At 44.0% G+C, this 57,671-nt stretch carries 45 protein-coding genes and 1 pseudogene (2 of these 46 cut by a window edge); 20 read left to right on the top strand and 26 right to left on the bottom strand.

Features of this window, described 5'->3' with window-relative positions; all coding sequences use genetic code 11:
- Both L3V31_RS00755 and nlpI read left to right on the top strand, forming a co-directional pair.
- Nucleotides 1-567, top strand: the final stretch of a protein-coding gene (locus tag L3V31_RS00755; RefSeq protein WP_237313844.1) for a DUF3360 domain-containing protein. The gene continues 891 nt to the left of window position 1, outside the view; 567 of the gene's 1,458 nt are visible here — the last part of the coding sequence; its start codon lies beyond the left edge, outside the window; its stop codon occupies nucleotides 565-567.
- 535 nt (nucleotides 568-1,102) lie between these two features.
- Nucleotides 1,103-2,044 (top strand): lipoprotein NlpI, encoded by a 942-nt coding sequence (gene nlpI / locus L3V31_RS00750; RefSeq protein WP_237313841.1) that lies wholly within the window; start codon nucleotides 1,103-1,105, stop codon nucleotides 2,042-2,044.
- An 85-nt stretch (nucleotides 2,045-2,129) separates the two neighbouring features.
- Here nlpI and L3V31_RS00745 read toward each other — a convergent pair whose 3' ends face one another.
- Both L3V31_RS00745 and L3V31_RS00740 read right to left on the bottom strand, forming a co-directional pair.
- Nucleotides 2,130-2,471 carry a DUF3316 domain-containing protein gene (locus tag L3V31_RS00745; RefSeq protein ID WP_237313839.1) on the bottom strand — a complete coding sequence of 114 codons (342 nt, stop codon included), beginning with the start codon at nucleotides 2,469-2,471 and terminating at the stop codon, nucleotides 2,130-2,132.
- Between the two features lie 352 nt (nucleotides 2,472-2,823).
- A pseudogene (locus L3V31_RS00740) lies at nucleotides 2,824-3,058 on the bottom strand (transposase); the annotation flags it as partial.
- A 391-nt stretch (nucleotides 3,059-3,449) separates the two neighbouring features.
- Here L3V31_RS00740 and L3V31_RS00735 point away from each other — a divergent pair.
- Entirely contained in the window at nucleotides 3,450-4,343 is an 894-nt protein-coding gene (locus L3V31_RS00735; RefSeq protein WP_237313837.1) for a LysR family transcriptional regulator, read from the top strand.
- A gap of 117 nt (nucleotides 4,344-4,460) precedes the next feature.
- Here the strand turns inward: L3V31_RS00735 and L3V31_RS00730 are convergent, their stop codons facing one another.
- Together L3V31_RS00730 and fdhA are read right to left on the bottom strand one after the other, a co-directional pair.
- Entirely contained in the window at nucleotides 4,461-4,952 is a 492-nt protein-coding gene (locus L3V31_RS00730) for a VOC family protein (protein WP_065303750.1), read from the bottom strand.
- 564 nt (nucleotides 4,953-5,516) lie between these two features.
- A complete protein-coding gene (fdhA, locus tag L3V31_RS00725) occupies nucleotides 5,517-6,719 on the bottom strand; it encodes a formaldehyde dehydrogenase, glutathione-independent (RefSeq protein WP_237313835.1) in 1,203 nt (400 codons plus the stop codon).
- A gap of 583 nt (nucleotides 6,720-7,302) precedes the next feature.
- Here fdhA and L3V31_RS00720 point away from each other — a divergent pair.
- Entirely contained in the window at nucleotides 7,303-8,043 is a 741-nt protein-coding gene (locus tag L3V31_RS00720) for a dienelactone hydrolase family protein (RefSeq protein ID WP_237313833.1), read from the top strand.
- A 145-nt stretch (nucleotides 8,044-8,188) separates the two neighbouring features.
- Entirely contained in the window at nucleotides 8,189-9,034 is an 846-nt protein-coding gene (locus L3V31_RS00715) for a CPBP family intramembrane glutamic endopeptidase (protein WP_237313831.1), read from the top strand.
- Nucleotides 9,035-9,137: 103 nt separating this feature from the next.
- Here the strand turns inward: L3V31_RS00715 and L3V31_RS00710 are convergent, their stop codons facing one another.
- Genes L3V31_RS00710 through dgcN form a run of 3 tightly spaced genes read right to left on the bottom strand, consistent with a single transcriptional unit; the run spans nucleotide 9,138 to nucleotide 11,984 of the window.
- Nucleotides 9,138-9,995 (bottom strand): D-amino-acid transaminase, encoded by an 858-nt coding sequence (locus tag L3V31_RS00710; RefSeq protein WP_237313829.1) that lies wholly within the window; start codon nucleotides 9,993-9,995, stop codon nucleotides 9,138-9,140.
- 10 nt (nucleotides 9,996-10,005) lie between these two features.
- A complete protein-coding gene (dgcA, locus tag L3V31_RS00705) occupies nucleotides 10,006-10,980 on the bottom strand; it encodes an N-acetyl-D-Glu racemase DgcA (RefSeq protein WP_237313826.1) in 975 nt (324 codons plus the stop codon).
- Nucleotides 10,980-11,984, bottom strand: coding sequence for an N-acetyltransferase DgcN (gene dgcN / locus L3V31_RS00700; RefSeq protein WP_237313823.1), 1,005 nt, complete (start codon nucleotides 11,982-11,984; stop codon nucleotides 10,980-10,982). Before dgcN ends, dgcA begins: the two co-directional genes overlap by 1 nt.
- Before the next feature lie 1,063 nt (nucleotides 11,985-13,047).
- Here dgcN and alr point away from each other — a divergent pair.
- Complete coding sequence (gene alr, locus L3V31_RS00695; protein WP_237313821.1) at nucleotides 13,048-14,127, top strand: alanine racemase; 1,080 nt, start codon at nucleotides 13,048-13,050, stop codon at nucleotides 14,125-14,127.
- Nucleotides 14,128-14,196: 69 nt separating this feature from the next.
- On the opposite strand, the gene L3V31_RS00690 is transcribed toward alr, so the two are convergent.
- Nucleotides 14,197-16,287, bottom strand: a complete 2,091-nt coding sequence (locus tag L3V31_RS00690) for a sodium:proton antiporter (protein WP_237313819.1) — start codon at nucleotides 16,285-16,287, stop codon at nucleotides 14,197-14,199.
- A 158-nt stretch (nucleotides 16,288-16,445) separates the two neighbouring features.
- Complete coding sequence (locus L3V31_RS00685; protein WP_237313816.1) at nucleotides 16,446-16,628, bottom strand: hypothetical protein; 183 nt, start codon at nucleotides 16,626-16,628, stop codon at nucleotides 16,446-16,448.
- A 299-nt stretch (nucleotides 16,629-16,927) separates the two neighbouring features.
- Here L3V31_RS00685 and L3V31_RS00680 point away from each other — a divergent pair, with 299 nt between their 5' ends.
- Nucleotides 16,928-17,929: a permease gene (locus L3V31_RS00680; RefSeq protein WP_237313814.1), complete on the top strand. Its 1,002-nt coding sequence runs from the start codon at nucleotides 16,928-16,930 to the stop codon at nucleotides 17,927-17,929.
- 9 nt (nucleotides 17,930-17,938) lie between these two features.
- The gene (locus tag L3V31_RS00675; RefSeq protein ID WP_237313812.1) at nucleotides 17,939-18,175 is read left to right on the top strand and encodes a thioredoxin family protein; all 237 of its coding nucleotides are present in this window, start codon (nucleotides 17,939-17,941) and stop codon (nucleotides 18,173-18,175) included.
- Between the two features lie 48 nt (nucleotides 18,176-18,223).
- Here the strand turns inward: L3V31_RS00675 and L3V31_RS00670 are convergent, their stop codons facing one another.
- The 3 genes from L3V31_RS00670 to L3V31_RS00660 are packed head-to-tail and all read right to left on the bottom strand — an operon-like array spanning nucleotide 18,224 to nucleotide 21,242.
- A complete protein-coding gene (locus L3V31_RS00670) occupies nucleotides 18,224-19,549 on the bottom strand; it encodes a TRAP transporter large permease subunit (RefSeq protein ID WP_237313810.1) in 1,326 nt (441 codons plus the stop codon).
- Nucleotides 19,539-20,165 (bottom strand): TRAP transporter small permease, encoded by a 627-nt coding sequence (locus tag L3V31_RS00665; RefSeq protein WP_237313808.1) that lies wholly within the window; start codon nucleotides 20,163-20,165, stop codon nucleotides 19,539-19,541. Before L3V31_RS00665 ends, L3V31_RS00670 begins: the two co-directional genes overlap by 11 nt.
- A 60-nt stretch (nucleotides 20,166-20,225) precedes the next feature.
- Nucleotides 20,226-21,242 carry a TRAP transporter substrate-binding protein gene (locus L3V31_RS00660; RefSeq protein ID WP_237313806.1) on the bottom strand — a complete coding sequence of 339 codons (1,017 nt, stop codon included), beginning with the start codon at nucleotides 21,240-21,242 and terminating at the stop codon, nucleotides 20,226-20,228.
- A gap of 208 nt (nucleotides 21,243-21,450) precedes the next feature.
- Between L3V31_RS00660 and L3V31_RS00655 the strand changes: the two genes are divergently transcribed.
- From L3V31_RS00655 to L3V31_RS00645, 3 genes are all read left to right on the top strand, one after another.
- Entirely contained in the window at nucleotides 21,451-22,878 is a 1,428-nt protein-coding gene (locus L3V31_RS00655) for an NAD-dependent succinate-semialdehyde dehydrogenase (protein ID WP_237313804.1), read from the top strand.
- Between the two features lie 39 nt (nucleotides 22,879-22,917).
- Nucleotides 22,918-24,192 carry a 4-aminobutyrate--2-oxoglutarate transaminase gene (gene gabT, locus L3V31_RS00650; RefSeq protein WP_237313801.1) on the top strand — a complete coding sequence of 425 codons (1,275 nt, stop codon included), beginning with the start codon at nucleotides 22,918-22,920 and terminating at the stop codon, nucleotides 24,190-24,192.
- A gap of 100 nt (nucleotides 24,193-24,292) precedes the next feature.
- A complete protein-coding gene (locus L3V31_RS00645; protein WP_237313799.1) occupies nucleotides 24,293-26,116 on the top strand; it encodes a PLP-dependent aminotransferase family protein in 1,824 nt (607 codons plus the stop codon).
- A gap of 117 nt (nucleotides 26,117-26,233) precedes the next feature.
- Here the strand turns inward: L3V31_RS00645 and L3V31_RS00640 are convergent, their stop codons facing one another.
- Nucleotides 26,234-27,364 (bottom strand): 5-methyltetrahydropteroyltriglutamate--homocysteine S-methyltransferase, encoded by a 1,131-nt coding sequence (locus L3V31_RS00640; RefSeq protein ID WP_237313797.1) that lies wholly within the window; start codon nucleotides 27,362-27,364, stop codon nucleotides 26,234-26,236.
- A 267-nt stretch (nucleotides 27,365-27,631) separates the two neighbouring features.
- Nucleotides 27,632-28,756, bottom strand: a complete 1,125-nt coding sequence (solA, locus tag L3V31_RS00635) for an N-methyl-L-tryptophan oxidase (protein WP_237313794.1) — start codon at nucleotides 28,754-28,756, stop codon at nucleotides 27,632-27,634.
- 166 nt (nucleotides 28,757-28,922) lie between these two features.
- On the opposite strand from solA, the gene L3V31_RS00630 reads away from it, so the two are divergent.
- Both L3V31_RS00630 and L3V31_RS00625 read left to right on the top strand, forming a co-directional pair.
- Nucleotides 28,923-30,080 (top strand): iron-containing alcohol dehydrogenase, encoded by a 1,158-nt coding sequence (locus tag L3V31_RS00630; RefSeq protein WP_237313792.1) that lies wholly within the window; start codon nucleotides 28,923-28,925, stop codon nucleotides 30,078-30,080.
- Between the two features lie 691 nt (nucleotides 30,081-30,771).
- On the top strand, nucleotides 30,772-32,124 hold the full coding sequence (locus tag L3V31_RS00625) for an alpha-amylase family protein (protein ID WP_237313790.1): 1,353 nt from the start codon (nucleotides 30,772-30,774) through the stop codon (nucleotides 32,122-32,124).
- 92 nt (nucleotides 32,125-32,216) lie between these two features.
- Here the strand turns inward: L3V31_RS00625 and L3V31_RS00620 are convergent, their stop codons facing one another.
- Nucleotides 32,217-33,221, bottom strand: a complete 1,005-nt coding sequence (locus tag L3V31_RS00620; protein ID WP_237313788.1) for an AraC family transcriptional regulator — start codon at nucleotides 33,219-33,221, stop codon at nucleotides 32,217-32,219.
- Between the two features lie 262 nt (nucleotides 33,222-33,483).
- Entirely contained in the window at nucleotides 33,484-35,937 is a 2,454-nt protein-coding gene (locus L3V31_RS00615) for a glycoside hydrolase family 3 C-terminal domain-containing protein (protein ID WP_237313786.1), read from the bottom strand.
- Nucleotides 35,938-36,326: 389 nt separating this feature from the next.
- On the opposite strand from L3V31_RS00615, the gene L3V31_RS00610 reads away from it, so the two are divergent.
- The gene (locus tag L3V31_RS00610) at nucleotides 36,327-36,620 is read left to right on the top strand and encodes a hypothetical protein (RefSeq protein WP_237313784.1); all 294 of its coding nucleotides are present in this window, start codon (nucleotides 36,327-36,329) and stop codon (nucleotides 36,618-36,620) included.
- An 83-nt stretch (nucleotides 36,621-36,703) separates the two neighbouring features.
- On the opposite strand, the gene L3V31_RS00605 is transcribed toward L3V31_RS00610, so the two are convergent.
- The 3 genes from L3V31_RS00605 to L3V31_RS00595 form a co-directional block, all read right to left on the bottom strand.
- Nucleotides 36,704-38,659 (bottom strand): monovalent cation:proton antiporter-2 (CPA2) family protein, encoded by a 1,956-nt coding sequence (locus L3V31_RS00605; protein WP_237313782.1) that lies wholly within the window; start codon nucleotides 38,657-38,659, stop codon nucleotides 36,704-36,706.
- On the bottom strand, nucleotides 38,656-39,273 hold the full coding sequence (locus L3V31_RS00600) for an NAD(P)H-dependent oxidoreductase (protein ID WP_237313780.1): 618 nt from the start codon (nucleotides 39,271-39,273) through the stop codon (nucleotides 38,656-38,658). The genes L3V31_RS00605 and L3V31_RS00600 overlap by 4 nt, the downstream gene beginning before the upstream one ends.
- A gap of 263 nt (nucleotides 39,274-39,536) precedes the next feature.
- A complete protein-coding gene (locus tag L3V31_RS00595; RefSeq protein ID WP_237313778.1) occupies nucleotides 39,537-39,962 on the bottom strand; it encodes a universal stress protein in 426 nt (141 codons plus the stop codon).
- 770 nt (nucleotides 39,963-40,732) lie between these two features.
- Between L3V31_RS00595 and L3V31_RS00590 the strand changes: the two genes are divergently transcribed.
- The 4 genes from L3V31_RS00590 to L3V31_RS00575 all read left to right on the top strand — a co-directional run bounded on the left by L3V31_RS00590 (nucleotide 40,733) and on the right by L3V31_RS00575 (nucleotide 47,163).
- Nucleotides 40,733-41,536 carry a hypothetical protein gene (locus tag L3V31_RS00590; RefSeq protein WP_237313776.1) on the top strand — a complete coding sequence of 268 codons (804 nt, stop codon included), beginning with the start codon at nucleotides 40,733-40,735 and terminating at the stop codon, nucleotides 41,534-41,536.
- 90 nt (nucleotides 41,537-41,626) lie between these two features.
- Nucleotides 41,627-42,769 (top strand): efflux RND transporter periplasmic adaptor subunit, encoded by a 1,143-nt coding sequence (locus L3V31_RS00585; RefSeq protein ID WP_237313774.1) that lies wholly within the window; start codon nucleotides 41,627-41,629, stop codon nucleotides 42,767-42,769.
- A gap of 10 nt (nucleotides 42,770-42,779) precedes the next feature.
- A complete protein-coding gene (vmeQ, locus tag L3V31_RS00580; protein ID WP_237313772.1) occupies nucleotides 42,780-45,920 on the top strand; it encodes an efflux RND transporter permease subunit VmeQ in 3,141 nt (1,046 codons plus the stop codon).
- A 118-nt stretch (nucleotides 45,921-46,038) separates the two neighbouring features.
- Nucleotides 46,039-47,163: an outer membrane protein transport protein gene (locus tag L3V31_RS00575; protein WP_237313770.1), complete on the top strand. Its 1,125-nt coding sequence runs from the start codon at nucleotides 46,039-46,041 to the stop codon at nucleotides 47,161-47,163.
- Nucleotides 47,164-47,309: 146 nt separating this feature from the next.
- On the opposite strand, the gene speG is transcribed toward L3V31_RS00575, so the two are convergent.
- Entirely contained in the window at nucleotides 47,310-47,840 is a 531-nt protein-coding gene (gene speG / locus L3V31_RS00570; protein ID WP_237313768.1) for a spermidine N1-acetyltransferase, read from the bottom strand.
- A 253-nt stretch (nucleotides 47,841-48,093) separates the two neighbouring features.
- On the opposite strand from speG, the gene L3V31_RS00565 reads away from it, so the two are divergent.
- Nucleotides 48,094-48,246: a hypothetical protein gene (locus L3V31_RS00565; protein WP_237313766.1), complete on the top strand. Its 153-nt coding sequence runs from the start codon at nucleotides 48,094-48,096 to the stop codon at nucleotides 48,244-48,246.
- A 78-nt stretch (nucleotides 48,247-48,324) separates the two neighbouring features.
- On the opposite strand, the gene L3V31_RS00560 is transcribed toward L3V31_RS00565, so the two are convergent.
- Nucleotides 48,325-49,383: a sensor domain-containing diguanylate cyclase gene (locus L3V31_RS00560; RefSeq protein ID WP_237313764.1), complete on the bottom strand. Its 1,059-nt coding sequence runs from the start codon at nucleotides 49,381-49,383 to the stop codon at nucleotides 48,325-48,327.
- 300 nt (nucleotides 49,384-49,683) lie between these two features.
- Complete coding sequence (blaCARB, locus tag L3V31_RS00555) at nucleotides 49,684-50,535, bottom strand: CARB/PSE/RTG family carbenicillin-hydrolyzing class A beta-lactamase (RefSeq protein WP_237313762.1); 852 nt, start codon at nucleotides 50,533-50,535, stop codon at nucleotides 49,684-49,686.
- 211 nt (nucleotides 50,536-50,746) lie between these two features.
- On the opposite strand from blaCARB, the gene L3V31_RS00550 reads away from it, so the two are divergent.
- Nucleotides 50,747-52,081, top strand: coding sequence for a ferric reductase-like transmembrane domain-containing protein (locus L3V31_RS00550; protein ID WP_237313760.1), 1,335 nt, complete (start codon nucleotides 50,747-50,749; stop codon nucleotides 52,079-52,081).
- A gap of 59 nt (nucleotides 52,082-52,140) precedes the next feature.
- Here L3V31_RS00550 and L3V31_RS00545 read toward each other — a convergent pair whose 3' ends face one another.
- From L3V31_RS00545 to L3V31_RS00530, 4 genes are all read right to left on the bottom strand, one after another.
- On the bottom strand, nucleotides 52,141-52,707 hold the full coding sequence (locus L3V31_RS00545) for a copper-binding protein (protein WP_237313758.1): 567 nt from the start codon (nucleotides 52,705-52,707) through the stop codon (nucleotides 52,141-52,143).
- A 64-nt stretch (nucleotides 52,708-52,771) separates the two neighbouring features.
- Nucleotides 52,772-55,912: an efflux RND transporter permease subunit gene (locus L3V31_RS00540; RefSeq protein WP_237313755.1), complete on the bottom strand. Its 3,141-nt coding sequence runs from the start codon at nucleotides 55,910-55,912 to the stop codon at nucleotides 52,772-52,774.
- A 2-nt stretch (nucleotides 55,913-55,914) separates the two neighbouring features.
- Nucleotides 55,915-57,630, bottom strand: a complete 1,716-nt coding sequence (locus L3V31_RS00535) for an efflux RND transporter periplasmic adaptor subunit (protein WP_237313753.1) — start codon at nucleotides 57,628-57,630, stop codon at nucleotides 55,915-55,917.
- 2 nt (nucleotides 57,631-57,632) lie between these two features.
- Nucleotides 57,633-57,671: the end of a TolC family protein gene (locus L3V31_RS00530; RefSeq protein ID WP_237313751.1), read on the bottom strand. The gene runs 1,353 nt beyond the window's last position; 39 of the gene's 1,392 nt are visible here — the last part of the coding sequence; its start codon lies beyond the right edge, outside the window; it ends in the stop codon at nucleotides 57,633-57,635.

Raw genomic sequence — 57,671 nt, 5'->3', positions numbered from 1 at the left:
GTTTTTCAAGAACTTAACTACCCAAAAGAAGCAAAAGGCGTACTAATGGATGTCGACGACACTATGGTCGGAGCGTCTGTTCGTCAGGGTGTTGGCTCACTATTAGGTGGCGGTAACCTAGCTTCTTCTTGGGGGACGTACATGATTCCGGCCGCAATTGCCAAACGTCCTATTCCTGGCGGCGCGCTGTTAACTGGCTTAATGTGTATTGCCGCAGCTGTCATTGGTTACCCGATGGATCTAGCGATGTGGGAGCCTGTTCTACGCGTTGCTCTAATTGTAGGGGTATTCTTACCACTTCTTGAAGCGGGTATGCAGATGATCCATAAGCATAAAGATTCACTCAGTGCAGGTATCTGTATTTTTGCCTGTGCATTCGTTAACCCAGTCTTTGGTTGGGCGATCACTATGCTGCTGGATAACCTCGGACTTATCGGCGACCATGAGCGTGCCAACGAGCTATCGAGCAAAGATAAATACCTGATTCCTGGCGTTGCCTTTATCATTTGCGCAGGTTCCCTTGCTGTAGTTGGTCAGCTTCCGGGTATTCCCGCTCTGATCGGTTAACAGAATCTAGTACTAAAGGCATAGATGGTCACCACCTATGCCTTCTCTCTTTACGGTTCTAATCTTGTCCAAAGTTCATCGGATATCAAATAAGACTATTTGTTCATTTCTTTAGTGCTGAGTTAAACCTCGATGAAACTCAGCTCCCCTTTATGCTCGACTAGCAGAACAAACGTCAGAAAGCTATTAAGGGAAAGTTACGTGTTTCACGGTATTTAATCACTCTGAATTTAGGGTTCTGTCGATCCCGAAGCAGCATCACATAAGATGGTTAGAATGTGATAGGAAAGAGACTCTAGTGTGGTTGAGAAAGCAAGCGCATGGCGGTTCTATTGGTAAAGTAACTGATTTGACTCATGGCCCAAGATACTTTTTCTAATCAATACAGTGTCTAGATTTATGGGTCTTATCACAGTAACAACAAATTCTCTTATTGAGTATTTAATTAATAACTAGAAAATTGGTTATTTTTTGTGCTATAAAGGTGCTCAGTTGACTCCCAAACTGATTCTGGGAGTAAAATTGGAGTAAAGATATGGTCAAATGGTATAAGTTTTATAGTTTAGGTGCGCTGATTGTTTTGACAGGATGTAACCCTGTTGATGAAGATATTTCCCAAGCAAGCTCAACCCGAAATGAACAACAATTAGTTTATCCAGCTATGGCTGTACCATTGCAACCGAATGCAATGGCAGAGGCTAACATTGCAAAACTAAATCATCTCCTGACAGATAAAGAACTTAACGACGAATCTCGTGCCGAAATCTATTTAAAACGAGGCCTCTATTACGATCAGATAGGGCTAAGAGATTTAGCTAGTACAGACTATGCCAAGTCACTGCAGATAAACCCACGACAACCTGATATCTATAATCTGCTTGGGATGTACTACACCCAACTTAGTCAGTTTGATGCTGCCTATGACGCATTTTATTCATCTCTTGAGTTGGATCCGAATAATAAGCAAGCCATATATAACCGTGCAATTGCACTTTATTATGGAGGAAGACCAGAACTTGCACTGGAAGATATGAAAGCTTTCCATGAGGACAGCCCCAATGATCCTTTCCGTGCCATCTGGTTATATATTATAGAATCTGACGTTGATAAGCCTTCAGCAACGGCAAAGTTACAAGAGAGTTATAAAAACCGAACCGATGAATGGGGTTGGGTGTTAGCAGGTATACTGCTGAACGAAATATCGGAAGAAAATGCAGTCAAACTGGTTACTAATAGCACAGCAGACAATAAAGTGATGGCACAGCGACTTACTGAAGCTTATTTTTATTTAGGTAAGTACTACATGGAACATGGAGACATGAACCGAGCTCTGTCAGTGTACAAGTTAGCTATATCTTTGAACGTATGCAGTTATAATGAGCATAGCTATGCATTTTTAGAGTTAGAACGTATTTCGAAAGAATTTAAAGCTGCAAAAGAAACGGGTAATACAGAAAAATTTGTTAGTTTAAACTAATGCCATCTGAAGATACCCAAATAGAAAAGGCGAATAACTCAATGAGTTATTCGCCTTTTATTAATTCAGATAACTGAAGGGAAGGTTAGCGACTACCTTCTCTAACTTTGTAGTTGAAATCAACGTCAACAACAGCACGATATTGAATAGTACCTCGAGATACAGGTATTTCCTCAACCCTCACTTTAGCACTTTCTACATGCATACTGCTTCCGATGACAGTCTGACCAGAAGGGTTTAGTTTCCAGCGTAACTGGTTATCGTTTGCGTTCGCCAGTGCGTCATACATATTAAAGCCAGCATCTATCGCTTCCTGCTTACTAGCAAATGTATCCGAATATAGTGTCTTGTTATTTTGAACTATCCGTTCACCAGCAGACGCGGTAAACGCAAAAAACATACATACGATTGTTATTAACGCTTTCATAATAGCACCTTACAATGAACAGGATATTAGGCACACACAAAGACTAAGTTCCGATTCATTTGTTCTTAAAATCATCCTGATAGTAATCTTTGTCACAATCTTGCAAGCTTTCTGCTACCTGAAGATGACAAAACTGCTATCTGAAAATGAAAAAATCAATTTCGCCTTGTATGGATGTCCTCCAAAAAACAGAGGATCCATACTTAAAAAGTAGCATCAATTTGACCTCGATCAAGTTTTGCGGCTTATTTATTAAGCATTCTGTCAATTGTTGGCTGGTGAAAGATAATCATTTTTGATTTTAAACTCTTAGTGATTATTTTGTATCCGGCCCATGCTCCCACGGGACGATTTGGTTTTTCGCTAATGCGACATCCGCTTTATCGGATTTATCTTTACCCTGAAGCTTCTTCGTATCCATAAACTTACGACGATCGTGCGCGAAGAAACCCACATTGGCATCTGTCTTAGGCACCATAGCCATCGCTTTGCAAATCGGCGGCGTATCCGCCTAAGAAGTCCATCGGACAGGCTCTCGCACGGTTGTTTTGATAGTCGAACAAGACGATGTTTTTCATGTCAGAAAGTGCGGTTTATGGCGCGCTTACGAAGGGTGTGTTTTTTCATTGTTATATATGGCATTACAGCACGTATTATTCTTGGAAATGGGAAGAGTAGGTTGGTGAACGGATACAAAAACTTGAAGATAGAGTTTGTGACTTATCCACTGATAAACGAGGTTGGTGGTTGTTTTCTATACAAATGGTTGTCCGAAGAAGTCTAAAAGTCAGTCTTTCTAAAGTTATGAGCCATCTTGCAATCTAATCTTCCAACCTTTCATTAACCTATTTGACTATAGCGGGTTTAACTTCGTCATGAACCTGTGGTTCTCTCTGAGCGATAGCGACACAAGGGCGGTTTTCTGTATAATTAATGGTTATTGAAAATGCATTTATTAATAATTATTGGTTACTAATCATGCTTAATCCTATTTGGCTAAACACTTTTAAAACATTGGTCGATGTCGGACACTTCACTAAAACGGCCGAGTTACTCCACATGACGCAACCAGGGGTAAGCCAGCACATAAATAAACTAGAAGCCGCGTGCGGTTATCCTCTGATAAAGAGATTTAACAAGAAGTTTGAGTTAACCATCTATGGGCGTAAAGTTTACGATTATGCTGTCAAACACTTTGAAGAAGAGTTTGAGTTATTACAGAATTTGGCACACGACGAACCTTTCCGAGGTCGATGTACTATTGGCTGTTCGGGAACTTTCGCTTGGTTGATTTATTCACAATTACTTTCTTTGCAAGCGAGTTATCCAGACTTATCCATTGAGTTAGAAGCAACACCAAACCAACGTATATTTGAGCAGATACTGCAGGGAAAATTGGATATAGGTCTAGTGACAAAAGAGCCTAACCCCAAATATTTCGCGAGCCGTATTGTTGGTGCGGAATGTCTTGCTCTTGTGCTGCCGCTTTCCGCAGACGAAAGCTTGCCGATAAATGAAATGTTAATGGAGTTGGGAGTCGTTCGTCATCCAGATTTGGCTCACTATTTCCAAACTTATGTTGATCAAGCGAATAATGATTTGCTTCGTTTGGTCGATTTAGAGGATGTTTCGACACAAAGCTACATTAACCAAGTGCATCAAATATTGGTTCCTATTGCTAAGGGGATCGGTTTTACGGTGGTTCCTCGATGGTGCGTCAACCTGTTCGCAGACAAAGAACAGCTAAAAATATTTGATATTACCGCAGATATACAAGAGCCTGTTTACTTGATTAGCAAACTTAATTCACCACTTGCTAGGCGTTATGAGCAGATCATTAAAGTTATCGAGAACTCTTTTGATATAGTTTGATGAGAGTTAAGAACAATTATTCAGAAGAGATTAGCTTTTTTGGCCTTATCTCTGACCTAGGAATGAATACAAAAAAAAGGTTGGCATCAGGGCCAACCTTTTGCTTTACGTTTTTACTTATTCATAGTCGGAAGCGTAAGTATCTTCGTAAGAGTGTGAGTAAAACTCAAACAGGTTGCCAAACGGGTCTTCTAGGTAAACCATTTGTGCTTGTTTTAGCTCGTCTTCTGGATGGTAACGCATGATGTCCATACGAACTTTACCGCCATACTCTTCAACACGTTTGATTGCCGTATCAAACTGTTCTTTTGGTAGCTGTAAGCAGAAGTGGAAGATACCTAGGCGAGAGAAGTCTACTTCATGACGTTCTTGACGATCTTTCATCTCAAACAGTTCAACGCCGATACCATCTGTTGTTACCAAGTGAGCGATGTTAAAGCCTTTAAAACCTTCACCGAACACCGCAATGCACATACGGCCAATCGCAGATTCTCGTTCTTCAATCACTTTAGTGTTGTTCATTACAATGCGAAGACCAAGCGCTTTAGTATAGAACTCAACCGCTTTGTCCATATCACCAACCATGATACCTACGTGATTCATTTTCATAATTTGCTCCCTATACCGTTAATTTTTCAGCTTTGTTTCGACAGAAGGGAGTATATGGAGATAGGCGGATTAATTAAAATTATCATTTGTTTTTAAAATGATAATTTAAAATTATAACTAGAAGAAAAACGTCAGATAGATCCGCGCTAGAACTAAATCAAAACCCGTTGAAATGTATCTGTTCAAAAACTTTATCTAGTCAAGGAAATCTGGCCGAAGACTGGATACGATATTATATCTAAGTAGGTCGACATAGTGACTTAAATGATTCGACACCTAGGTTATTGGTGAGCGCACCAAGCGGTCTAGCCAGTGGATGGAGAAGAGACAGCAATTGAAAGCGGCAAGTCTGACTGCAGGTGGAGACTAAGGCCTTTTGTTTTATCGGATGCCGGGTTAACCGTTCTACTCAATTTTACGCTTATACGGACCAGACGAAGAGATTAATAGCGGAAAATACCAAATGCCGGAAATAGTAAAAGTGAAATAAATTACCTTCGAAAAAAGCGCTCAACCTAACTGGTTGAGCGCTTTTTTATACCTGAAGAGCTATCTCTGGTGATGTTAAGAGCTAAACTCTCCGTGTGGGTCAATGACAAATTTCTTAGCCGCACCACCATCAAAATCTGCGTAACCTTGCGGTGCTTGGTCGAGTGAAATCATTTGCACGTTGACGGCATCAGCGATTTTCACTTTGTCGAACAAAATTGATTGCATCAGACCACGGTGATACTTCATTACCGGGCATTGACCAGTATGGAACGAGTGAGACTTCGCCCAGCCTAGACCAAAACGCATGCTCAGTGCACCTTCTCTTGCTGCTTCGTCCTGTGCACCCGGATCGTCCGTAACATAAAGACCAGGTATGCCAATTGAACCGCCGGCACGAGTTACTTGCATTGCTGAGTTGAGTACCGTCGCTGGTGCTTCTTGAGTATGGCCACCACAGCCACATCCATGCGCTTCGAAACCAACACAGTCCACAAAACAATCAACCTCACGTTCATTGAGAATGGCTTCAATTTTGTCTTCCATACTGCCATCTTCGCGTAGGTCAATGGTTTCGCAACCAAAACTACGTGCTTGCTCTAGACGATCGGGGATCATGTCCCCAACGATAACACAAGCTGCGCCAAGTAGTTGAGCCGATACTGCAGCTGCCAGACCCACAGGACCTGCACCTGCAATATAAACGGTGGAACCCGGGCCAACGCCAGCGGTTACACAGCCGTGGAAACCCGTTGGGAAGATATCAGAGAGCAGAGTTAAATCCTGAATTTTCTCTCTTGCCTGATCCGGATCTGGGAATTTAAGCAAGTTAAAGTCCGCATATGGCACCATCACGTATTCAGATTGGCCACCGACCCAGCCGCCCATATCAACATAACCGTATGCCGCACCAGGACGAGCAGGGTTTACGTTGAGACAGATACCAGTCATACCAGCTTTACAGTTTCGGCATCGACCACAAGCAATGTTAAACGGTACTGAAACGATATCGCCTACATCAACAAATTCGACATCGCGGCCTTTTTCTAAAATGATCCCCGTGATTTCGTGACCGAGTACTAAGCCTTCCTCAGCGGTCGTACGTCCACGTACCATATGTTGGTCGCTGCCACAGATATTGGTCGTCAGCACTTTAAGGATTACGCCGTGTTCACACTTACGATTGCCTAACGCGAGTTCCGGATATGGGATTGACTCGACAGCAACTTTACCCGGCCCTTTGTAGACAACGGCACGGTTTGATTTTTCGTAGGACATAAGGTCTCCTTGTTGAGGCTTATTATAGTTGTAGTGGTTCCTTTACCAGTGAAATCTGTCAACGATGACTTCAGCTTTAAAGCTCCAATTTTTCAAACCTTTAGGACGGGTTGGTCCGGGGTGAAAACAGCGTTTCAGCTCATGTTAGCCAAGATTTAATGGTGCTTTTGTTTGACTTTCGTATCGGAGAATAGCGCTCACGGAATGCACATATATGTCGCATTGCGCCGCATTTTGGTGCGTTTACGACGAGATTAGGATAAGAACATTGATGCTGAGATCAAGCTCACAACTGTGTAATAAAGTGGGCTAGGGCGATTAAACATATCAAAATATAAACACGTTGCTTGTCGGTTTAGAACAAATGAAGTCGGGTTGTTATCCTGACATTGCTCATTTGCACATCACGGAAGACTGCTAGGAGGATACGCCTCTGATGCTGTTTAACTTGATCATTTCGTTCGTTTCGCTGGTATAAATGGCTTGAACGAGTCGCAAAGTTTCATCTTCAAATGGCTGTTCCTTTTTGAGGATGTACTAAGCTACTTATTCCACTATTAACATAATACAGAAGGGAATTATTATGAAAATCAAGCCCATTGGGTTATCACTTCTTGCAGCAGTCGGCAGCTGCTCTGTTTCCGCTGGTGAGAACGTGGTTTACCAAGTTGGCGATGTTTCTTATGAAGGGTATTGGGCTAAAGTCGACGATAATGCACCGCTCGTGTTGTTGGTCCACGACTGGGACGGGCTGACCGAGTATGAAGAAAAGAGAGCGAAAATGCTCAACGAGATGGGATACAACGTCTTTGCTGCAGATCTCTTTGGTCAAGGTGTCCGACCATCCAAGGTGGAAGATAAAAGGCAGCACACAGGCGAACTGTATAAAGACAGAGATAAGTTAAGAAAGTTAATGAGCGCTAGCTTAACAGAGGCAGGGAAGCTGGGTGGTGATTTAGACAACACGGTTGTGATGGGGTATTGCTTTGGTGGTGCGGCAGTATTGGAGTCGGCAAGAGCAGGCATGAATGCTAAAGGCTTCGTCACTTTCCATGGAGGACTCAAAACACCGGAAGATCAAAGCTACGCAAACACAAAGGCTCCGGTACTTATTCTTCATGGCACAGCTGATAAGGCCATACCAATGAGTGAATTTGCTCAGTTGGCGGACGAACTCGAGCAGAACAAGGTTCCACACGAAATGGTGGCCTATGGCGGTGCGCCTCATGCCTTTACCGTTTGGGATTCAGACCGCTATCGTAAAGATGCGGATGACAAGTCTTGGCAAGCGTTCTCAAGTTTTTTAACCGCGAACACCAAGTAAACTCAGTTTAGGTCAATACACACTCATCATTCCTTAGGACCTAAGGGGCTACCAAGATTAACGGTAGCCCTCTTACTGTCTGTATTTCTTTCCTTTACAATTCAACCTTGATTCACTGAAGCGCAATCAGCAAAAGGATATTTTCATGCTTCTTGACGGCACTGTTTGGGTATGTCTTCCCCTCTTGGTGGCGATAGCGATGGCTTTTACTCGACATCAAATGGTTTCGTTACTGTTGGTAATCGTGACTCTAGTCGGTGCGCTTATCGTCAAGCGGCTCGAATTTATCGCGTTTATTACCTCATTGTTTGTGCTCGCTACCGCTGACCAATTACCGAGGCTTGCTAACAACCAACCAGGAAAGTGGATTTACTATTGTGGTTGGGCGCTAGTACTTAGTTGGTGTGCAATGTTATTTACTCACATCATACCGGGGTTTCATAACCTACAAGTGCTCGATGATGTTAAGTCAGGTCCACAAAGTATCCCGTTTTCGATGTATTTGAATTTGGATAAACCACTAGCCTTTTTTGCACTTCTTTTCGCTTACCCGAAGTTACTGGGGGAAGCAAAGCGAGTCGAACTTAAATCTCTTTTGTTTATTCTCGTTCCACTTCTTGGCTTATTGCCTGTCGCAAGTTCTTTTGGGGCTTTAAAATCTGAACTAAGTCTGCCTGATTGGTGGTGGTTATTTGCTGTTAATAACTTAATGATTACCTGTGTCGCTGAAGAAGCATTATTCCGCGGGTGGATACAGCAGTCACTAAGTCGTCGTTTTAGCTGGAAAATTGGTGTGGCAGTAGCGAGTACTCTGTTTGGGTTTGCGCATATTGCTGGTGGTGGATTACTTGTCGTATTTGCTGCGCTTGCGGGGTTAGGTTACGGATTGATTTTCCATGTTACTGGTCGACTATGGTGTGCGGTTTTAGCGCACTTTCTGTTTAACTTTGTGCATCTGGTTTTCTTTACGTATCCAGCAGTCGTACACTGATTGGTAATTGCTATCGAGTGACTGATTGGTTTGGAAAAGAGATTCAACCGTGGCCAATGTTATTTGGCCACAATGGTTGAAATGGTTGAATAGTGTGGAGAGGTTAAACCGCGAGTTCTTTCGATGTTTTAATATAAATTTCGCGCAGCCTTAATGCTATTTCACCAGGTTTAGCACTGCCAATCGGCTTATCATCGATTGCTACGACAGGCCACACAAATGTCGTTGCCGAGCTGATAAACGCCTCTTTCGCCTGATAAGCCTCTTCAATCGTGAAAAATCGTTCTTCAATGGTTAAATTCAGTTCTTTAGCAAGAGTCATTAATGACGCTCGAGTGATGCCGTGCAGAATATCATTACTCAGAGGACGAGTGACCAGCACATCATCTTGTGTGACGATGTACGCATTACTTGACCCACCTTCAGTGACATGGCCATCTTCAATCAGCCACGCGTCCTCCGCACCTGCATTGTGTGCGACTTGTTTCGCCAGGCATGCTGGTAACAAGCTGGTCGTTTTAATATCACGACGGCGCCAGCGGATATCATCAAACGAAATGACTTTAATCCCTGTCTGAGCTTTAGGGCTGTTGATGAGGTCTCGCGACTGAGTAAACAACACCAGTGTTGGTTCAATCTTGTCACTGTATGAAAAGTCACGGTCACCTTCATTGCCGCGAGTTAACTGGAGATAGATACCACCTTCCACTAGGCCGTTTTTTTCAATCAGCTGGCGTTGAATATCCATCAACTGTTCACCAGTGACTGGCATCTTAATGCCCAGCTCTTTAGAAGAGCGTTCTAAGCGGGCTAGGTGACCTTCGTGATCGATCAATTTACCATCTAATACTGCGGTTACTTCATAGACGGCGTCAGCAAAGAGGAATCCTCTGTCAAATATGGAGATTTTTGCTTCACTTTCCGCAATAAACTCTCCGTTGAGGTATACAAGTCTTTCCATTACTTTCCCCTTATCCCCACAATTCTCTGTCGAAAGGCAGCATCGAATTATTTTCGAATTCAAAGCCATTTTCGATATCTTCACTGAGCAGCAGTGGACCATCTAAATCTACAACTTCTGCTCCTTGGGCGACGACAAATGCTGGCGCCATACTTAATGAAGATGCCACCATGCATCCGACCATAATACGTAACCCTGCCGTTTCAGCCTGTTCTTTGAGTGCCAGAGCTTCAGTTAATCCGCCCGTTTTATCGAGCTTTATATTGACCATGTCATAGCGACCAATGATCTTTTGAAGACTCTTTCGGTCATGACAAGACTCGTCGGCACAAATTGCGATCGGACGTTCAAGATCATCCAATATATGATCTTCATCTGCATGAAACGGCTGCTCAATCATGGAAACATCCAGCTTTAATAATTCAGGTATGAGCTGATTATAGGTTTCTAACGTCCATGCTTCGTTGGCATCTAGAATAATCGCAGAGTTGGGCGCACCACGACGGACCGCTCGAACACGCTCAAGATCTTCTGCACCACCTAATTTCAGTTTAAGCATTGGTCTATGAGAATGCTCAACTGCCTTTTTCTCCATATTTTCTGGGGTATCCAAGGAGAGGGTGTACGCTGTGGTCAGTTCACCTGCGGTTAATCCAACTTTATCCCAGATAGATTGGTTTGCTGTTTTACACTCCAAATCCCACAGAGCACAGTCGACGGCATTGCGCGCTGCGCCCGATGGCAATAGCTGTTGTAACTCTTCTCGGCTTATCCCAGCTTCAATTTTAGGGATGATGCTTTCTATCTCTGCCAACACATTTTGAATAGATTCACCGTATCGGCCATAAGGTACACATTCGCCACGCCCTTTGAAACCTTGGTGCTTCATTTCAACAATGATGGTTTCTGCGTGGGTTTTACTGCCCCTAGAGATAGTAAAACTACCCAGAATCGGCCAACTTTTCGTATAAAGACTAACCTTCATTACAGCTCCGCTAATTTATCTACAATACGTGATACGCCTTGACGGAAAGGGTCGACAACTGGCAAGCCCACTTCAGACTCAACGCTATCCATGTATTCCATTGCTTCGTTTTCAGACAGCCCTGAAGTATTGATTGAGATACCGACAAATTGGACATTTGGGTTGGTGAGTTTCGCGGTGGCAATATTGGCTTCCATACACGTTTTGATATCAGGCAGTGGATAATCAGGAAGGCCACGCATATGGGTGCGAGTAGGCTCATGACATAAAACTAAAGCGTCTGCTTGCGAGCCATGAATTAGGCCCGTCGTAACGCCTGCAAATGAAGCATGGAATAACGAACCTTGGCCCTCTATGACATCCCAATGCTGTGGATCATTTTCTGGCGCGATGGTTTCAATAGCGCCGGCAATGAAATCGGCAACAACGCAGTCTGCACTCACACCATCACCCGTAATTAGAATGCCCGTTTGACCGGTGGCGCGAAAATCGGCATTGATGCCTCGCGCTTTCATTTCTTTTTCAATCGCCAGAGAGGTATACATTTTGCCTACGGAGCAGTCTGTACCTACCGTTAGTAAGCGTTTACCTGAACGTTTCTTGCCGTTTGCTACAGGGTAGGTTTGTGTTGGATAGCGAACATCGAAAAGGTGACAGCCATTTTTCTTTGCACTCTCAACCAGTTCTGGAATGTCGTTTAATTTATTATGTAAACCTGCAGCGATATCCATACCCGCGTCAAGTGCTTCGATCAGGACCGAAATCCACTCCTTAGAAATCACACCACCTCGGTTAGCGACGCCAATAACTAAAGTTTTGGCTCCCGCTTCAACGGCTTGTGCCACATTTAGATCGTCAAGGCCAACATCAGCATTACAACCTTCAAGACGTAATTGTCCAACGCAATGTTCTGGTCGCCACGTTTTGATTCCTTGTGCGACTTTCGCTGCTAAAGCATCTGCAGCATCGCCTAAAAATAATAGATAAGGTTGTTTAAGTTCCATCTTGTGTAAACTCCATGTCGTTAATTGGATTTCTTACTAGCTTTTAATCTTGCATCTCAATACAAACTACAGTGCAAAATTCGTGACATCAACTTCAGTCGATACATGAAAATATTTAAAGTATAAGCAATGAAACTCAAAAACATGCAATATATATTCAAATAAAATTACTTTATTGCATGTTTATTCAGTGGGTTTGATTTTTATAATATTCTGATTTTATCCTTTATTCCGTGATTTAAATGTCGTTTATGTGTGTGTCGGTAACAGATTGTGTTAGTACTAAGTGAATTACGCGTCTTATCTATAAAATAAGTCATGACTTATATTTCGGTCATTTATACCAATTTTAAATTGATGTATAGATGATTCTATTATGTGAGTTAATTCAAATTTTTCTGCTCGGATTTATAAATAGAACTCGATAATATTTTCTAATATTCATAATAATGCACCAAAATAATACATAATGACCACAATTGGTGCGTTATTTGTCGTTTTTGACTGTTTTCTGTCACTGTAATTCCATATTTATTTTATGGTTTTATTGGTGCTTGCTTTTATATATTAATCTGATATTTTGATTTAAATCGAAATAATATACAGGTTTTCTAGTTCCGGTTCTGAACTTATACCATGAGAGGTTATTTAGGATATTTCACTGTAAAAATCTTAATGGCTGAGTGTATGTACTGATTGGAACGATGGTCTGTATATTGCTTAATTGATATTGAGCATATTCGCGTTGAGTTTATTTAGTGGCTTAGGAAGCTTTTGTAGAAGACCGTAAATTATCGAAAAACAAAAGCTACAACCGTTATTAACCGGCTTATCAGATACAATCCAATGAATTGTGTTTGTAGAGCTGTCATGGAAGAAATTCAATACCAATTTGAATGAGAAAGTAGTCGGTTCATTGCGTGGTAAAAATCGCGTAGAGCAAGGTATAGATTGCATTAACTTGTTATTTTAATTACCGATCTCTTACCCAACCATCAGCGATTTTAACTTGCAAGAATGATGAAAAGTTTACTCCGATTGGTATATTACTGGGAAAGAGTTAATGATCACTGCTGAAGCTGTTATCAATCTAAAAGCACTTAGCGATAACTACGATGTACTTAAAAATAAATGCGCTGATAAATCTGTTGTCGCCGTGATAAAAGGTGACGCTTACGGGCATAACGCAGTAAAAACTGCAAAAACACTGACGCAAGCCGATATGTTTGCTGTGTCTCGTATCGAAGAAGCGCTAGAGCTAAGAAGCGAAGGTATTCAACAGCCAATACTGCTGCTTGAAGGCTGTTTTTGTAAAGCGGATCTTGAAACGGCTTCACGTGAAGGTTTCCATACAGCGATCCACTGCAAAGAACAGCTGGAAGATCTTAAACAGGCCGATATCACTTACCCTCTTACTGTCTGGCTCAAACTGGATACTGGGATGCATAGATTGGGGATCCATCCCTATGAACTCAGCGACTACGTTCAACAGATTGAAGCGACGAACAAACTCGCGGGACCGGTTGGTTTTATGAGCCATTTTAGCTGTGCTGACGATTTATCCTCTCCTGCGACGCAAAAGCAGATCGATCTGTTTCTGTCCCAAACCGCCGACTTCCCAGGGCCTAAAACATTAGCTAACTCAGCGGGCATTCTGTATTGGTCTGACTCCCACTTAGATTACATGAGAGCAGGCATTGCTCTTTATGGTATCTGCCCAAATGAAAATGAAACGGGTAAGGATCATGGATTACGATGTGTAATGACGCTGAACTCAAAGCTCATTGCGATACGTGAACATAAGGCGAATCAACCCGTTGGATATGGAGAAAGCTGGACGTCAGACCGTGATACCAACATTGGTGTTGTCGCGATGGGGTATGGTGACGGCTATCCCAGAAATGCACCGGAAGGTACACCTGTTTATATCAATGGGCGAATTGTTCCTATTGCTGGTCGTGTCTCTATGGATATGGTTACTGTGGATCTAGGGCCTGATGCACGTGATGCTGTCGGAGATATCGTCGAGTTTTGGGGTGACAATTTACCAATTGAAAACGTTGCGAAACATATAGGTACCATTCCATATGAGCTCGTCATCAAACTAACCAAGCGAGTTCGTAAAACTTACGTAGAAGTTTAGTTGCGGCCAGGCCTGCTTAATCAAATGATTAATTAGGTTCAAGTCTTAGAAATATTTGGGTTGGGTTTGCTAATTAGAGTCGTCAGTAGAGTGGGTGGAGTCAAGGTCAGTTCGAATGTTATCAACGGAATTCCTATAAAAGGCTGACGTGGTATGCATCAGTTGTTTTACGATCTGCTCTTTATCCGATTCACTAATAAGACGCTGCCTGACAAACTTCTCAAGGTGTGCTTTTTGAACCGTATTCAGCATGTTATGTAGCCATTTTCTATGGGCTGTCGCCGTAATAACCGGGTAGGTTTTGTCCAGTTGGCTGACCGTATCTGCGCTTTGCTGGCGCCAAGACTCCCAAACCTGAAGAACTTGTTTTTTCAAAGCGGGTTCAACAGGGTAATCGTTTAACAGAGTTTTAAGCTCGATAAGCGTTAAATCGGTAGTGAGTAATCGAGACCAAGCGAGTTCGTATTGAATGGACACATCTGACGCCGGCTTGTGTGTCCATTTATCAAACGCGCAGGTAAACCATCGCTTATGAGAAGTTTGAGTTTTTGGCTGTTGATACCTATGACGAGCAGCATCCATTTGCAAATCAAAAAACTCTCTGTGCTTTTGATAGCTTTCCATTGATATCAGGCCTTGATCATAAAGCAGATAGAGGTACTCACTCTCGATACTCAGGCCTTCCAGGATAAGCTTCTTATACAAACTTTCTGTGTCCACTTCTGTGGTGTAGAGATGTCGCAAGTTACGTTTTTCTTCATCCATATGCGCTTTTAGTGACTGCATTATTTCTTCTGGGGCTCCACTATCCGCTAACGGTGTTTTAGTCACATGAGCCAACACTTTCTCACTGGCTTTCATCGCCGATAACATAAGCTCTTTCTTGGTAATCTTCTCCTCAATGCTGGTTTCATCCAGTTTCAACCGACTCGCAAGAGGAGATAACGTCAGTCCTTGAATCAAAATGGTGAAGAATACCGCACCCATTGCGACTGCTAACAGGGTTTCTCGTTCTTCTAGAGCAAATAATGAGGTGTGTGTAATCACCAATACTGAAAGTGCCAGAGTGACTGCGCCTCTTAGTCCACCCCATAAACAGATGTGTTGGTAGGATCGAGGCAGAGAGTAGGAAAGGCGGCGAAGTCGACCGAAAAATGGCAAAATCCAGTACACAAAGCCCGCTCTTGCAGCAAGCATGCTGATGATGACTAGTAGAATATTTAACCAATGGGACGCGATCAATTCCAAGTTTAGCCACAATCCCACCAGTATAAAAATCATGGCCTTAGCGAGATCGGACAAGTAGGTCCAAAAGCTATTCAGGTACTGATTAGACTCATTACTTATCGGTAATGGTGCACTTTTTGCCAGCACCAAACCGCAAATAGTCAAAGCGATAATGCTGCTGGCATGGACAAATTGCTCAACACCGACAAAGCATCCAATTGCAGTGATAAGGGTGATGCTTATTTCGATGTAAGGATCGTCCGGCAGTGCTTTCATTAGCCAGAGAAGTAAGTGACCTGTAACGTAACCACAAAGTGCACCGACCAAAAAGACCCACGTGAATTGCCATAGCCCCGTTAGTACCATTTCTGTCGGGGTTAGGTTCATTGCGATAATCAGCACCGCGATTTTGTATGCAGCAATCACGGTCGCATCATTGAACAAACTCTCTCCCTCTACAATAGTGATGAGATCTTTAGGCGCGCCGGATTCCTTGAAAATGGCAATCGTGGCGCTGGGGTCGGTGGCACTTAGAATAATCCCAAGTATTAGGGCCGTCTGAGGCGATAAAATACCAATGAAAACAAGTGTCGCCGTTATGACTAACGTTGAGAATATGACGCCGGGAATGGCCATAATCATAATGGCGGACCAGTTGGCGGTGAATTTAGCGAAATCAAATTTATAGGCAGCCTCAAACACCAATAAGGGTAAGAAGACAAATAAGATGGTCTTCTCTGCAATATCGGGGTTGTAGAAGATGCTGATGCCAACTGGTAATTCTGGTAGTAGAGTTAAGCAAACGCCAGAAATGACCAAAACAATGGGGAAGGGGACGCGCAATGCTTTTGCGAAAAGGGACGACAGTACAGATACCGTAATTAACAGTACGATACCTAAGATCGATGATATGAAAATGTCAGGAACATTCATACTTACTGGACGTCTTATTCGTTGCGCTAAGCCTATGAATTAATAATGGTTCATCTTTGGCTAAGATTCCTGATTAATTTGAAAAGTACCTAATGTTCCTTATCGGTTTATTATTCAAGCAAGGGGAGCTGATTTCTTCAGCTATTTACTTCTTGCAACTATTTACTTTTGCAGCTAATAACGGCCGCAATGATTAACCCCAACCCTATGCCAGCAATCAGACAACCAACGAAGGCGAGCGCTGAATGTTGAATAAAGACCATTCCGACACCCAAACCAAGCAGAGTTCCACCACCAATGGCCCAGTTACTTTTATCTTTTGGGTTTGTCTCATTGTCCATTTTACAACTCCTTGGTCGTTGTATCTGTGACTAACTATAGCCAAGGATTGGGCAATGACGATATCGAAGGTTTCAACTTGGTACTTTTTATCAAACAAGACAATTAAGTGCTTGTTGTGAAAGATTAAAAAAACAACGGTGAAATACTGTCTCTAAATGATGTTAGCTTAGAGATATAGACTAGAATTAGAGTAAAAGAACTTATTTTCCAAGGTATCAGAGTGCCTTGTCTTGTGCTGTTGGCTTACTTACAAAATCGATGAGCAGACTGGTCATCGTAGTAAGTATAAGGACCCGATATGTTTGAGGTTTTTACACATCTCGCTGACTGGATAACCTACCAGCTTTTTTCTTTACAACCTAATACCAAGTTCTCGGACGCTATTCACTTTTTTATTGAAGATGTCAGTAAAATCTTAGTGCTGCTGGTCGTGATGATTTACGTGATCGCCTTGTTTAGAGCATCATTAAATGTTGAAAAAGTGCGGCATTATCTAGCAGGAAAACGTAGATGGTTTGGCTATCTTGCGGGCAGCTTCTTTGGCGCGATCACCCCGTTTTGCTCCTGTTCAAGCATTCCGATATTTTTGGGCTTTACCTCTGCGGGTATTCCAATTGGTATCACTATGGCTTTCTTGATTACCTCGCCCTTGATTAACGAAATTGCGGTGTTATTGCTATTCAGTTTACTTGGCTGGAAGTTCACTGTTATGTACGTTGTGGTAGGGATGCTGATAGGCATAGTGAGCGGCTGGCTGCTTGATGTGATCGGTGCACAGCGCTGGTTGCAGCCATTGGCATCAAAGGCGATGCGTAACGCCAAAATTCCGCAACAGAGTCATGAAGCCCAAAGTGACAATGGGAGCGCGGGAATAACGTTGTCAGAGCGACACACTTTTGCCAAGCAAGAGATGGTTGAGATTGTAAGTCGTGTTTGGAAGTGGGTGTTTATTGGCGTTGGTATTGGAGCGGGCTTACATGGTTTTGTCCCTGATGGTTGGATCGAAACTCATTTAGGAGCCGGTCAGTGGTGGTCGGTTCCGGCGTCGGTAGTTATTGGGATTCCTCTCTATTCGAATGCGACTGGTGTGATCCCCGTGATGGAAAGTTTGCTTCAAAACGGTTTGCCAATCGGTACAACATTGGCATTTTGTATGAGTACCGTCGCGGCAAGTATCCCTGAGTTTGTGATGTTGAAACAAGTTATGCAGTGGCGGCTTCTTGGTATGCTTTTTGGTATGTTGCTGCTCGCTTTTACGATGATGGGATGGATATTTAATTTACCACTGTGGCAATTTTAGGAGGTGGAGATGAAAATTTTTAAAGTGTTGGGGCCAGGCTGTTCGAACTGCGTTAATACAGCAAACTTGATTGAAAAAATAGCAGCGGAGCAAGGTGTTGACGTTGAAGTGAAGAAAATCACGGATATGGAAATCATCATGAACTACGGGGTGATGTCTACACCCGCAGTGGTGATGGACGAAGAACTGGTGCATTCTGGCGGTGTTCCTAAAGTAGACAAAGTTCAATCGTGGATAAATTCCTGATGGCAAGAAAAAAGGCTGTTATACAACAGCCTTTTCTTTTTCTGAAACCTAACCCATCACTTGATTTGGTAGCCAAGTGACCAAATCTGGGAAAACCATAACGATACACAGCACCAGCAGTTGAACCAGAATAAATGGGGTGACTGATTTATAGATATCCAACATGGTAATGCCTTTAGGCGCGATACCTTTTAAGTAGAACAGAGCGAAACCATAAGGAGGCGTTTGTACTGCGATAACAATGTTGAGGATCATCAGAACACCAAACCAGATAGGGTCGTAACCCAGTGCGACAGCGACCGGTGTAAAGATTGGCGCGCACATCAAAACTATAATGAACTCATCGATGATGAAGCCCAGAAGTAGCATGATAATCTGGAACATGATGATGATCATGATAGGTGGCAGATCGAGACTGGTTGTGATGTCTGAAACCATGCCTTGCACTCCCATCAGAAGGTGGAAGTTACTGAATACCGACGCTCCGAGGATGATCCACATCGCGACGCTGACTAAGGCTGCCGTTTGTAGCCCGGCTTTCTGAACCATTGCTGGTTTAAAGCGTTTAAACAAAATAGACAAGATAATCGCACCCACAACACCGATTGCACCGGATTCGGTAGGTGTCGCGATACCAGCGATAATACTGCCCAATACCGCAACGATCAGTAACAGAGAAGACGCGCCGTCACGAATGGTTCTGAACAGCTCATAACCTTTCGGGATCTCGATATCATTGTCGTTATCAGTATCTAGCGGTGCGCGATCTGGATTGAGTTTGCACGAAATTACCACGTAGCTAATAAGAAGCACAATGGTAATCAAAGCGGGAACCATAGCGCCAAGAAACATCTTTCCAACCGAGTTCTGGGTCGCGGATGCAAACATGATCATAGGGATACTTGGCGGAATGAGGATGCCTAAAGAGCCACCAGCCATGATTACACCTAATGCCAAGCGTTTGTCGTAGCCACGTTCTAACATCGGTTTTAATGCGATACTGCTCGATGTCATAATGCCTGCGCCGATAATACCAACCATAGCGCCAATCATTGAACACACGCCTATAACGCTGATAGCTAATGAGCCGCGAATTCGCCCAATGGCTAACTGACTGGCGTTAAACATGGCATCCCCAATACCAGAGCGAGTCAGAATCTGGCCCATGTAAATGTATAGAGGGATCGCTAAAAGGATAAAGTTGAAAAAAGTGCTCTCAACGGTAGTCGGAATAATATTAAATAAACCTTCACCCCACGTTATGTAGCCCACACCCATGGCGATTGCAGCTAATGCGAGTCCTACTTGTGCACCTAAAGCAAAAGCGGTAAGGATACAGGCCAATAACACCCCTGTAAGTACTTCAATCTCCATATGCCACTTCCTCTGTGCTTTGCTCTTTATTAAATTTTGTTGAATCGACTTTGAACGGTTGCTCTTCGAGCGAAGAGGATACGTCATGCTTCGTTGGTGAAAGAAGTTCTCTGGATGTCAGCAGGTAGAACAGGTTGCAGATGATTTGCACCGAGTACTGCGCAATAAAAATGCCTGCAGATACCGTAATCATCAGCCAGAAATGATGTAACGGTGGAGCCCATTCACTCTGAGTTCGGTAGTTAAGCTCCAGGCTTTCGAAAAACATGCCACCGCACACTTTGGCCATTACGGCTAAGAAGCCGATAGCCAATACGGCTGTTAGCAAATCGAAACAGCGTCTAACTTTTTCGGAAACCTTAGCGTGGATAATATCTACATTGATATGGGCGCCTTTTTGCTGTGCATACGCGCCACCCAGTGCTGAAATATAACCAAATAGAAACAACGATGTGTCGTATCCCCAAATGGTCGGGCGGTCCAGAACATATCTTGCGAACACTTCGTAAGCGACAACACCAGCGAGTATTGGCAGGAGGTAGGAAACAGAACGCCCAATACCTCTAACTACACTCTGAACGACTCGACAGTATCCTATGAGTATTTTTTCAATCATGTGGCCTCCTTGCAAAACAGACAAGCAGAGGCGGAGCGAACTCCACCTCTCATTTGTTTGTTACTGTTTTTCCAATATGTCGATAAGCTGTTTGGAATACTTATCTGCAGCTGCGTATTCTGCTGCGAGTGACTTACCCGCTTCTTCCCAAGCTTTTTTGTCTGCTTCAGATGGTTCTGGGCTCCATTTCAAACCTTTCGCTTCCATATCGGCGACGGCCTGAGATTCCCACAGGATAGATTTGGTCATTTGTTCTTGTGCGTGAACGGTGGTGGCCGCTTTTACGATGGCTTGCAAGTCTGGAGAAAGCTTTGCCCATGCCTTTTTGTTGACAACGATTGGTAACACCTGAGCACCAGCCAAAGGTAGAGGGTACATGTATTTCGCTACTTCGACGTGATTACCGTCGCGGTGGTCAATCATGTTAGAACCAATGGATCCGTCGATGACGCCTGTAGCCAGAGAAGTGTAGATTTCACTCCATGCAAGTGATACAGGAGAAGCGCCAAGGTTTCTCAGGAACTTGCCGTAAGCACCTGGCGCGCGAATTTTCATGCCTTTGAAGTCTTCAACAGACTTAATTTCTTCTTTAGTAATGATGTATACCGGAGGCTGAATGTAAGGATCCAACCACACCAGATTTTGAGAACCATAGGCGTCTTTTAATACTTCTGACCAACCCTTTTCGTGGAACAAGGTCGAAAGTTCGCCCACATCGTCGGTACCACCCGGTAAGCCAATCTCGACAACGCCAGCTGGGAGTTCACCCGCGTGCATAGATTGAAATGGTGCACCCATCTGGATCAGGCCAGATTTAACAGCACCCAGAATGCCCTTAGTACCAACGCCTTCGCCTGAATATAAAACCTGTACAGCGATTCGACCGTCAGACATGGTTTCAATATTTTTTGCCAGGTCTTCGTAAACTTGTCCATAAGCCGTTCCACGGCCATAAAGGTTGGCAAAGCGCCAGTTCTGCTCTGCAGCAAAACTTGCCGCTGAAGTAGCCATAGCGCCCAATCCCAGTGTCGCTGCAAGCATACTGCTTAGTAGCTTTTTACCTTTTCCCTTTAGCATAGAAAGTCCTCTTCTAAATGTTTTTCGATTCCGTTTTCGATACTCATATTAAGAGTCGAGTGCTAAAGGAATAGAACCAGTCGGTGACATACGATGGTACCAGTTTAAATTTTTATGCTGGTACCATGAATATTTTCAAACTGGTACTTAGGCACCGTTTTTTTTGTCGATAGCATTCTTCTCATAGACGAAAGTAAGAGAGTGAATTATGGACAAGGTTTCAAACCAATCCCTGTTGAAGGGAACCTGTGAAGCAAGCGATGACGCTATTGCTGTTGTGAACCCAGCAACAAATGAAGTGATTGGCTATGTTCCATCACTACAACCAGCACAAATTGAAGGGCTAATTGAGCAGTCCAAACAAGCTCAGAAATTATGGCAGGAGCGAACCGCGTCAGAGCGCTCAGCCATTTTAAAGCGTTGGTACGATCTGGTTATCGAAAACAGTGATGATCTCGCCCGCATAATGACCTTAGAGCAAGGCAAACCAGTAGCTGAAGCGAAAGGTGAAATTATTTATGGCGCATCATTTATTCAGTGGTTTGCCGAAGAAGCGAAGCGCACATACGGCGATACCATCCCGACACCAGCGGGTAACAAAAGAATCATGACAATCAAGCAGCCAATTGGTATTGCTGCAGCGATTACACCATGGAATTTCCCAACCGCGATGATCACGCGTAAAGCCGCGCCAGCATTGGCAGCAGGCTGTAGCTTTATTGTCAAACCGGCAAATCAAACTCCGCTTTCTGCCTACGCTATCGCCGAATTAGCTTATCAGGCTGGACTGCCGAAAGAGTTGCTGGTTGTGGTGAACAATCACTCTTCTGTCGCGATTGGCGATCTTTTCTGCCAACACCCAGATATTCAAAAATTGTCTTTCACTGGCTCGACTGGGGTGGGTAGCCAACTGATAAAACAGTGTGCTGACACCATCAAGCGTACATCCATGGAACTCGGCGGAAACGCGCCATTTATTGTGTTTGATGATGCCGATATTGATGAAGCGGTTAAAGGTGCGATCGCCTCTAAGTTTCGTAACGCGGGTCAAACCTGTGTCTGCGCAAACCGCTTTTATGTGCAGGATGCCGTATACGACCAATTTGTTGAAAAATTCAAAGCCGCTGTGGCTGAGCTCAAAGTCGGAAACGGTATTGAGCCTGGCGTAACAATCGGCCCGCTGATCGACAGCAAAGCGAAAGCACAGGTGATGGGCTATATCGCAACAGCCGTCGAACAAGGCGCGAATGTAGCCTTTGGCGGTGATGACCTAGGTGGATTATACGTGCAGCCAACGATTCTGACCGAAGTAACTCAGGACATGGATATTGTGCAAACTGAGCTATTTGGCCCTGTTGCACCAATCATCCGCTTTAGCAATGACGATGAGTTGGTCACGCTCGCCAACGATACGATTTACGGCTTAGCCAGTTATTTCTACACCAATACGCTGACTCGCGCATTCTCTATCGCCGAAAAGTTGGAATACGGAATGGTGGGAGTAAACGAAGGGATCATCTCAAATGAAGTCGCTCCGTTTGGTGGCGTTAAGCAATCTGGCTTTGGCCGCGAAGGCGCGAAACAAGGTATCGATGAATACTTGAACATTAAATACATCTGCCTTGGCGGAATGTAACAAACAACAGACTGACGATAGTTTTAAAGGAACAAGGCTATGACAAATTCACAATGGCAAGAGCGTAAAGAAAAAGTAGTTGCTAAGGGCATGGCAAACCTTAGCGCGGTATACATCGAGAGTGCGAAAAATGCACTTTTGACGGATATCGAAGGCAAAGAATACATCGATTTTGCCGCTGGTATTGCAGTAACGAACACGGGGCATTCTCACCCTCAAATTATTGCAGCAGTAAAAGAACAACTAGAAAAGTTCAGTCACACTTGTTCGATGGTAACCCCTTACAGCAGCTTTATTGAATTGGCAGAAAAAATCGTCGATGTTGCTCCGGGTGAAGGTGAGAAAAAAGTTGCCTTTTTAACCACGGGCGCGGAAGCGGTGGAAAATGCGGTCAAAGTGGCTCGTGCGCATACTGGTCGTAGTGGTGTGATCGCCTTTAAAGGTGGTTTTCATGGCCGAACCAATATGTGTATGGGCTTAACAGGTAAAGTGGCTCCGTATAAAGCGGGTTTTGGCCCTTTTCCGAACGAGATCTATCACCTACCGTTCCCAAATGAATACCACGGTATTAGTGAGCAAGATAGCCTAGACGCATTAGACGATTTGTTTGCGTGTGATATTGAACCAACTCGCGTTGCGGCGATGATCTTTGAGCCTATTCAAGGTGAGGGTGGTTTTTATCAAGCGCCTGCCGCTTGGGCGCAAAAGCTGAGAGAAGTTTGTGATAAGCACGGCATCGTTCTTATCTGTGACGAAATTCAGACAGGTTTTGCTCGAACTGGCAAGATGTTTGCTTCAGAATATCTTGGAATCGTTCCCGATATCATTACAATGGCAAAAGGTATCGCTGGTGGATTCCCACTATCGGGTATAGTTGGTAAAGCTGAGATCATGGATTCAGCAAATCCAGGTGGTTTAGGTGGTACTTATGCTGGTTCACCTTTGGCTTGTGTCGCTGGCATAGAGGTTCTTAACATTATTGAGTCAGAATCTTTGTGTGAAAGAGCGGAGCAGATTGGCCAAACCTTCGCCGAGTTGTTATCTGAGATGCAGAAAGAGGTGCCCCAAATTGGTGATATTCGCCAAGTTGGTGCAATGATCGCAATCGAATTTAACGACCCTGGTACTAAAGCGCCATTACCTGAACTGACGAAAAAGCTGGTTGCAAGTGCAAATAAAGCAGGCGTGGTGCTACTCTCATGTGGCGTAAAAGGAAACGTTATCCGCTTCCTGCCACCGCTAACGATTGAAGATGAACTGATCTGTAAAGGGTTAGATATCATCAAATCTGAGTTGCAGGCTTTAACTCGATAGCTGATAAAACCTTCAAAAGCGGCATTTAACGTGCTGCTTTTGAGTGGTATGGTTTAGTGACCTGAATTCAGGTTAAGTAGTTGAAGCCGGGCATGTGTAAATGGCCGGCGCAGTAAAGGCTAGGTCATTTATGCTCCAGGGTTACATTCACATCGATCCTCTCGATTCACGTACGTTACAAGAACAAATCAAAAGCAGCATCTCTCAGGCGATATTTGATGGCTTTGTTTCCAAACACCGCAGCCTTGAATCATCACGAAAGCTCGCTCAGTCCCTTTCTGTATCTCGGAACACTGTACTCAGAGTCTATGACCAACTCACTGATGAAGGTTTACTCATTTCGGTAGAGAGAAAAGGCTACTTCGTTAATCCTGAGTTAGAAGTCTCCGAAAAAAAAGCCCCTGAACGCGTACTTGAATCTGAAAGGCAACTGGATTGGGAAAAATACCTGATAGAAGGCGATGAAGCGCATGGCTCAACCGCGAATAATCTCAAGAATTATCCTTACCTCTTTGTCCATGGCCAGGTCGATGAGGATCTCTTCCCGGTATCCGAGTGGCGTAAATGCGCCATTCAATCACTGAATAAGATCAATCACAAAAGTTGGACTTCCGACGATAATGACTACCACGATCTTATTGAGCAGATTAGAACCCGTGTACTACCGAATCGCGGGATCTTTGTCGATGAGGATCAGATAGCGTTAACTCATGGTTGTCAAAACAGCTTGTATTTAATCTCCAAACTACTGGTTTCACGCTACACGAAAGTCGGCTTTGAAAATCCCGGATACCCAGAAGCCCTTCAGCAGTTCAGAGCACGGCGGGCGAACGTTCAACCGTTAGAAGTCGATAGGGAAGGTATGGTTGTCGACGACAGACTGGACTCCTGTCAGCTTGTTTACACAACACCGAGCAATCAGTTTCCTACGACGGTTAGAATGTCTTCGCAACGAAGAAAGCGATTGATGGAAAAGGCTGAACAGGAAGATTTGCTCGTTATTGAGGACGACTTTGAGCATGACATCAATTTTATCGACGATAAGTGCCCGGCCCTCCGTAGCGAATACCCGAGTGAGCGTATTATCTATATCTCTAGCTTTTCTTCGATTATTGCACCGGGCTTAAGGTTAGGGTTTATTGTGGCGTCGCCACCGCTTATTAAGCAGATAAGGCAAGTTCAGCAGCGGATGCATAGTTTACCGCCAAAGAACAACTGCCAGACGTTAGCGCTTTTCATCAGCCTTGGTTATTACGATTCGTTAATCCAGAAGATGTTGAAGAAATATCGTGAGAAGTGGTTAACCATGGAAAAAGCGTTAAACACTTATTTTCCTCAATCCGGTGTTACCCCTTCACTTGCGGGAACCGCATTTTGGATAGATTACCGTGAAGACTTTGATGCCGGTTTACTTGAGGAATTGGCGAAGGCTCATGGCATATTGATAAACAACGGTGCCAAGTATTATACGTGTGAAAAGCGTAATAACAGTTTCCGTCTCAGTTTTCAGTCGATAAAGAATGCCGATATTCGCAGCGGTATCGAGAAGCTCGCTCAGTTGGCAAAGAAAATACTACCTATTCCGCGAGTAGAAGATGCAGAAGGCGTTCGTTTAAACGGCAAGCGTATACGAGAGTTACTTTCTGACAGGGTCGTTCTGACAAGAGATTGCTTCAATATCCCATACCGAATCACCTTTCAGGCGGATGGCAAAATGACAGGGGTGTCTGATAGACCGAATGACGCGGATGAAGGTTACTGGTGGATTGAAAATAATCACTTTATGTACCAGTGGCGTAACTGTCAATTTGCGGATGTACGCAGAGTAACGGTTATTTTGGATGGCGACTCTATCAAGCGGTTTGGTGAAGATGGCTACTTTATTGGCGATGCCACGCTGATTGGTGAAACAACCCAAGCCTAGAAACTCAAAACTGAGGCTGAAACTAACGCGTAGTGGTTTGTTCAAATTAAAAAAAGTGCCGATGATTTCATCGGCACTTTGGGTTTATCGCTACAGACCTAGCCAGGCTGACGATAGTTAGTTCCACACTTGTTCAGCGATTTCTACAACGTGTTTAAGCTTGTTCCACTGGTCGTCTTCCGTAAGGATATTGCCTTCCTCTGTAGAAGCGAAACCACATTGCGGGCTTAAACGCAGTTGTTCGAGTGGAATAAATTGAGTTGCTGCTTTAACACGTGACTGAATGTACTCACTTGGTTCAAGCTCAGGTGATTTTGACGTCACCAAACCGAGTACGATAAACAAATCTTTCCTTGTGACGTGTTTAAGTGGCTCAAACCCACCAGAACGCTCGTCATCAAACTCCAGAAACAGGCCGTCGACATTTAGCTTGCCGAAAATCGTTTCAGCGGCAGCGTCATAACCACCAGAACCAAAGTAGGTAGACTGAAAGTTGCCGCGACAGATGTGCATGGTAATCAGCATATCTTTAGGCTTGTTCTTGATGGACTCGTTTAAGAGATTTGCAAAAATATCAAGTAGCTCTTCGGTTTCATATCCAAGCGCTTTGATCCCTTCAACGCCGTCTTCTGAGAAGAAAGACGCCCATGCGGTATCATCGAGCTGAAGGTAGCGACATCCTTTATCGTAAAAGGCTTGGATCGCATCTTGGTACGCAGTTACTAAGTCTTTGATAAAGAGCTCGTTGTTCGTCTCGTTATAGTAGCTCGCGGTGTTTTTGGCACGTAGAAACAGCATGTTCGGACTAGGTATCGTTTGCTTGGCAACGTGCTCTTTTGGATCCAGCAATGAATTTAGGAATTCAAAGTCAGCAAGGAATGGGTGCTGATCAGAAAAGCTAATTTTATCGATAACTCTGATGCTGTGAGTCTTAGGTTTGGTGCCTTTAAAGTTAAGTGGTGTCTCTGGTGTATAACCCTCGACGCCATTCAATCCTTCTAAAAAGTCAAAGTGCCACCAAGCGCGAGAGTATTCGCCATCGGTAATTACCTTAAGGCCCGCTTGCTTCTGTTTCTCGACGTGCTTTCGGGTCTCTTGTTTTTGAACTTCAATGAGTTGCTCTGCGCTGATTTCGTTGCTCTGCTTTTGTAAGCGTGCTTTTTTTAATGTTTCACTGCGCAGTAAACTGCCGACCTGATCGGCGTAGAAAGGTGTGGTGATAGGATTTATATTGCTTTGAACTGACATCTATTTACCTCGACGTTGAAACAAGACATTAACATGCCTCGATGTCTGAATAGTCGCGCTATCACCCCATCAGCTCAATCTCAGTTTGATCATGTTGTATATGAAAATATTTCAAGTTTTTGGTGGAGGACAGACAGGGGGATAAGATGTCACCCGATTGGATGTCGGTAATTTTTGATGTCGATATTAGACAGACTAAAAAGAAATATGGTTGCGCGAGATAACCATATTTCTTCATTGGCCCAACTTGTTGCTGTCGCGGCAGAATTAGTTAAACCGGTCAACTGAGAACAGAGACAGGTTAAACTTAGCCGGTTTATCAATCGCTATATCCGCGACAACTTCGCCAATCACGCTGGCAAATTTGAATCCATGCCCGGAAAAGCCAGACACTAGCACGACATTGTCATTATCTGGATGCTTATCGATAATGAAGTTTTCATCTGGCGTTCGGGTGTACATGCAGGTTTTACCAAACTTCAGCGATTCAACGTGGGGCATGTGTTTATCTAGCAGTTGTTGAAGGTCTGCTGAATCTGCTTGGTTGTCGAAAGGCGTGATGTCTGCGTTGGGATCTTGGTCTTCACCTAAATCATGGCGACCTATTTTTAATCCTGCGCCATCAATACTTGGGAATCCGTAATAGATACCCTCTGGAGTTACAAAGGAAAATGCAGGGAAAGTCCCCTCTCCATAAAGGGTTTCTGGTGCGTTGTACCAAGCAAATGTTTTACGAATCGGACTGATTGGCAAGCTTACGCCTAGCATATCCAGCAGGTCGTTTGACCATGCACCAACGGAGACAACCAGTTTCTTACCCTGAAATGTATTGCCGTTTGCTGTAACGCTGACGCCCTCATCAAGGAGTTCAATGCCAGATACCTTATGGTGTGTAAGCAGTGTTGCCCCGTGAGCAAGGGCGAGATCACGGTATGCCTGAATACAATCTTCGACTCTTAAAACACCCGAAGTGGATTCAAAACAACCGATATATTCTGGTGGTAGGTTAAGGCCTTCAAAGCGTTGGTTTGCCTCTTCAGCACTTAAAATCTCAAGCGGAAGCTGATGTTTTTTTGCACTGGCAATAAGCATCGAGATAAAAGGTGAGCGCTCATCACCAATATTAAGAACACCCGTTTTGAGGAATAAAGATTTGCCTGATAACTGTTCTAACTCACCCCAAAGTTCTTGCGCTCGTAATGCCAATGGTACGTATTCTTCACCTTCTCCGTATGCATGTCGGATAATGCGGGTTTCACCATGATGACTGGCGTGTGAGTGGGGCGGATCAAAAGCATCAAGAAGTAGTACTTTTTTCCCTTGTTTAGCTAAAAAGTAGCCTGTGGACATACCCATCGATCCTGCACCGACAACAATCACATCGTACTGCATTATTACTCCGTTAACGTTATGTAAAGCTGTTGAAACTCTATCATATTTCAATTGATTGAAAAGTTAGTATTCATATTGATATCAATGCCGACTGCCCTTGACTGTAGTGCCTGAATCGTTGACGATTTATCGATAGTCAAAAAAACATCGATTCCCAGGACGTAATATGAACAACTTTACCTACTTCAACCCTACCAAAGTGCACTTCGGTAAAGGTCAAATTTCGACTCTTACAGAAGAAGTGCCACTCGGTAGCAAAATTCTGATCACCTACGGTGGTGGCAGCATCAAAAGTAACGGCGTATACGAGCAAGTGATGGCTGCCCTCGATGGCTACACCGTGTTTGAGTTTGGTGGAATCGAACCTAATCCACATTACGAAACATTAGTGAAAGCGGTTGAAATCGCCAAGGAACAAGACATTGATGTCATTCTTGCTGTAGGTGGTGGCTCCGTTATTGATGGCAGTAAGTTCATCAGTGCTGCCGCCTGTTATGAAAGCGATTACTGGGACATCATCGCGACGGGGGGAAGCTGTGTAGAAAATGCCTTAACGTTAGGCTGTGTTCTGACGTTGCCCGCGACAGGATCTGAAATGAACAGAAACGGCGTGATTACCCGTGCAGAAACACAAGATAAGCTGTCGTTTGGCTCAGAGCATGTTCGCCCGTCTTTCTCTATCCTTGATCCTGAAACCACGTATTCTCTGCCAGCACGACAAATTGCGAATGGTGCGGTTGACAGTTTTGTTCACATTTTGGAGCAGTATTTGACGTACCCAGTGAATGCGAAAGTCTCTGATCGATTTGCAGAAAGTCTATTACTCAATGTGCTAGAAGACGGCCCACTGGCGCTTGAAACACCAAACGATTACGAAGTCCGTGCGAATCTAATGTGGACTGCGACAATAGCACTCAATGGAACACTGAAGTGTGGTGTCCCTACGGATTGGGCAACGCATGCCATTGGCCATGAGCTGACCGCACTGTATGGATTGGATCATGCGCAGACATTAGCGATCGTTCTTCCTGCAATGTGGAAATATAAAAAAGCACAAAAACGAGGCAAATTGCTGCAATATGCTCAGCGTGTATTCAACATCACGTCAGGAACAGAAGATGAGCAGATTGATGCTGCCATTCAAAAAACAGAAGAGTTCTTTGCCTTAATGGGGAATCCCACCACGCTATCTGCATACGGTTTAGGTGAGAAAGATATTCCTGCCGTTCAAGACAAGTTGATTCTACACGGTATGTTGGCAATGGGTGAGCATAAAGACGTCACGCCGGAGGATGCAGTGGAGATATTAAAACTCGCTTTATAAATTATACCTGTCGCAGTAAATAAAGGGTCATCTTAGCTTGTTAACATACTCGACAGCTTTGTTGGCAATTTATGTTGCTGACTAACAACTTAACCTGTATTTAGGTACTCTGTACTTCCTTAGGGCTTCTGAGGAAGTACGCGCCTACTACAACCGTCTCTCCTTACATTTGATTCTCTATTTAAAGCTTCTTTCTGCGGCTATCTCTAAGCATTGCTCGACAACGCGATAAGAAAAACTGCTGTTTATTGGGTTATTTGGCTTGAATTGTGCTTGTTTTCTCTATTTGAGAACGGTTTTCTTTCTCCCCGAATGTGATCCAGTGTCCAGAATCATTTTATTTAAATTTTGTTATCTAGAGGGTTGGAAATGCTTGTTTTATCAAGATTAGTGAAATGAGGGAGTATGTGAGCTTTGTATTTATATGATTGTAATTTGATTATAAAACAAAGGATTACGTATTTTAGGGGAGCGTTATTATAAGAGCTGTCACACGGTAAAGTGCAAAGTAAGCCTTTATGTGTGGGAAAGGAGTAGGGGGTACGCCTTTATTTTCATCCTTGAGTAAAACCTCAAAGGGTGAGGGGCTCCTAGCGATAGCACTTATAATTTTTACTATTGAATCCGCTTACTGTGAATCGAAAACCAAACAAGCAGCAATGAGTAAGTGGAAGCTAGTAGGAGAAAAAACATGAGTGGCTTACAGGAAATACAATCATCTGGTGCGAATGTGATTCTGCATGCTTTTGATTGGAAGTATGCTGACATTGCCCGACGTGCAAAAGAGATCCATGAGCTAGGCTATGGTTCTGTTCTGGTCTCTCCACCAATGAAAAGCGTGAACGATGAACGCTGGTGGCAGCGCTATCAACCACAAGATTATCGTGTTATCGACAATGCCCTTGGTAACACTCAAGACTTTATCCATATGGTTAATGAACTAGGACGTTTTGGTGTACTCGTGTACGCAGACGTTGTGTTCAATCATATGGCGAATGAAGCGCATAAGCGCCAAGATCTGCAATACCCAAGCAAAGAAATTTTACAGGAATACCAAAAGAACCCAGAGAAATACCAAGAGCTCAAGCTGTTTGGTGACCTATCTGAGCCGCTATTCACTGAAAAAGATTTTGTGAAAGCGTTCGGCATTAAGAACTGGAAAGACAAATGGCAAGTACAAAATGGCCGTATTACTGGAGGACCAGCGGATCCCGGTTTACCGACTTTGCGTGTATGTGATCATGTTGTTGAGCAGCAACGAGCCTATTTAAAAGCACTGAAAAAGATCGGTGTGAAAGGGTTTCGTATTGATGCGGCCAAGCATATGACCCTTGAGCATCTTAAGCTAGTCTGGACCGACGATATTACTCAAGATGTGCACATTTTTGGCGAGATCATTACAGATGGCGGGGCGACCGTAGAAGAGTATCAGCTGTTTCTTGAGCCATATTTACAAGAAACTCGCCTAGGTGCCTATGACTTCCCGTTGTTTACCACCATTTTTAAAGCGTTTTCTAAAAACGGCAGTTTTAAGTCGTTAATTGACCCGTATTGTTTCGGTGAGGCACTGTCTCCGGGGCGAGCGATTACTTTTGCCGTGACGCATGACATTCCAAATAACGACGTTTTCCTCGACTTAGTTATGGATGAAGAAGACGAATGGCTGGCGTATGCGTATATATTGGGTCGAGATGGTGGTGTTCCTCTGGTTTACACCGATTTAGACACCAGCGGCATTAAAGGTAAAAATGGCAAACCAAGATGGAAAGATGCATGGAGTGATCCTCGGATGGCCACCATGATTAAGTACCATAACGCCGTTCATGGTCAACCTATGACGGTTCTCGAAGGTAACGACGACATGCTGGTATTAGAGCGGGGTGACCAAGGTATTGTGGTCCTTAACAAATCATCTCGTCCACAGTCTTTGTCGCTTGCAACAGAAGGAAACTGGTTAGATATGATGACTGGAAACTCAATTTCGTCCCAAGATGAGATCAAGGTACCGGCCAAGTCCTCGATGCTACTTTTGGCTCAGTTGTAGTGTTCTAAGCTTGTTTAACGTCGCTTTATCAAGGCGTTAAACAAGCTACCCAAGTATTTTGGTTTGTTAGAACAATAGCATCGTACTTTAGCTTAGGCTTGCCGAGCTTGTTTTCGGTATTGGTTAGGTGACATATTGGTGTGCGTACGGAAAAACCTGGAAAATACCGATTGAGAAGAGAATCGAGTCAGTTCACTGATCTCGTTCATGCTCTTATTGGTTTCTGTGAGAAGTTTGACGGCTCTATCTAAACGGACTTTATTAAAAATATCGGTAAAACACATGTTTTCTACCGCTAACTTCTTATTCAGTGTCCAGCGACTCATTTTTAATTTTTCGCAAACATTTTCCAAAATTTTTTGATCACAAAAAACCAGTTGTTCAGCTACTAAAGAACTCACAATATCTTCAACAATAAATGAAAACTTACTTTGATTAATTTCACTATTTACTTTTTCTAAATTTATTTTTTGAAGCCTATAAAGATTTTCGTTAAAAAAGGCATTTCTTTTGTTTATTTGCTGAGATTTTACAATTAAGTAGTTTTCGTTTTGCCCAAACAAGCACTTAGTGTCGAGCTTTTCATTTGCTGTTTGATGCGAAATAAAGTTCGTATGAGTTAAGCCTACAGAGTATTTCCCATCTGAAATATACTGGCTAATAATTTCACGGATAAAGACAAAGTTTGATAATGCACTGGATATCATTTTATTTGGCCCAGTATCGATATATTTTATCTTCATCGTATCTTGATCTACTTGTACTTCACACCGATCGCAATTGCCAATGACGGCGCGGTACTGAATATAGCTACTCATGGCCGATTCTGCAGAAGACTCGTTAATACATAAACTAAATAAATCAGGGAATAATGCATACATCCCCTCTAACCCTGAATCTTTAAAGAATCGCTTTTGGTAAGGCATAAACGTTTCAAGAAGAGCATAATGAGCAGCCGAAGAGATTCTTCCATTCTTTTTATTGAGTTCATACTTGTTAATACCACAACTTTGTATAACTTTTTCTGTATCATGCCCTAATACAGATAGCTGTTGAAGCATTGTAGATGTTAATACATTAGAGACACTGCCATTCATTATTCGTCCTTTTATTTCGATTATAAATGAACAAAACCCAACTATTAACATGGTATATCTCTTTTACTACTTTTCCTTCATGATGAAATGAATTAGTGATCTACTGCTAAAAATATATTTTACTTCGTGAATAAATAGGAATCGAGATCAGATTCTTACTTCTGATGATCGATTGATGTGGATAGGTAACGTATGGAACAACATAAGATCTAAAAAAGAAAAGCCCGAAATAAAATTTCGGGCTTTGATCGGTAAACGTGAATTACTCTTTGATAGTCAGAAGATCTTCTTTTGTGACGCCTTCTTCTAATGCAAGCGCATTCGGGGTTGTTTGGCTTACAACAATCTCACTGCTCACAGTAAATTGTACTGATGGTGCTTCGGTACCAGTTACATCTGAAGACGGTGCGACATATACGGTGTAAGCGCCTGGTTCAACGATCCATTGATTGTTTTCCGCATCAAAGCTAGCGAGGGTCTGAGCTGGGATATTGAAAGTCAATGTCTCAGACTGACCTGCGTTCAACAGATCTGTCTTATTGAAGGCTTTAAGCTCGATGGTTGGTTTTTTCAGCTTCACTTCTGGTGCATTTACGTAAACCTGAGCCGCTTCTTTACCAGCCACACTACCGGTATTTGTAATTGTGGCGCTGATGGTAATAGAGCCTGATGCACCACCGTTGGTCAACGTATTGGAGACAATCGATGGGTTGCTGTACTCGAAGTTAGTGTATGACAGGCCGTGACCAAATGGGTATGCCGGAGCCTTATCAAACGAAGAGTAATAGCGGTAGCCGACGTAAATACCTTCGTGATATAGAGATTCATCTTCTAGACCGTCCCCATCGGTATCTGCTCCTGGGAACGTATCTGCTGATGGAACATCTGCGTAGTTTGCTGGCATCGTTTGCGCAAGTTTACCACTTGGGTTGACTGCACCTGACAGTATATCAGCGACTGCATTACCGGTTTCCTGTCCACCCATGTAGGCAAGAACGATAGAGTCCACTTTATCTGCCCATTCTGTGGTATCAACAACGCCATTTACGTTAAGTACGACAGTGACAGGTTTTTCTTGAGCGTGGAACGCAGCCGAGACTGCATCAATCATTTCCAGTTCTTCATCTGCTAGGAGGTAATCACCTCGAGTTGCAGTTCGATCACCGCCTTCACCAGCCTGGCGGCCAATGGTGATAACAGCCGCATCATCACTCTCTGCTGCGGCAGCAATCAAATCTTGTAGTGTCGGTGTTGCCGAAACCGAAGGTTCTTCAATGACAAAACCAGTCGCGAATAAAGCGGGGTTAGGTACCTTATTGGTATCCCAATAATTGCTAAAGAACGATACTAAACCATCATTGACGTCAAATTGTTCAGCTAATCCGCTAGCGATGTTCTGAATATAAGCGGCATTAACATCACCACTACCAGTACCGCCTTTAAAGGTATTTATTTGTGTAGTACCAAATGGCGCCACTTTACTTCCTGATGCAAGAGGAAGTGCGCCATTATTGTTTTTAAGCAGAATCATACCCTCTGCAGCAGCTTGTCTTGCCAATTCAGCGTGAGAGTCGAGATCCGGTGCATCGGAGTAGTTGTAGTTATTGTAAGAAGGGGTTTTCTGTATTTGCGCGAGAATTGCCACAACGCTGTTATCGATCTCTTCTAGTGTCAGCGTACCGTTATTATAAGAGTTAAGAAGATCCGTTTTTACACCACCTGGTTCAATCAAATCGTTGCCAGCTTTCACTTGCTTGGCTGCAGATTCAATGTCGCGACCACCCTCAACTTTGCCAGTGAAATCACTTCTTAGTCCAGATACATTGCCGGCAAACCAGTCTGACATCGCCAAGCCTTTAAAGCCCCATTCTCCTCTGAGGATATCAGTCATTAGATCTTTACGTTGGTTAGCGTATGTACCATTGACAAGATTGTATGAGCTCATGATTGCCCATGGTTGCGCTTCTTCCACGGCAATCTGGAAACCTCTCAGATAAATTTCACGTAGGGTTCGCGGATCGGCGACCGTGTTATTGAAAAATCGGTTGGTTTCCGCATTGTTCGCGACATAGTGTTTGATTGTTGCACCAATCTGATTGGATTGAAGCCCGTTCACCATCGCCGCTGCGATTTTGCCTGATAAGATTGGGTCTTCAGAATAGTACTCAAAGTTACGACCAAGAAGTGGGTTACGCTGAATATTCATGCCTGGTGCTAACAAAAAGTCGACGCCATATTCTTTGACTTCGTTACCTTCAGCTTGACCTACTTTTTGAACCAGTTCGGTATCCCATGTCGAAGCCAGCAAAGAGCCAATTGGCCACGCGGTTGCGTAATACGTGTTGCTGTCACCATCACGTAATGGTTGAATCCTTAAACCAGCAGGGCCGTCAGCAAGTTTCACTGCCGGAATATCCAATTTCTTGTTTTTAACACCGTTGATGTAGCCTGCTACACCTGTCACATCTTTTTCAGGATCGAGATTGATCGCGTCCTGGCCTTGATAGGTGGTTAAATCCATACCCGGTCCGGATAAAATATCCAACTTTTCACTGAGGCTAAGCTTCTTAAGCATGGATTCTGCTTTTTTTGTGTACTTAATGCCACTGTCCTGAATTTGTAGATTGTCTTTAGTGTTAGCAGCAGTCGCAGTACCTGCTAGCCCCAGTGCGACAGCAACGGTGATTAGCTTTGGTAGAGTTTTAAAGTCAGACATAGGGTTTCCTTATTGTTATTTGAGGTTCATTAGGTAAGAAACCTAAGAACGCCGTTGTAAGATGGTTCTGATAGATGACTTTAAAGATTTCAGCGCGTCGACACTTTGCATTTCGGAGAAATATTGTGCATTTTGGGGAAGCATTGAGAAATGTGATATTTATACCAGTTCAGCGAGTAGCTTTTTCATACTTACCGGTTTAATCACAGGCGCAGCCAGACTTTCGCTTTCATTGCCCGCGGATTCGGAGAGTTTCATGCCGGTTTTTTTGTTTGGGAGAAAACTTGATTGATCTGATGAGACAGATCAATCTTAACCATTATTTCACCTATCGGTCACATTAGCTCATCTACAATTATTGTTGAATCGGCAGGCACAAGGAGACGGCTATGATTGCAGTTCATCGAGACTATTGTTTATCCAGACGCCCGGATTTACACGCGCATATAGAAGTAAACCCTGTCGGTAAATTAAAAGTCGAAATCGTCGAACTTCAACAGTGTCATTCGACCGCGTTTGACGATTTGTCTTTTGAGAGCCGTGGCAGCGAGACGTGTATTTGTGGTAAAGAAAATGCAGCGCCTTGGCAGTTAAAGCTTGCGGTTTCCGACGCTAGAGAGCTTTCTCATTTAGTCGAGGAAGCGAGTGAAGAATATGAGATATTAATGAATGATCTTATGTGATTTCGACTTCTAGTAGCGTGTAGTGGTGTTCTAAATATTAAAAACCTCCCTAAATCAGGGAGGTTTTTTTGTTTAACAACTTACTAGGTTTCTTCCTTGGGAAGGTGCAGTTCGTGAACGTTTTCCCCCTCAAAGGTCTCAGCATATTCTTTTGGTGGCGGTGTCCAACCACGCTCAGAACGAGAAAGATTATCGTGGCGGTCTTTACCCATTTCCTCCGCCATTTTTTCCTCTAACTGAATAAATAGAAGGCGATAGTTGTTATCAAAGCGTTTCCCTTCCGAGTCGTCTTCCCACGCTTTGTACAACATTTCTGACTTACGCTCTTCAACGCGTTTGTAGGTTGCTTTCTGCTGTTCGACATAGAAAGGGTGAATTCCAAGAACGTTCATTGTATGACCACCCATTTCAAGCGCAGAGTGATAAGTTTCTGACTCAATGATATCTGCTCCCGCCTGCCTCAAAAGGTAACCATGGCCGCGGTCGAAAGCACGAGCGAGAATTTTTACTTTGGGGTAGGTGTGTTTTACGTATTTGACTAACTCAACACTGGCTTCTCGGTTGTCGATAGCGACGACAAATGCTGCTGCTTCTTCGATACCAGCGGTATGCAGCATGTCCGGTCGAGTTGCATCACCAAAATAAGCACGAGTACCGATTTGGCGTAAGTTATCAACTTGATCGGCTTGGTGGTCCAGCACCACGGTATTGACTCCATTGGACACCAATAAGCGATTAACTATCTGCCCAAAGCGCCCGATTCCTGCAATGATTACCGTTCCTTTTTCTTCAATGGTGTCACTTTCTCGTTGATTGGACTGACTCTCGAATCGAGGCAGAATGACCTTATCAAACAAAATAAACAGTCCTGGCGTCAGGAACATAGATATCGCGACAACAAGAGACAGGGTTTGTGATAACTCATAAGGGATCACGTGGTTTTGTACTGAGAAGCTGAGTAGTACAAAACCGAACTCACCGGCTTGAGCCAAGCTCAGCGTGAATAACCAGCGGTTGCTGCCTTTAACACGGAAGATGATCCCGAGGCTAAACAGCACTAAGGCTTTTAACACCATGACGCTGAGAGTCAGCGCCAAGATTAACCAGAACTCACCAAACAAAACGGAAAAGTTAATTCCCGCGCCAACGGTGATAAAAAACAAGCCCAGTAATAGCCCTTTAAATGGTTCGATGTTGGATTCAAGCTCATGGCGGAACTCGCTGTTGGCTAACACTACTCCGGCCAAGAAGGTTCCCAGCGCAGGTGATAGGCCAACCAAGCTCATCAGTGCAGCTATACCGATCACTAACATCAGGGCGGTGGCGGTAAAGATTTCGCGCAGCCCTGAGCTGGCAACGTAACTGAGTAGAGGACGGCTCAAATAGTGTCCGCCAACAACGACGATAGCAATCGAAGCGGTTATCACTAGCCCGTACGCCCAGCCTGGTAAATCGGCGACGAGATTTAAATCGTCGTGGTGCTGAGCTGCTGTTTGAGCGGTTTGTTGAGCGAGCTCCACGAGTTCAGGTAATGCAAGAAGCGGAATGAAAGCCAGCATTGGGATAACGGCAATATCTTGAAAAAGAAGTACGGAAAACGCGTTTTTCCCACCATCACTTTTCGTTAAACCTTTTTCGCTGAAAGTTTGCAATACGATCGCCGTGGAAGAAAGGGCAAAAATCAAACCGATCGCTAGCGAAATGGTCCATGGCTGGTCAAAGTACAAAGCAATCGCCATGATAGCGCCTGTCGTACCAATCACCTGCAGACCACCTAAACCCATTAAGCGATTACGCATTGCCCAAAGCATTTTAGGTTCGAGTTCCAGGCCGACCAGGAACAACATCATCACGACGCCAAATTCAGCGAAGTGCTGGATGGTCGTTGTTTCTTCTCCAACCAAACCAATAATAGGGCCGATGACAACGCCCGCGATTAAATACCCTAAGACGGAACCAAGACCAAACCGCTTGGCGAGCGGTACAGCGATGACTGCGGCAAAAAGGTAGACAAAAGCCTGTAAAAATATTCCTGTCATGAGGCTTCCTTAATCAGTTCAGGCAGAGCACTGTTGAGTTTAATCAGCGAAGCGGCAGCATCAATATCAAGCCTATCTTCAACCAATGCGGTTAATAGCTTTCTATAGCGTTCAACATGCCGAGGTATCCGGCCTTCTTCTGCTGCGGTGCGTGCTCCAAACATCGCAAGAGGGGCGACGTAGTTCATGCCTGTCAGAGCGGACATTTGTTCAATAGGAGCCAGCAGCTCACGAATCGTGAAATGGTTATAGCCTTCCGCTTTATAGGCTTCTTCTTTGCCGCCGGCAGAAAGCACGCAAAGCATGGTTTTGCCTTGCAACTCAGAGCCATCGGTGCCGTAAGCAAACCCATATTCTAAAACCAGATCTTGCCACTCTTTTAGAATCGATGGGGTAGAGTACCAATACAAAGGAAACTGAAAAATCACTATGTCATGGTCGCGGAGACGCTGTTGTTCACGATCGATATTGATATTAAATCGTGGATATTCACCATAAAGATCAACACATGTTACGCCATGTATTTTTTGAGCTTCTTTAAATAGCGTTATATTCACTTCAGATCGATGTTGTGAAGGGTGAGCAAAGAGAATTAATACTTTTTTATTTGTCATGGGGATCCTTGCCAGCAGCTTAACCTAACTGGCTACGCAAAACAGTTAGGCGTGGGTCATTTAAAAATGTAACCCATATAGAATAGCGTTACTAGACAGCGATATAGTGTTGTTAGGCAAAACGGATGAGAGTATCGATCAAGGCGCACTTACAGCACTCTCTCTAGGGGGGAGGCTTGATATAAGACTAAAAAGCCAGTAGTTCAAATCTACTGGCTTTTGTTTTATGCATCGCACTTATTCGCGCTCGAGATTAGAGAATCCTAGTCGTGAATTGGCACAACCAGAATGTCGACCGGAGACTTATTAATTAAGTGTCTTGAGTAGGAGATAAGCTTGCTCCATAGATCCTGATGGTGGCCACAAATCAGAAGGTCGACTTCTTGCTCTTTAATAACTATCTCTAGTTTGTCGGCCAAGTCACCTGTACCCACAAAGAAATGCTTAAGTGGATAGTCCATGTATTCACTAAACGTTTTTAAACACTCCATAGAGTGCTCGGTCAACGGTCTTTGATCTGGGTTTTCTTTGATATCGACGAGCTCTCGATAGATTTCACCATGAGTACCATCTACATGGATAAAAGAGATATCGGAGTCGAGGTAGTTTGCCATTTCTACTGCTCTATCAATCAGCACTGTGCTCTCATCAGCAAGTTCCAGTGCGACAAGGATATGTTTGTATTTCATAACCACGCCCTTAAGTGGATTATATTCACTCTAAGCATAGTATGGCTTGACAAAAAATTGTGTCGACAAGATCGCGAAACTAGCTAAAGGTGCAAATAAACCTCAATAAAAGTAATAAGTTGGAGTGGTTCTGTTGTGCGAATTACGCACTGATTTTAGGGGCTACTGATCTATAAACTCGCCCACAAGAACAGCGCTCAGTCTGTGTTTATTAACAAAGACTGTAGATCGATGGTTGTAAATACAGTGATGTGTATAAATATTGAGACAAAAGCTGATGTTTGGTGTGGTGTGTATTCTTAACTAATAAATAACAATTGAGAAACTGATAGATGCGGATATGGTTATTTTACAAAAGCTGTGTAAGACTTGCCCTACATAGGTGGGAGTGTGTCTGTAAGCTAATTCATGCGTTTTGAAAAATGCCAACGGTAATATAGGCATGATTATCAGTAAACTAAACGGGAAATATCTCTAAATTATCCAAATCTATACTGAACACCTGACTGGCTAAAGAACACTTTAGTTTGGCCGTTGGCGCCCTAATTAATTGTTAACATTTGCGCTATAAAGGCTCATACCAAATTTCTATTTATACAAGATATAAGTTACTGTGATTGAACTGATATAACCATCAACTTATTTTAATTTATACGTCTGCTGTGTCGTTATTCTAATTTTCTTAAGCTATTTTATACAGCTTGGTTTTTCTACTTTTAATGGCCTAAAGATGTGAACGATATAATATTAATTAAAATGGTTACTGTCTTATGAATCTAGTTAAACCTACCGTTGTTATCATGGCAACTGTCCTTCAGTTTATGTCTTCCGCTTATGCGCAGACAAATCAAAATAGTGATGAAGAGCTTCAAGATATGTCAGATCCGCTTGCGGTCTATACACAGGCTGGTTTTGGTATTACCGATAAAGGTATCAACATCAAAATTGGTCAAACGTATCAGTCCAGCCAGCCTGGTACGATGGCGATGAACATCATCGAAATGAAAGGCGTTGCGGGTGAGTTTTTTGGTATTCGTGACAATGACGACCCACTATATGGCAACGTTGATGACAGCATTGATTCATTTCGTTTTCGTAACTTCCAGGTAGAAGTCGCAAAAGGGTTAGGCCGCCAGCTAGATGTCAATTATGACGTCGATAATGATAAGTTAGATGCGTCTTATAGCTTTATTAAAGCGTTGCCAAAACTAGGGGTGTTCCAGGTATTCCCATTGGCAGGTGTCGGTGTGACTATTGCTAATAATTACGATAATAGTAAAGATGATAATGGCTATGAAATTCCAGGTACTTTCACTGTTGTTGGTATGTACTCAAAAATTGAATTAACCGATAAAATTTGGCTTAACTATAATCCAATGTATATGCATACATTATCAGGTTCTAGCCAATATAAAGAGACTAATTATGCTGGTGAAGATAATATATTAACGCATGAATTTGCGTTATCTTACCAGATTAACCCTCGCACTAATATTCGCTACTTCGCCAACTGGAATGAGCACACTAATTTCAGTGATGGTGATCATCGCGTTGAATTTAACTACCAATTCTGATTTATCTGTTTTTATCCAGACAAGAAAGTGTGTTTTACTTAGTTATTAATTGGCTATGCAGGGGCACTTTCTTAATAAAGTAGGCTTATTATGAAAGTTAAATATACAAGTGCTTTAGTTTCTATTGCGATATCTTCTGTGCTTATCTCAGGATGTAATTCTGATGATTCTAGTTCAAAACCTTCTCAGCTCCCTTCAGTTAATACCGTTACCTTAACAAAAACAAAAATACATCCTTATCACACTTTTATAGGTAGAACTGTTGCGGAGAATGATGTCGATATTATGCCTCGAGTCGGAGGTGAACTGACTGCTATTCATTTCAAAGACGGGGATATGGTCGAAAAGGGACAGTTGTTATTTGAAATTGATGATCGACCTTACAAGGCCGCATTAGCGTACGCGAAAGCGTCATTAGACAAAACCAGAGCTCAACTAGCACAAGCCCAGAGGAATGCGGAGCGTGTTAAGAAGCTAATCAAAGATAAAAGTATTAGTGAGCAGCAATATGACGATGCAATTGCTGAGTATTCAAGCGCTATCGCATCTGTAGAAGAAGCTAAAGCGACACTGACATCGACAAAGCTCGATTTAGAGTACACCTCCGTTAAAGCTCCATTTTCTGGACGTGTAGGTTTTAGCAATTATCGTGTCGGTGATCGTATTTCTAAAATCCAATTGGTGCCGCTGGTTTCTATTACCCAAATTGATCCCATACGATTTGATTTTGATGTCGATGAAAAACTTTATCGTCGAATCAGAAATGCGATTGATGTTGCACACCGTAACGATGACAAACTTGATATAGGTGTAACCTTGGCTCTTTCAGATGGAACGATTTATCCCGAGGAAGGTAAAATCTACGCAGTTGGCAACAAAATTGATCTTGAGACAGGCTCGATACAAGCTGAGGCGCAGTTCACTAATCCAAATTACTCTTTAATGCCAGGTGAATACGGCAATTTAACTATCAAGCTTCTTAATCAAACCATTGACGGTTTATTGATTCCTTCTTCTGCTGTTCAGCAAGATCAGGCGGGCGACTATGTCATGATTGTGGATGATGAGAATGTGGTATCGCGTCGTAATATTGAGTTAGGTCAGAGTTATGGAGTCAACCGTGCTGTGCTTTCTGGCCTGTCAGCCAACGAAAAAGTCATCGTCAATGGTCTGCAAAAAGTTCGTCCGGGCGTTACTGTACAAGACGTTGAACAAACCCCTGAACAAGGCTAGGTGAGCACTAATGTTAAGTAAATTCTTTATTCACCGGCCAAAATTTGCATTGGTGATCTCATTAGCAATGACATTGATGGGTCTGATTGCCTTAAAAGTATTGCCAATTTCAGAGTATCCTCAAATATCCCCGACCGTTATCACTGTGAGCACCATGTATCCGGGTGCAAACGCCGATGTGGTAAAAAAAACCGTAGCACAACCAATTGAAGCTAAAGTTAACGGCGTTGAAGACATGATTTACATGTCTTCAGTGATTGGTAACGATGGTTCCTATACGCTTCGTGTCTATTTTAGAGTTGGTGCTGATGGCGACATGGCCCAAGTGCGCGTAAACAACTTGGTGGCGCAGGCAACCTCGTCTTTACCGCAAGAAGTGAACCAAATTGGTGTGACGGTTAAGAAGAAATCTTCCGACATGCTGGGTGTTATCACACTGCGTTCTCCGAAACAGTCTTACGACAGTATCTACCTTTCTAACTACGCGGATCTCAACATTGTTGAACGTCTAAAGCGTATCGAAGGTATGAGTGACATTACGCTGCTGGGTAAGAAAGACTACTCAATGCGTATTTGGTTGAATCCAAATAAACTGGCGACCTTGAAGCTTTCTGCCGGTGATGTTATTGGCGCAATTAAAACGCAAAACATCCAAGTGGCGGCGGGTAAGATCGGTGGTATGCCAGCTCCGGGTGACCAGCAATATCAATACGTTCTGCAAACCAAAGGTCGACTCACTTCTGCTGAAGAGTTCGAGAACATCATCATTCGTGCGAGCAAGAAAGGTTCTTTGATTCGCTTGAAAGATGTGGCTCGTGTTGAGGTTGGCGCACAAGGTTACGAAGCTGATGGTCGTATGAATAACGAACCAGCAGCAGTACTGGCCTTGTACCAGTTGCCGACAGCGAACGCGCTTGACGTGATGGAACGCGTTAAAGACGCCATGAAAGAATACGAGAAATCATTCCCAGATGATTTAGTCTATGATGTCGCGTATGACTCTACCGAATACGTAGAAACATCGATTGATGAAGTGTACGAGACGCTGGTGATTGCTGTGCTTCTTGTAACCTTCGTTGTGTACGTTTTCTTGCAGAACTGGCGTGCGACCATTATTCCAACCTTGGCGATTCCGGTTTCCATCATTGCGACGTTCGCAATCATGGGCGTAATGGGCATGACCATCAACACCATCTCGTTGTTTGGTTTGATACTCGCCATCGGTATCGTGGTGGACGATGCGATCATCGTGGTTGAGAACGTGGAGCGGGTTATCCATGAAGAGCATTTAGAGCCGATTCCTGCCACGATTCAAGCGATGAAAGAAGTGACGGGCCCAGTATTAGCAACGACTTTGATTCTGCTGGCGGTATTCGTACCTGTTGCCTTATTGCCGGGAATTTCTGGTCGAATGTTCAACCAGTTTGCGGTGACCATCTGTGTATCGGTTTTGATCTCTGCGATTAATGCGTTGACGTTAACCCCAGCGCTTTGTGCGTTGATGTTGAAATCAACCCACTCGCAACCCATTGCGCCTTTGCGTGCGTTCAACCGAGGTTTTGAAGCAGTAACGCGTAAATACCAAGGTTTAGTGGGCTTCTTGAGTCGTCGCATTGTACTGAGTATCGGTGTGTATGGCGCGCTTATTGCGGTGCTTGCGTTTGCGTTCATGACCGTACCTTCTTCTTTCGTACCGAACGAAGATAAAGGCGTATTCATGGTGGAAATGCGCTTGCCTGATGCGGCGGCGTTACAACGTACTGCTCCTTTGATGAAGAAGTACGTTGACGAGTTAAAACAGATGGAAGGTGTGGAGAACGTGGTTTCTGTAGCAGGCTTCTCGGTTATCAACATGGCGTCGATTCCAAACTCAGGTATGTTGATCATCAAACTGGACAACTGGAGCAAACGTCAAGATCCTGCTTTGCATCAACGTGCGTTGATGAACAAAGTCAACCAAATGCTTAACTCGACGCCAGATGCAGCTTCGTTCGTTTTCGCAACACCGGCTATTAAAGGCATGGGTTCTGTAGATGGCTTTAACCTTGTTCTACAGGATAACTTAGGTCGTTCGCCACAAGTGCTTGCTAAAACCACCGCAGACTTCGTCGCACAAATCAACCAGCTGCCTGAAGTGGCGCGTGCATTCTCGATTTTCCGTGCGAACATTCCGCAACGTTATATCGATATTGACCGCGATAAAGCGATTTCAATGGGCGTGCCGTTGAATGAAATCTTTAGCACACTGCAAGCGCAATTAGGTGGAGCATACATCTCTGACTTCAATTTGTTTGGTCGTTCGTACCAAGTGAAAGTGCAGGCAGAAGAGCAGTACCGTGACAACATTGACGACATCAGCCATCTCTACGTTCGCTCAAAAACTGGCAAAATGGTGTCGCTGGCAACCTTAGTGAAAGTAGAACCGATCTTCGGCCCTGATACTTTGTCGAACTACAACATGTTCAGTTCTGCAACCGTGAACGGAGCGCCAGCGCCAGGTTACAGTTCGGGTGACGTTGTTAAAGCAATTGAAAAGCTTGCAGCGCAATCGTTACCAAGTGGTTACTCGTACGAATGGTCAGGCATGACTTACCAAGAGATGAAAGCGGGTAACATGGCGCCAATCGCGTTTGCATTGTCTTTGCTGTTTACGTACTTGTTCTTGGTGGCTCAGTACGAAAGTTGGACTATTCCTGCCGCAGTAATGATGGCGGTGCCTGTTGCGATTCTTGGTGCGATGGGCTCTTTACTATTGATGGGGCAGTCGTTCGATTTGTATGTGCAAATAGGCATTGTCATCTTGATTGGTATGTCCGCAAAAGTAGCTATTCTGATTGTGGAATTTGCCAAGGTTTTGCGAGAAGAAAAAGGTTTATCCATCATTGATGCGGCGAAAGAGGCGGCCCGAATCCGTTTCCGAGCGGTACAGATGACCGCGTTCGCCTTCATCTGGGGTGTATTCCCACTGGTGATTGCATCGGGTGCAGGTGCTGCATCTCGCCACTCGCTTGGCTTTGCGGTATTCGGCGGCATGATTCTCTCTACGTTCGTAGGAACGCTACTGACGCCAGTATTCTTCGTGATGATGCAATCTCTGCGCGAAAAGTTTAAGCGAAAGAAACCCACTGAACTTGAGGTGAGCGAGCAATAACGCTGAGTTCAACTAACTGACTCCACAACACCCCCATGCTGTGCGACTGGCCAATGCCTTTCATTGATATACAACCAGCGTCGCAGCGTGGGTTCCCCCAACAATAATAGGTTTTAGTATGAAAAATCTTTCAAAAATCGTCGTGGCTGGCTCATTGTTAACATGCGCTACGGCTCAAGCAGCTGGTTTGTACTTATACGAAACGAATACAACCGACGTTGGTCTGGCTTCGGCGGGGATGGCGGCAAGAGCACATGATGCGTCTGTTATGGCAGCAAACCCAGCTGGTTTGGCAAATGTCTCTGGCCAATCTTTCTCTGGCCACTTAATCAGTCTTTACGGTGATGCACAACTGGATACACGAGCGGGTGATGCGGGTAACGTGATTGGTTTTGTTCCTATGGGCTCTGCATTTTATAGTCAGCAAGTGAACGACAAATGGACGTTGGGTATTGGGTTATATGGGAATTATGGCCTTGGACTGGGCTACGAAGGATTGATGGATAATGCGGTCGCGAAATTAGATATCCCCACTGCGATTACGCAAGCGGTAACTGTCCAACCGAGTGCTTCATACCGTATTAATGACCAGTGGTCAGTTGGTGCTGCGCTTGGTGTTCAGTACGGCATGTACCAGGTTGAGGCAAACGCAAGCGTAGCTGATCAAAATCGGTCATTTAAAGACGATGATACTGATGTGCAAGTTAATGGTCGCTTTGGGGTCTTATATGAGTTAGCTCCGGGAACTCGCTTTGGCTTATCCTACTCGAGCGAGGCTGAATTTGAGTTTGAAAGCACTAAGTCAGTTGCGCCTCAACAAGTGATCTTCAGTATATATAATCAAGTAAACGACAAGTTGGCATGGATGGGTAACGTGAACTGGCAAGACTGGAGCGAATACCAAACCACATTGAATGTCGATACTCAGGATACGTATCAGGTCGCTTTTGGTACTCAATACCAAGTCAATAACAAGTTGATGTGGAACGCGGGTTTTGCGTTTGATAGCAGCATGTATGAAGATCAGTCTAAAGGGGACATTACGGTTCCTACTGGTGATTCATACCGACTAGGTACTGGTATTGACTACAAATGGGACGAGAAAAACACTGTCAGTGTAGCATTTGAAACCGTCATCATTGACTCGTCGGAATCGACGCTGGCGAACGGCACTAAACTAGCCGGCTACAGAGATCCTGCGTTGTACTTTCTAAGCGTCGGTTATAGCTGGAAGAGTCAATAATCAGTATCAATTTGAATAAATAAACTGAACTCGGAATAATTAGAACCAACCCGTATCTCGAGTTCAGAATAAATAAAACGCAGCCACTCAGCTGCGTTTTATTTACGACTGTTTAGATAAGCGGAAACCACGTTTAATTATTAGCCCTATTTCTTTACTTCTATAGACTTGTGATATTGATGCTTCAGAATATACATGCGCTTAACGTCTCGATAACCACCATTAATAAAGTACTCTTCCACTAGGTGGCCTTCTTCGATAAAACCACACTTTTTATATAAGTGGATAGCGATTTCATTTTCTACAGCGACCAGCAGATAAATTTTACGCAGATTGAGGATAGAAAAAGAATAGTCTAACGCACGATGTATCATCTCCATCGCGTAGCCCTGGCCTTGGTGCTCCGGCGCAATGATAATCTGAAACTCTGCGCTTCGGTGTATGTAGTTGATCTCGATAAGTTCAACTAACCCGATAACAATACCGTCAAAATCCTCTACGACGAAACGTCTTTCTGCATCATCATGAATGTGCTTTCGGTACAGTTCCTCTAGCTCATCATAAGATTCGTAAGGCTCCTCGAACCAGTAGGCCATAATATTGCGGTTGTTATTTAGCTCGTGGATAAAACGAAGGTCAGATCGTTCTAACGCACGCATTTTAAGGCCTTTCGTCATGATGTTTCTCCGATGGGAGCAGATGTTGCTCCTATTCTTATGTGTGAAAATATTAGCTTACTATACGAAATTCTCTTACTTGTTTTTTTATGATTTAGTGAAGTTTATCCGCGTCAGAAAATAGAAGGAGAGTGGTGAAAGATAATAGAAAACTTAATCCTAACGACAAAAAATCTGATTAGGTAAACGACGCTATTTCATATTAAATACCTCGCATTGACTCATTGTCTCAATCTGCATAAAGGTGTTGAATATGTTTTCAATCGGTGACGAAGTAGTAGCAACTAAAGGTATTGATCTAGGTAAAATGGTCGTTACAGGCGTAAGCGGCGGTGGTTCCTACACTCACGTAAAAGCGAGTGACGCTGCTTTGACTTACCCAACTAAAGATCTTCAGAAAGCATAATTTAATCTGCTTACCCTGCTGGTATCTGAGTAAATTCTGGTGACAGTGGGCGTAGGGATAAAGGTAGCGCTTAGGTCGCTACCTTTTTTTATTCTGAGCTTCATGGTTGACTTCAACGCGGTTTCTACCCGTTTCTTTTGCTTTATATAACGCTAAGTCTGCTCGCTTAATCAGTGGCTCAAACGAATTATCTACACTGCATACTTGCGTGACACCAATACTGGCGGTAATCGGCATTTCAAGGCCTGCGTGTTTCATTACCGTGTTTTCTAGTGCGTTTCGGATGGCCTCTAATGTCTCAAGGGCTTCTTGAGATGATCGCCGTCTTAGCACAATCGCAAACTCTTCGCCTCCAACTCGTGCAAGTAGATCGTAGTCACGTAGATGATCTTTTATAGTATTAACTACGTGAATCAGTGATTTATCGCCAGCATCGTGCCCATACATGTCATTTAATTTCTTAAAGTGATCTAAATCCAGAATGGCGACGTGGAACTTTATTCCCTGAGTGCGATAGTCTGAAAGGCGGCTCTCAATCTCACGCATGAACTCTCTGCGGTTTGGTATACCTGTTAGGTCATCCGTTTTCGCAAGATGCTCCATTTTCATGATCTGAACATGTAAAGCGATATTCAATGCAATCCAGTTCGCGATACATTGTAGCTGCGAGGCTTGTTCCTGAGTGTAAAAGTTGGTTTGATTGTGGGCAACATTCAACGTACCTAGACAGGTCTTACCGTGCATCAAGGGGGCATCCATACACGTTCCCATCCCGTTTGAAGATAGCATCACACAATCGAGCTCATCGGATTGACTCAAGTCGTCACAAATGATCAGCTGTTGAGTATCAAAAACTCGACCGACTAAAGATTGCTGAATTGGTACGAGAAAATCTGTCGGGATCGCTTTGTTTCCAGAAAAAGAATAGACCTTCAAGAAGTCACGATTCTCATACAAAGTAATACTTGCGCGATCAGATTCGAATATTCGGTTAATCCACTCTGCGACGGTATCAAGTACCTGTTGTAAGGTTTGTGACTGAGCCAAAAAGTGAACAAAACCGATCGGCAAACATATCGGGTTTTCCATGTTTTGCGTTGATAGGTCACTAGGGGCAAAGGTTCTTTCAAGTCTCAATAGCCATCTCCTCGGGCATTCCCTTAATATAAACAATAAATAACGCATAAATATTTTCAAGGAAAATATTTATGTTGAATAAAATGCGATTAACTTGTCGCCATTTAACCCTAAGGTTAACGAAAAATGAGAACTATATCACATTGTCCGGTTATGGGAATTAATAACCCAAAAGATGTCTACAGTAGGAACTTAGTGGCTATAAATATTAAGAAAGTGAAGATATGAGAAATATTGGATAGTTTGGCGTAAAAAGTGCCCTTACTGAAGATGAGAGGCAAGGGCACAGTACTTTTATTGTTAAATGTTTCGGTACTTATACAAAATAAGCTGGCTAATTTGAGCGACGAGTTGTTCCCTTGCTTGTAGCGACAGTTCGGTTTCTGCCAAGTAGATACTGATGTAAACCGGCTTATGGTTTTCTTTCCAGATGATGGCGTTAAAGCCAAGTGAGCCGTTGCCACCTGTTCCCGAGCGATCTGCAATAGACCAACCCGATGGTAAAACTGATCGCATGAGAGGATCGGACACTTTACTGTCTTGCATCCAAATCTTTAATTGAATTCGAGATTCATAAGAGAGTGCATCGCCATCGATTAGTGTTTTGAGAGTGTTTACCATAGCGTTAGGTGTGGTCGTGTCATGCTTATCACTTGGCATGGCTTCGTTGACACTAGGCTCAGCTCTGTCGAGCCTGGTGGCTTTGTCTCCGATGGTACGTAGGAAAAGTGTGACCGATTTAGGCCCACCTATTTCGTTCAATACCAAATTCGTTGCCGTGTTATCGTTCATCAACATGGCGGCTTCGCAGGCATGTTCTATACGGACATTTTGCCCAGCCAGTTTGTTCATTATTGGGGACCACACCACCATATTGCGTTCTTCTACAGTAGCGGTCGCATTTTTTTTGAGAATACCAGTATCCATCTCTTTTAACATGGTTGCACACGCCAGGGTCTTAAAGGTTCCTACTAGAGGAAACCTTTCGTCGCCTCGATAAGCCCAATGTTTATCGGTGTGAGTATCCCAGACGGCGATCCCAATGCGTCCAGAGATCTGTTGCTCTAGAAGCGAAACGTCTTCATGTAGTTTAGAAGCGTGACTTAAAGGTGAGCCGACCATTAGCACAAGCAAAAAAAGTAACTTTTTCATGAGTGATTATCTTTATTTATTTTTCTGGTTCGCATTGAGGCGAAATCAACCTCGACTATAGCGATGGAGTGCGCTAGAGACTGTTAAATTCCTGTCGGTTTTCTGTAGAATTCTGCTCAAATAAAGCGTTTTACTAAGCTTTACCATTATTGACGTTGCTTTACGTAAGTAGCGCTAAACTAGAATTGTCGTCAGTGGTGGAGTAGTGAAGATGAAAACAGTACGGAATTCTATATATCTGATGTTTGCAGTCGTATCTGTTCTGTGGTTTATGAGTGAACCACAACTGCTGTCATCGACTCAATTTTTCTATTGGCGCTCAGCGCTGATTCAATATTCTGGCGTTGTAGCGCTCGCTTTAATGTCTATTGCGATGGTGTTAGCGCTGCGCTTACCCGTTATCGAGAAATGGGTTAAAGGTATGGATAAAGCCTACCGGGTTCATAAATGGTTGGGTATTTCGGGTGTGAGTTTAGGCATTGTACATTGGCTTCTTTATCAAGTACCAAATTGGTTGGTCGAATTCGAAGTACTGGAAAAACCGCTTAAACATTCTGGGGAAGGGCCTAGTGGGTATAACTTAACCACGTTGGAAACCTGGATTGTTGACCTGCGTGATGTTGGTCTTAGCCTTGGCGAGTGGGGCTTCTATTTATTAGTTGTGCTATTTGGTATGTCCCTCTGGACTGTCGTGAAATACAAGCCTTTCAAAGTCTCGCATCGCATGATGGCAGCTGTCTATTTGATGATTGCTGTTCATTCTGTCTTGTTGATCAAGCGAGCCTATTGGGGGGAGCCGATTTTCTATGTTTCTATCGCATTTGCCTTTATTGGCAGCGCTGCCGCTATTTATAGCTTATCGGGTTTGGTTGGTCGAACTAACCGTCACAATATGAAAGTGAAATTGACGCGCTTTTTTCCACAGGCTCGTGTGATGGAATTAGTACTTACCCCAACGGACTCTTGGCAAGGGCATAAAGCAGGACAATTCGCATATGTGCGATTTGGTGATGAAGACCCGCATCCGTTTACTATCGCCTCCGCCAACAGTGAACCTGAGTTGCGCTTCTTGATCAAAGAGCTAGGCGACTTTACGACAGGTTTATGTGAAAGAGTAAAAGTTGGTGATGAAGTCACGCTTGAAGGACCTTATGGTCGTTTAGAGTTTGACGTCACCAAACCTCAAGTCTGGGTTGCGGGTGGTGTTGGTATTGCAGTTTTCGTTGCGATACTCGCTTCATTAAAACAACGTAAATCCCATCAGCCAGTGCATCTTTTCTATTGTACACGCGGATTGGATAGTCATTTAGTCGATGATTTGTGGCGCTATGCCCAGCACGCGAATGTTGAATTAAGTGTTATTGACACTCAAGTTTCGCCAAGACTTAACGCACAACGTATCGTTAAGCAGTGTGGGAATTTAGCTGGTTATGAACTCTATTTCTGTGGGCCCGAAGTGTTTTCTAATGCGTTGAAACAACAATTGATTGAGTATCGATTTGACACCGAACATCACTACCATGAAGAGCTGTTTGTGATGAGGTGAGCATCTTAACCCAAAATGTAAAAGGAGCGAGAATCTGCTCCTTTTACATGTAATACAAGTTATAGGTTCACTTTCTTTACCATGCCAACTTCTGCGTGACCTGGCATGTTACATGCGAACTCAACATTGTTGTCACCGTGGAAATGCCAAAGCATTTGCTTTGCTTTACCTGGCTCTACAGTGACTGAGTTACCTGAGTCGTGCATGTGATTGCCAGACATGTTCTTCATCATTTCACGGTGTTTTAGCTGCTCTTCGGCTGAGCCTATAGTGAACTCATGATTCATTTTGCCCGTATTCATCACCACAAATTGGACGACATCATTGGGTTCGATATTCACCTCTTTTTTGAAGGTGATTTTCATGTCGTCACTTAAAACAACGTGCACGACTTTGTTGGGTTTCGAGCCATTTGCAGGCATGCCTACGGCAGACGTTGCTGCCATGCCGTTCATATTAGAGTGATCCATTTTGGAATGGTCCATTGGCATACTGTCATTCTGCATATGTTTCATAGGCATAGAGTCATGGCCCATGTCGTCATGGTTCATGGTTGAACTATCCATCTGAGCAAATACGCTGCCAGAGGCCAAGGTTAGAGCAAGAGTGATCAGTGTCTTTTTCATGTTTATTTTCCTTATCAACAAGAAGGTAGTGCGCCATAGTCGTTGTGACCAAAGCGCTTTATGTTTATTTATCTGTGTTTTTGTTAGGTTTTACTTCGCGCTGTTTCCAGAGCATAAAGATAGCTGGCAATACCAGTAGTGTTAGCAGTAAGGCAGATGCCATACCACCGATCATTGGTGCGGCAATACGTTGCATTACCTGTGAGCCCGTTCCGTCGCCATACATGATTGGAATCAGACCAATGATGACGGTGAGCACGGTCATCATCACCGGACGTACGCGCAGGCCTGCACCTTCACGTATTGCGCTAGTCAGGTCGCTTTGGTGTAGCGATTGACGCTTTTCTTCCGCATCCAATTTTTTGTAGTGCCATGCTTGGTTGAGATAAACCAGCATGATAACGCCTATCTCTACCGCTACACCTGCGAGGGCAATAAAGCCAACTCCTACCGCAATGGAGAAGTTGTAACTGAGGCTATACATTAACCACAAGCCACCTACCATAGCCAATGGCAGCGTTAGCATAATGATCAAGACTTCTCCGATGCGACGGAAACTGAAGTAGAGCAGCATCATGATGATCACCAAAGTAATCGGCACGACCACACTGAGTCGGTCTTTCGCTCGTTCCATATACTCATATTGACCCGACCAAGCGATAGAATAGCCCGTAGGCAGAACCAGCTGATCCGCCACAGCTTGCTGTGCTTCAACCACGTAAGAACCGAGATCTCGCCCGTCGATATCAACAAAAACCCAACCATTCGGACGCGCGTTTTCTGTTTTGATCATCGGTGGACCATCTTCGTATCGGATATCTGCCACATCAGCGAGTGCAATACGTGCACCGTTTGGTGTTACTAGCGGTAGGTTCTGCAGCTTCACCACCGAATCACGATAATCTTGAGGATAACGAACGTTAATCGGGTAGCGTTCTAGACCTTCAATCGTTTCACCGACATTCATGCCGCCAACTGCAGTGGAAACCACCTGTTGAACATCTTTGATATTAAGTCCGTAACGCGCAGCGACACGACGTTTGATATCAATTGTGACGTAGCGACCGCCCGCTACACGTTCGGCATAAACCGATGAGGTGCCAGAGACGTTGTTAAGAATTGGCTCCAATTGCGCACCAATTTTCTCGATCTCTTTCAGGTCAGGACCGGCGATTTTTATCCCGATAGGGGTTTTAATACCGGTTGCCAGCATGTCGATACGAGTCTTGATCGGCATAACCCAAGCGTTGGTTAACCCAGGGAATTGCACCAGTTCGTCAAATTCTTTACGCAAGGATTCAGTTGTAACGCCTTCACGCCACTCATCACGTGGTTTAAATTGAATAACCGTTTCGATCATCGTCAGCGGGGCAGGGTCGGTTGCCGTATCAGCACGACCAATTTTTCCCCAAACCGTTTTCACTTCTGGGACCGTCTTGATCAACTTATTGGTTTGTTGGAGCAACTCACGAGCTTTACCGATAGATATACCCGGATAGGTGGTCGGCATGTACATCAAATCGCCTTCGTCCAAAGGTGGGATGAATTCACTGCCCAGTTTGCTGGTCGGGTAGTAAGCCGATGCCATTAGTCCAAGTGCCAGCACGATCATCGCTTTCGGGTACTTTAAACTTAAGTTCAGCAGTGGACGATAAAGCGCCACCAAGCTGCGGTTAACCGGGTTTTTGTGTTCAGGAAGTATCTTACCTCGAATAAAATAACCCATTAATACTGGCACTAGCGTGATAGCCAACGCAGCTGCAGATGCCATCGCGTACGTTTTGGTAAAGGCGAGAGGTGAGAACATTTTGCCTTCTTGCCCTTCCAGCGCGAACACCGGAACAAAACTCAATGTGATGATGAGGAGCGAGAAGAATAGGGGAGCACCCACTTCTTCGGCTGCTTTACCAATCACCTGCCAGCGGTTTTCGTCAGTAAGTGGTGTCCGTTCGATATGCTTGTGGACGTTTTCTATCATTACAATCGCGCCGTCCACCATCGCCCCGATGGCAATGGCTATCCCACCTAATGACATGATGTTGGCATTAATGCCTTGATAGTGCATAACGATAAAGGCGGCCAAAATACCCACTGGCAAGCTAAGCGCGATGACTAATGAGGAACGGATATGGAACAAGAACAAGGCACAAACGATCGCCACCACGATGAACTCTTCGGCCAGTTTCTTCCATAGGTTGTCTACCGCTGCGTTGATCAGAGTTGAGCGATCGTAAGTTGCAACGATTTCTACGCCATCAGGCAGGCTTCGCTGCAAATCATCAAGCTTGTCTTTGACCTTGCTGATCACTTCGCTCGCATTTTCACCATAGCGCATCACAATGATGCCGCCGACGGCTTCCCCTTCACCGTTTAACTCTGAGATACCGCGACGCATTTGTGGTCCGAGGTTGATATCTGCAATGTCTCCCAGTAAGAGAGGCGTACCTTTGTCGGTCACTTTTAGCGGCAGAGATTCAATGTCTTCGATGCTGGTTAAGTAGCCAGTCGTGCGAACCATGTGTTCCGCTTCTGCCACTTCCACAACAGAAGCACCCGTCTCCTGGTTGCCGTTCTGGATAGCCATGTTGATTTGCTGAAGCGTGAGGTTGTAGGCGCGCAGTTTGGCTGGATCGATCTGGATTTGGTATTGTTTGACCATCCCGCCAACGGTTGCGACCTCAGAAACGCCATCTACCGTTTGCAGTTCATATTTTAAAAACCAATCCTGAAAACTACGAAGTTCAGCAAGGTCGTGCTGCCCTGTTTTGTCTTGCAGCACATAGCTGTAAACCCAGCCCACACCTGTCGCGTCCGGACCTAGCGTCGGCTTTGCACTTGGCGGCAACTTCGGAGCTACCTGACTTAAGTATTCTAAAACACGAGATCTTGCCCAGTACATGTCGGTATCATCATTGAAAATGATATAAACATACGAATCCCCGAAGAACGAATAGCCACGAACGGTTTCTGCGCCCGGAACCGCTAACATCGCGGTAGTAAGAGGATAAGTGACTTGATCCTCGACCACTTGCGGTGCTTGCCCTGGGTAGCTGGTTTTAATGATTACCTGAACATCAGAAAGATCAGGGATAGCATCAACAGGTGTATTCTTTACGCTGTAAAGCCCCGATATAACAACCACTAAGGTGGCGATTAACACCATAAAGCGATTGTTGATAGACCAACGGATTATTGCTCCAATCATAGCTAGCCCTCAATCGCTTCGAGTTGTTTTAATACATAGTCAGTACCTTGTTTCTCGATTAGAAACCGAACTTTTTGGCCTTCCTTGAAGCCAGATAGACTGACTTCGTCACCCACTGTGAAGTTCATTTCACCCGCGTCCCAGTTCCACTCTGCAACAGGCATGTGATTTAGCGTGATCATACCAAAGTCTGCCATGAGCATGCTGATGTCACCGGTTAGCCATACATCGGTAGCGACGATGCTGCCATCTGCTTTGTAATCAATAATTTCGTACTGGCCAGTCTCTGTTTTTTGCATTTCAAATTCGATGTTTTGACCTTTTTTCAGGTCACCCATTTCTACGCCGTCGGCAAAGGTAAAGTTCATCACCATGCCTGGCCACTCCCATTCCGGGACTGGTTGGTGGTTAATAGTCAGCATGCGATGGCCTTTCATCACATCGGTAATTTCTCCTTTCGCCCAAGCCGTTACTGCAGCGGACTCTTGCGGTGCAGAAATACGAGAAAGATCCGCCGTTTGGCTTGATTCTGAGTCCAACATGAAGTGTGCGGAAGTGACAATACGATCTCCTTGGCTGAGGCCTTCTAATACCTCGGCTCTGTCATAGGCTTCGCGACCGACTTTGATCCGAGTAGAGCGGTACTTTCCGTTGCCTTCAGCAAGGACAACTCGGGTCATACCGCCAGTGCGAATAACGGAAGATTTAGGAATAGTCAGCACGTCATCGTCACTGACAGGCTGTAGCGCAATGTTGGCAAACATATTCGGCTTCAGTTCACCATTAGGGTTAGGAAACTTGAGACGCACACGTAGGGTTCGGGTTTTTGGATCGAGAATCGGATATACGTAATCAATCGTACCTTGCCAATTTTTACCTGGGATCGAATCTAAAGTCATGGTTGCATTACTGCCAGCTTTCATCCAGTGAGCCTGACGCTCAAACACTTCCGCATCTACCCAAACGTTCTCCAGTGGTCCGGCGCTGATCACGGCTTGAGCAGGTGATAAGTAACCGCCTTCGCGCACATTTAAGCTTGCGATGATGCCGTCGTCCGGTGCTTTAATAGCGATAGTTTGGGAAGCTTTGCCGCGCTGAGTAACGGCTTTGATTTGTGTGTGATCTACACCAAGTGTGACCAGACGTTCGGTCGCACCTTTGACTAATCCACTGCGCCCAGTACGGTACGCGTTGAGCAACTCTTCTTGCGCTTTAACCAGTTCAGGCGAGTAGAGCGTAAATAGAACGTCGCCTTTATTTACTTTTTCACCAACGGCGTTGATGTAGAGCTTTTCAACCCAACCAGCAACACGAACGTTAGTTTGCCATAACTTACTCTCATCGAAGGCAATGTAACCAACGGTTTCAATACGCGGCGATAACTTCTCTAAAGTAACTTGAGCGGTTTTAACCCCAAGATTGTTTTCCACTGAAGGGTCAATGGTGACTGTGCCGGGCTTATCTTGCGCCCCGGCGAGATCTTCAGCATAGACGGGAATCAAATCCATCCCCATTGGTGATTTGCCCGGTTTATCTCGCTTGTAGTTAGGATCCATCGGGGCGACCCAGTAGAGCGGCTCGTTCGAACTATTTGCAGCGTTACTTTCTGCCGCATTTAGCCCATGAGTGGCCCCCGAATTTAAATGGCTGATACCAAAGCCTAAGACACCACCTACCATTAAAGCGATGGTTGCGATTTTGATAGAATTCGAACTCATTGTTACTTCCTTAATTCCGGAGCTGATACTTGATATTCAAA

The organism is Vibrio sp. J1-1, assembly GCF_021728395.1.
Taxonomy (GTDB): domain Bacteria; phylum Pseudomonadota; class Gammaproteobacteria; order Enterobacterales; family Vibrionaceae; genus Vibrio.
The sequence above is the reverse complement of the archived record's forward strand: the minus strand, read 5'-3'. Positions and strand labels throughout refer to the sequence as shown.

Excerpts from the sequence above, each read along its gene's own strand:
- nlpI (WP_237313841.1), top strand. The coding sequence starts at position 1,103 with ATGGTCAAATGGTATAAGTTTTATAGTTTAGGTGCGCTGATTGTTTTG.
- L3V31_RS00745 (WP_237313839.1), bottom strand. The coding sequence starts at position 2,471 with ATGAAAGCGTTAATAACAATCGTATGTATGTTTTTTGCGTTTACCGCG.
- L3V31_RS00735 (WP_237313837.1), top strand. The coding sequence starts at position 3,450 with ATGCTTAATCCTATTTGGCTAAACACTTTTAAAACATTGGTCGATGTC.
- L3V31_RS00730 (WP_065303750.1), bottom strand. The coding sequence starts at position 4,952 with ATGAAAATGAATCACGTAGGTATCATGGTTGGTGATATGGACAAAGCG.
- fdhA (WP_237313835.1), bottom strand. The coding sequence starts at position 6,719 with ATGTCCTACGAAAAATCAAACCGTGCCGTTGTCTACAAAGGGCCGGGT.
- L3V31_RS00720 (WP_237313833.1), top strand. The coding sequence starts at position 7,303 with ATGAAAATCAAGCCCATTGGGTTATCACTTCTTGCAGCAGTCGGCAGC.
- L3V31_RS00715 (WP_237313831.1), top strand. The coding sequence starts at position 8,189 with ATGCTTCTTGACGGCACTGTTTGGGTATGTCTTCCCCTCTTGGTGGCG.
- L3V31_RS00710 (WP_237313829.1), bottom strand. The coding sequence starts at position 9,995 with ATGGAAAGACTTGTATACCTCAACGGAGAGTTTATTGCGGAAAGTGAA.
- dgcA (WP_237313826.1), bottom strand. The coding sequence starts at position 10,980 with ATGAAGGTTAGTCTTTATACGAAAAGTTGGCCGATTCTGGGTAGTTTT.
- dgcN (WP_237313823.1), bottom strand. The coding sequence starts at position 11,984 with ATGGAACTTAAACAACCTTATCTATTATTTTTAGGCGATGCTGCAGAT.
- alr (WP_237313821.1), top strand. The coding sequence starts at position 13,048 with ATGATCACTGCTGAAGCTGTTATCAATCTAAAAGCACTTAGCGATAAC.
- L3V31_RS00690 (WP_237313819.1), bottom strand. The coding sequence starts at position 16,287 with ATGAATGTTCCTGACATTTTCATATCATCGATCTTAGGTATCGTACTG.
- L3V31_RS00685 (WP_237313816.1), bottom strand. The coding sequence starts at position 16,628 with ATGGACAATGAGACAAACCCAAAAGATAAAAGTAACTGGGCCATTGGT.
- L3V31_RS00680 (WP_237313814.1), top strand. The coding sequence starts at position 16,928 with ATGTTTGAGGTTTTTACACATCTCGCTGACTGGATAACCTACCAGCTT.
- L3V31_RS00675 (WP_237313812.1), top strand. The coding sequence starts at position 17,939 with ATGAAAATTTTTAAAGTGTTGGGGCCAGGCTGTTCGAACTGCGTTAAT.
- L3V31_RS00670 (WP_237313810.1), bottom strand. The coding sequence starts at position 19,549 with ATGGAGATTGAAGTACTTACAGGGGTGTTATTGGCCTGTATCCTTACC.
- L3V31_RS00665 (WP_237313808.1), bottom strand. The coding sequence starts at position 20,165 with ATGATTGAAAAAATACTCATAGGATACTGTCGAGTCGTTCAGAGTGTA.
- L3V31_RS00660 (WP_237313806.1), bottom strand. The coding sequence starts at position 21,242 with ATGCTAAAGGGAAAAGGTAAAAAGCTACTAAGCAGTATGCTTGCAGCG.
- L3V31_RS00655 (WP_237313804.1), top strand. The coding sequence starts at position 21,451 with ATGGACAAGGTTTCAAACCAATCCCTGTTGAAGGGAACCTGTGAAGCA.
- gabT (WP_237313801.1), top strand. The coding sequence starts at position 22,918 with ATGACAAATTCACAATGGCAAGAGCGTAAAGAAAAAGTAGTTGCTAAG.
- L3V31_RS00645 (WP_237313799.1), top strand. The coding sequence starts at position 24,293 with ATGGCCGGCGCAGTAAAGGCTAGGTCATTTATGCTCCAGGGTTACATT.
- L3V31_RS00640 (WP_237313797.1), bottom strand. The coding sequence starts at position 27,364 with ATGTCAGTTCAAAGCAATATAAATCCTATCACCACACCTTTCTACGCC.
- solA (WP_237313794.1), bottom strand. The coding sequence starts at position 28,756 with ATGCAGTACGATGTGATTGTTGTCGGTGCAGGATCGATGGGTATGTCC.
- L3V31_RS00630 (WP_237313792.1), top strand. The coding sequence starts at position 28,923 with ATGAACAACTTTACCTACTTCAACCCTACCAAAGTGCACTTCGGTAAA.
- L3V31_RS00625 (WP_237313790.1), top strand. The coding sequence starts at position 30,772 with ATGAGTGGCTTACAGGAAATACAATCATCTGGTGCGAATGTGATTCTG.
- L3V31_RS00620 (WP_237313788.1), bottom strand. The coding sequence starts at position 33,221 with ATGAATGGCAGTGTCTCTAATGTATTAACATCTACAATGCTTCAACAG.
- L3V31_RS00615 (WP_237313786.1), bottom strand. The coding sequence starts at position 35,937 with ATGTCTGACTTTAAAACTCTACCAAAGCTAATCACCGTTGCTGTCGCA.
- L3V31_RS00610 (WP_237313784.1), top strand. The coding sequence starts at position 36,327 with ATGATTGCAGTTCATCGAGACTATTGTTTATCCAGACGCCCGGATTTA.
- L3V31_RS00605 (WP_237313782.1), bottom strand. The coding sequence starts at position 38,659 with ATGACAGGAATATTTTTACAGGCTTTTGTCTACCTTTTTGCCGCAGTC.
- L3V31_RS00600 (WP_237313780.1), bottom strand. The coding sequence starts at position 39,273 with ATGACAAATAAAAAAGTATTAATTCTCTTTGCTCACCCTTCACAACAT.
- L3V31_RS00595 (WP_237313778.1), bottom strand. The coding sequence starts at position 39,962 with ATGAAATACAAACATATCCTTGTCGCACTGGAACTTGCTGATGAGAGC.
- L3V31_RS00590 (WP_237313776.1), top strand. The coding sequence starts at position 40,733 with ATGAATCTAGTTAAACCTACCGTTGTTATCATGGCAACTGTCCTTCAG.
- L3V31_RS00585 (WP_237313774.1), top strand. The coding sequence starts at position 41,627 with ATGAAAGTTAAATATACAAGTGCTTTAGTTTCTATTGCGATATCTTCT.
- vmeQ (WP_237313772.1), top strand. The coding sequence starts at position 42,780 with ATGTTAAGTAAATTCTTTATTCACCGGCCAAAATTTGCATTGGTGATC.
- L3V31_RS00575 (WP_237313770.1), top strand. The coding sequence starts at position 46,039 with ATGAAAAATCTTTCAAAAATCGTCGTGGCTGGCTCATTGTTAACATGC.
- speG (WP_237313768.1), bottom strand. The coding sequence starts at position 47,840 with ATGACGAAAGGCCTTAAAATGCGTGCGTTAGAACGATCTGACCTTCGT.
- L3V31_RS00565 (WP_237313766.1), top strand. The coding sequence starts at position 48,094 with ATGTTTTCAATCGGTGACGAAGTAGTAGCAACTAAAGGTATTGATCTA.
- blaCARB (WP_237313762.1), bottom strand. The coding sequence starts at position 50,535 with ATGAAAAAGTTACTTTTTTTGCTTGTGCTAATGGTCGGCTCACCTTTA.
- L3V31_RS00550 (WP_237313760.1), top strand. The coding sequence starts at position 50,747 with ATGAAAACAGTACGGAATTCTATATATCTGATGTTTGCAGTCGTATCT.
- L3V31_RS00545 (WP_237313758.1), bottom strand. The coding sequence starts at position 52,707 with ATGAAAAAGACACTGATCACTCTTGCTCTAACCTTGGCCTCTGGCAGC.
- L3V31_RS00540 (WP_237313755.1), bottom strand. The coding sequence starts at position 55,912 with ATGATTGGAGCAATAATCCGTTGGTCTATCAACAATCGCTTTATGGTG.
- L3V31_RS00535 (WP_237313753.1), bottom strand. The coding sequence starts at position 57,630 with ATGAGTTCGAATTCTATCAAAATCGCAACCATCGCTTTAATGGTAGGT.